Below are 57,671 nucleotides of genomic sequence, written 5' to 3' on the forward strand. Positions count from 1 at the left end.
ATTTTCACATAAAATTCACATCCCAACACACATATAAACATTTAATATTTAAAAGCTTTACACATTCGCCCACCATATAAAAAAGAGGACATGCCGTCCTACCTCTACCCCTTGGCTTTCTTAGCTTTTTCACATAAAGTCACGATCATTTATAAACACAATAATGCGACATGATATGCACAATAAACTTCTCTGTATCACATGCTCTGAGAATCACGTCTCGCTTTGCCATTTCTCCGGCAAAAAAGGGACTGCTGTTCTCGAAGATTATATATCGTTCCAGCCTACATTGCCGCTCACAGCACAGTCTTTAGCAACTGAAATTGCAGATGCTATTGACCGCAATGACTTGCAGGCGGAGACATACCATCTCGCGCTGAACTCGCAGTTTGCGATCCTGCGCAGCTGGGTCTTCCCTTTTGCTTCAGAATCAAAAATCAAGCAGGCTCTTTCTTTTGAACTCGAACAAGAGCTTCCATTCCCTCAGGAAGATGCGATAACAGACATCCAAATCGGTGCCAAAAATGCCGTAGGACGTAATGTTATTTCTGCAACAATACATAAGAATTTCCTTAGCGCATTTCTTTCTGAGCTTCAGGAGCATGGTATTGATCCTGCACGGATTGACCTGGACGCTTTCGCTCTTTCAAATGCGATTTCGCATATTGAAACAAAAGCACCTACACTCCTGCTTGATATAGACGCTAAGCGCTGCCTGCTCACGTTCACAAATGAAGGTCAGCTTGTCGCAGTATCCCAGATCCCGCATGGATTATCTTCAATTAAGCAGCAAATGATGCGCAAGCTGAAGCTGACCGAAGATGCTTTTGAACGCCAGCTTCTATTTACCAATGTTGCCCAGCCTGCGGCTGGAGAATCAGAAAATGTTGTTTTCCACCATGCATTGAGTGAAAGTCTAAAGCGTCTGGCTAAATCTATACTGCTTGGCATTAACACCAGCACAGCCAGTGCAGAAACAATTTTCCTCAGTGGTGAAATCTCCAAAATTCAGGGTGTCGACCAGATTTTTTCAGAAATTCTCGACCGCTCTGTAACATCAGTCCACAAGCTGAAGGACGCTCCTGTCATTACCAATCTGGAAGATAAAAATGACTGGATCGAATGTCTGCCTGCCTACGGCCTTATGCCTTCTGCCAAAGTCAGCCTGAATATGAATTCTCAGGGAATGAACTTCCGCAAAGAAGAATTTTCATACCATAAAAAACAAGATCCAATCACCAGTATCGCTAAATATGCGACCGCTATTGCGCTCTGTATAATGCTTGCATGGGCTGGCTCCCTCTACGCAGAGGGACAGCAAAAAGAAAAAGAAGTTAAGATTCTTACGAAAAGCATTAAAAAAGCATTCCGCACAGCACTGCCGGATGTTCGTGGCAACTTCGGTACAATCCAATTTACGAGCATTCTACAAACCCGTTTGAAGCAATTAAAAGGTGAAGACTCTTCAACTGCGCATAAACAAATTGCTGTTATTGAACTCTTGCGTGCATTAAGTGAAAATACACCAACAGGGCTCGATGTTAATCTCGAAGACATTTCCATTGATGAAAAGCGTATCGGCCTTCGTGGTAACACGGACAGCTTAAATACTCTTGAAAAATTCCGTGCTGGTCTTTCAAAAAGTCCGTTACTGGAAAATATTGAAATCCGCGGCGCAAACAACCAGAAAAAACAGCGCGTACGCTTTGAGCTCAGCATCATGAGGGCAAGTTAATATGGGACAGAACCAACGTACTATCACTCTTGCCATCTGCGGTGTCCTGCTCCTCGGTGTCTTGCAGTTCATTGCCCTGCCTATGCTTGATTTCAAAGAAGAAATGACTGCACAGGTAAAGAAAAACTCCAAGGCATTAAGCAAACTGGATGTTCTCACACAAGAGTACTCACAGCTTCAGGCAAAACGTAAGGCACTTACCTCCGGCACCAATGCCAACAAAGGAACTTTGTTCGCCATTGTTGAGAAGGTTGCCCGTGAGCAAAAGATTAACGAACTGATTGAATCCGTCAGACCGCAGCGTCAGGAATTAGACAACAACCTTGTGGAAGAAAAAGTACAAGTACGCTTTGACAACTTGTACCAGCAGGATTTGATGCGGTTCTTGTACACTGTTGAAAAAAGCCTTCAAGGCATAACTGTTCAAAATATCGAGATCAGACGCACAAAAGATGATCTTTTGAAAGCTGACCTTTCTCTTATTATGACAACCTCAAAACAGCTGTAGGAAACCAATGGAAACTCCTTCTCAGGGACAAACACCGGCGAACCCTTTCGGGGAACAGTTTCGTACATTCCACTTTTATCCTTCGGAAAGCCACAAGCATATTGTGCACCGCATAACCCGCGGCCTTGAAGCTAATTGTGGTCTGACGCTGCTCACTGGTGAAATCGGCATCGGCAAAACATCTGTTTGCCGTTATCTTATGCAGTCCTTTGGAGCCTCCTATATTTTTGCCGAAAGCGGCAACCCCTTCCTTAAGCCTGCTGAACAGTTATATCACTTCTGCAAACAGTTCGGGGTAGATACTACCGGCCGTAACTCCATTCATGATCTTACAGACGCGCTGCACACATTTTTTATGGAGCAAGCCGAACTGGGCAAAAAGCCGGTTATCATTATGGATGAAAGCCATCTGCTTGCCACAGAACATTTTTCTCTTTTGCTGGTGCTCTATAATATGCGCCAAGGTTCAACACCGCTGGTGCAGATCATCCTCATTGGACAGGTTGAGATTATGGACAGACTCCGCGAACCGGGGTTTGAAGCACTCAACCAGCGAATCGGGGTGCGTTGTGAACTAACACCTCTTACAGCAGAAGAAACCCGAAATTACATCCAGTTCAAACTGGAACATGCAGAATTTCCTAATCAGAACGTTTTTGAACAAAAAACGCTCAAAAAAATCTGGCAGGTGACGGGCGGTCTTCCACGCCTTATTAACCACGCCTGCTCCCACGCTCTTGACCACATTACATTCACCGGAGCGCAATCTGTTTCAGAAAAGCTGATCGATGAAGTTTCCTCTGATCCGATGTATCAGGATTTATTCACCATCAGAACAAAAAAAGATACACAGAAATATCGTGCAGCTGCAGCCATTGTTGCAATTATCTTTGTGGGCATCTTTGCTGCCACGCAACTGACTATGTTCTCAGGGACAACACCTGAAGCTGAGGATATGACAGTTGCAACCACGTCTACACAGCAGACAGCACCACAGGCTGCGGCTCCACAAAAAACAGCCTCTGTGCAGGCTGCAAAAAATGAACAACCAATCCCTGCTCAACAGGTGACACCTGCTAAGCAGGTTGCCGTAACTACTCCACCAGCAACAGTTACAAAGCAGGCTGCTGTGCAAAACACAGTACCTGCACCGCAGGCTAATCCTGTTCAACAAGTGGCGCAGGCAGAAGTAGAAAAAACTGTTCAGCTTAAGGCTGTCCAAGTCACACGCCCTGCTTCAGTGCAAGGCTCGCAGCCAGCACCAATTACAGTAACTCCGGTTCAAAGCGAGCCCGTACTGACAAAGCCTGCCAATACCGTTGCCCAGACTCCCCCTGTAAAGACTGTTCGACCTGTTAAAACGGTACAGCCACCTGTCGCCAGCGTGCAGCAGCCGCAACCGGTTCAACAGGTACAACCGGCTCAGCAAGCTGTAACTCCTGCACAGCCGTCTGTGCCAACTAATCAGCAAGTGCTTCCGTTGCAGGCACCTGCCAGCACAGAACAGACCGCAGTAGCCCAAGCTGGCACACCGCAAGCTGTAGAACAGCCATTGCAAGCTGCACCGACAAAATCTGTGGAACAACCTCAAGCACCTGCGACTTTAGCTAACCAACAGCCTGAACAGAATACACAACAAGTCGCACAGCAAAACGCTGCCCCTGTTGTTTCTCTGCCACCATTGGGCACTAAAAAAGAAGCTCATGTGCCTGCCTATGCAACAGCTCCGGCTCCACAGGAAGCTAGCGCACCGAAAGCCGAATCTACTCTTATTCTTGATGAAGATACCCATCCGGCAATAAGAGCACTGGAAGTTTCTGCTGTGGCATGGTCGGAAAAACCTGAAGCACGCATGGTTGTTGTAAACGATCGAATTTTTCACGAAGGAGACAAGGTTGGCGCTCTTACACTCGAAAAGATCAATAAGAGCTACCTCATCTTCTCCCTTGACGGTATCCGGTACCGCAAAAATGCCTCGTAATCTGAACCTGACCTACATTTTACTTAACCAATAAGGAGAGAGTAATGAATATACAGTCCAACAAACCAGAACAGTCCAAAGAGTCCGGCTTCACCTTGATGGAGCTCATGGTAGTTATTGTTATCCTCGGTATCTTAGCATCTATTGTTGTACCGCGCTTCCTTGATGAACCGCATAAGGCACGCGTAATCAAAACCAAAATGCAGATTCAGGGCCTGTCTACCGCAGCTAAAAAGTACTACCTTGATAACGGCTACTACCCAAGCACAGAGCAGGGACTGCAGGCACTTGTTGAAAAACCTACTGTAGGCCGCATTCCTAAGCATTACCCAAGCGGTGGCTACATTGCCAAAATCCCTACTGATCCTTGGGAAAACGACTACGTATATCTCTCCCCTGGCGAGCACGAAGCTTTTGAAATCATCTCTTTTGGTGCCGACGGTGAAGAAGGCGGAGAAAATGACGGTACAGACATCCAAAGCTGGAACCTTGAATAAGAATCAACGTTCCGCAGGCTTTACCCTGTTTGAACTGCTGATAGTAATGGCGATAATGGGCATGATGTTTGGCATGCTCGTTATCAATATTAATATCGGTTCCACTTCGGGTGATATGAAGACGGCTATCCGCAGAATTGCCGGAGCCGTCTCAGAAGCCCGATCCCGCGCATTGCTGAAGCGCACTCCACTGGAGTTGCATTTTAAACGCGAAGGATTGGAGTTGTACCAGATGGTGGACAGCAAAAAACTCCGCATAGGCAACGCGCCGCTACCGGCAGATGTTTTTATCGACGATGTTGAAATAGATGGTGAGCATGACAAGCGCATTCTAATATTCCAATCTAAGGGCATCACACAACCGGCAACTATCAGTCTGACATCAGACGATGAACGGCAAACTGTAGTCGTCGGCCCTATCCAAGGCATTCAAATTCGCGAGGGTAAAAAACCCCGCAAAACTGATCCATTCGAGTGAGACATTACTTATGATGCGTCATATCTTTTATTCATTGCTGGTTGCCAGCGTTCTTCTCAGCGGCTGTGCTGCTAAAAACACGAAAAACACCGCACCAGCAGCAGGAAGCAATGCGGCAAAAGCTGCTACGCTTTATAAAGAAGGCAACTATTCTGAAGCGCTAGCGTATTACGAAAAAGCAATTGATGAAGATGAAACGCCGCAGCTGCGCAATGGTGCTGGTGCGACCTTGCTGGAAGGCGGCAACCCTGCAGAAGCTCTTAAAGAATTTGACAGAGCGCTGACATTCATGCCTGCCTCAGCTGACCTGCATGCAAACAAAGGCGCTGCACATCTGCTCCTTGGACAGGAAGAAGTTGCGGAAGAGTCTTTTGATAAAGCACTGGCTTACTCACCAAATAACGCTTCCGCGCTGAATGGAAAAGCACTTCTCTTACTCGGTAAAAAGGACTATGAATCAGCCCTCGCTCTTCTGCTCAAAGCAGAAAAAGCTGCTCCGGACAACAAAGCTATTATGTTTAACAAAGCTATTGCATTTGAAGCTACCGGATTGCTTGAGGATGCTGACAAAGCTCTTACCCTTTTACTGGAAGAAACGCCTAAAGATGCAGCAGTACGCAACGCACGCGGCATCGTTCGCATGAAGCGCAAAAAGTATGATCTGGCCAAAAGCGACTTTACGTTCGCAGTTGCCCTTTCTCCTACTACCGGCCTCTATTACTACAACAAGGCAATCCTTCAGCAGCGCCTTATGGAATACGAAGATGCAGTTAAAAACTACACTCGTTCCATTGCCTATGATCCGACAAACCCTGCTGCACTTGTAAACCGTGGCGAGACGTATGTAATGCTCGGAAAAAAAGAAAAGGGATGCAAGGATTTGAAAAAAGCATGTGATGCTGGATTATGTGAAAAGTTTGAAAGCTACAAAGCGTCACGCCTTTGCCTTGAGGATTAACAACACCTCAATGTAGAAAAAAGAATGATTAGCACACTGTAATATTATACTTTTTCTGTATTACGACAGTTAAAAATTAATACAGCTACATAACAAAAAAGCCTTTTTACATTGCANTGCAATGTAAAAAGGCTTTTTTGTTATGTATACAACAGCAACAGCCAATATTTCTTTTACTACCTTTCCATCAGGTATTAATGCCTTTCGAAACACAATCGATCTATATTTCATAGCTTTTCCTATTTGTACAACATTTGCATATAGCATGTACGGCGTCAATTTAATTACTCATGCGTAGTTTAAATTTATTTTTTATACTCGGTAGGGATTGATATGAAAAATATTGCATACAAAATATCTGTTATAATATTCATAGGCTCATTGCTCGCAGGGTGCGGAGGCAATAGTGAAACTTCAACAAGCAGTATTTCTTCTGATGCGAAACCCACCGCAGTTTCTGGCGCTGTTGTTGCTGCTCCAATTGACAACGCCACTGTTGAAGCTCGCGTAAATAATGACTGGGTAAAGGTTGGCACCACCCGCAATGGTCAAATTATTTTCAACAACCTTGAAAAAATAACGAAGTACCCTGCGCTACTCCGAGCTAACGCCGACGGGAGAGGGCGAAACAGTAAAATTGATGCCCCATTTTTTGCTGAGCTACGTGGAGTCATGGTGTCACGTACTGACACGGTATACCTGACACCTGTTACAACACTTGGCGCCTATTTATTTGACCATGCTGGGGGCACTATTGATGCTGCTCAAAAGGCTCGTGTCAAAATTACGTCTCTCATTCAAAAAACACTGGGGTTTTCATCTGTTGATCCGTATGCAAATCCACTTGGTGATGGATTAATTACTCATGAGGTTGTCCAGCAAACCTTCATGGTACTGCTCAATCTTGGTGAAGAGACAAATAATGCCTCCATGCAGCAGTTCACAACGGTAATGGAAAAGCTCGCAACCGGAATGGAAAAGAACACTTTTCTAGGTGCAGTCACTGCCATTAATCCCAACGTCACTGCTGGCATTGAACATTATCTTGATTCACAAAAATCACGCATTGCGCAACGCGCTGCTGCATTGCTGTACGACCATGAAAGTACGGCAGCAGAGCAAGAAGCTGAGCGTATCAACTTGCTTTCAAGCATGAATACTATACTTGAAAGCATGCAGCCTGATACCACCGTTGCTGAAAAATTCATATGTGAAAGAATTACTGAAGGAAGCACCGCCACAGTACTGCTATCATCACCTGTCTATGCTCCGAAAAAAAAGAACGTACCAGCCTTGCGCTTCAAGCTATCGCTGCTCAGTAATAATGAAACTCGAGATACAATACTTCGACCAGCCAGCTCTTCTGCATTCCACCCCACTTCAAATAAATTTACAATTACCGCCCTCCCCTCTGTAGGCATACTAAATAAAGGGGTACCTGTGTCTGTCATACCAGAGCAAAAGCTCAAAGCAGGAAGCACTACATATTCCAGCGGCAGTGAATTCAGCTTCTTTTTTGATGTTGAATCCGCACCGCTGGAGGCACAGCATTCTATAACGTTTACAGCAACTGACAACCCTGATCTCAGTTACACCATTACGTTCATCATTAAAGGTGAAGACGAAATCGTTATTGAATCCGTTTCCAGTGCTGGATCTTCAAAGTTATATCCATTTGATGAGGGGGAAGCATACAATATTCCAATTGGATCCATTACCACACTCACTGAAGGACAATTAGCCGCAAAACTGACACCAGCTTTTGACGTACCTTCACCGGAAAAAATATTTGAAGCCGTGCAGGTACGATTTACAGCACCAGATAATTTTATGTTCAGAGGACAAGGAGCACCGCGACAGCAAGTTGCCATTTCCATCCCCCCTATAGCTGCAAACAACTCTTTCACATTCTCGATGCCTGCCAATTTGGATATCATTGCAACTAAACCGAGCCCTGTTGGTAAAAAAGTTATTCTAATAGATGTAATAGAAAAAAATACTCAAAAAATCTTAGCCCAAGCATCAGGCACCGTATATTTTGTCCCTAAAAGCCATCTTGCTGACATAGCTTCCGCAACCATTACAAACCAATCACAATCTGAATTCACTTACCCGAAAGAATCAGCGGAATCTGATATTACTTTGGATAACCTGACGTTCTCCTGTCAGCTACAGACATGGTATGACCTTGCTGAAATTCCTAAAGAGCAACAGCCGGAAACTGTACTGGAACTTTTTCCTAATGTCTGGACATTGCGTTTTGACAACGCTCCAACCGATACAAATGGATTTAAAGCTCGAGATGAAAGCTATACTAATGAATTAGACTTACAACCCTTCATTCTTTCCGGCTTGCAGAATCCCATCCAATTCGGCTTAGTTGATTATAGCAAAGAGGGTGGTGACGACTGTAGACCAATAGTCAAACCGTTTACGACTTCAGATTCTATCCATCTTTATTTCAAAATGAATGCAGATTCCGAGCATGAATATGCTGTGAAGGGGAATTTCATTCTAAAACAAGATAAATAACTACAGGTAGCATGCCCAACTGCTCTTCACCTTTTTACTTATTGCCAAAAACATACTATATACTCGCTACACCGAATAACGGTGCAGCCAGCCTTGCATAGGCGGCACTACAAAATCCGCTACTCTTCAAGGGTTCTCTATATATGTCATCATTCAGGTATAAAGCAGTCGACAAAGCAGGTAAAAATACCAAAGGCGTCATTGATGCCGATAATGCCGCCCAAGCAGCAAAACTCCTGCGCGACAGGGGAATGTATCCACTGAATGTGGACGCGCTTGGCGCCACTTCCGGCGGCAAGGGGCAAAAAAAAGGCTTCCAGTTTTCACTGGATATCTCAGGGTATTTTCAGCGAATTCCCAAAACCACTGTTGCCAGCACAATTCGCCAGCTTTCTACACTTCTGAATGCAGGCCTTGAACTAGATGAATCACTCAGCACGATGATTGACCAAGGGGGTAAATCCCCTATTCGCAGCGTGCTTTCCCAAATACGTGACCGTATCCGTGAAGGCTCAGATCTTGCTGCTGCGTTTGCTGAGTATCCGCATGTGTTCAGTCCGACCTTCATTACCATGATCAAGGCTGCAGAATCATCCGGTACCCTTGGCATTGTTATGGAGCGCCTTGCAGAACACGCCGAACAGCAGCTTGCATTAACACGCAAGGTACAGGGAACGCTCGCATATCCTATCCTGATGTTCATCGTAGGTATTGCGGTTGTGATCTTCCTTCTGGCGTTTGTTATTCCAAAAGTTACCCAGATTTTTGTGGACTTAGACAGAGCTCTACCGGGCCCTACGCAACTGCTGCTTAATATCAGTGCTGCCCTTCGCTATAATTGGATGTATATTCTTGGCGGCATCACTGTTCTTATGATTTCCTTTAAACAGTTCATTAAAACTCCAAGAGGAAAAGTGATGCACCACACGCATATTCTGCGTGTTCCAATTCTTGGCTCTCTATTGCAGATGCTTGTTGTTGCCCGAGTATGCCGAACGCTCGGTATGCTGCTGAAAAACGGAGTATCACTGGTCAAAGCACTTGATATTGTTAAAAACGTTGCCGGAAACGTTGTGCTGGAAAAAAATATCAAAGATATGAACCAAGGCGTGCAAGAGGGTAAAAGCCTTGCGGAATTTATGCGCCAGTCCCCCATATTTCCTACTTCAGCCGTGCAGATGGTTGCAGCGGGAGAGAAAAGTGGACAGCTTTCACGCATGTTGCTTGTAGTTGCTGATGACTGCGACAATCAGGTAAACTCCAAATTGCAGATCATTACATCTCTGATGGAGCCAGTGATGATTTTGCTGCTCGGGGGCATGGTAGGCTTCGTTGTTATGGCGATTATTCTTCCTATCTTCGAAATGAGCAGCCTCGTGGGTGGCTAATACCTACTTCAGATATAAACTGCATAAAAGGGTGGCATTACTCAATGCCACCCTTTTTCTTTTCAATAAAAAAGGCAGACTGCTATAGCAGTCTGCCTTTCTTTCATTCAAGTAATATTAAGTCGTATCAAGTGCTGAGTCTATCCTACTTCTTACTTCATGGAGGTCATGGCTAGCCAGCAAAACAAAAATCGCGATCTATTTTGAAGAACAGTCCCTTACTTCATGATAATTGTAGGAGAAGCAAGACGTCCGTTAATGGAGACTGTTATCTCTTCTCCAGCCTTAAGACGATTCACAGCGTTTGCGTCAAGCAGCTCTACAATCAGGTCTTTAGGCGGAATAAACAAACGACTCTTCATGGAGACTTTAGAGTCAATAATGTTTTTCAAGTTCATCTTCATGGAACCCTTCACATTACCACGCATTGTTTTCTCACGGACTGTGAAATCTTTTACTGTAAGCGTTGAACCGTCGAGCGCAGCTGACGCAGTTACGACCATTTCTTCAAAACGCTCTTTCTTGATAATCGGAACAGGGTTTTTAAACCGCAATCCACTACCGGCAAGCGTCAGTCGCCCTTCCCCTTTTGTAATATCCTGAGTCGAGCCTGAGTACTGTACATGGACAGTTCCCTTCCCTTTCAAATCAGGATCCTGCATACGCAAAAACGGAATTTTCCCAAGCGGCTGATTTTTAATATCAACCACAGCAGAGACAGTAGAAACATCAAAAAGAGAGCCTGTTTCTGCGTGCGCAGTTATTTTGCCACCATAGCACAGTGCTGAAACATCAACCCCTAATCTTCCAGTAAACAAGCTTCCATAGTCTACTGTAATAATAAGATCATTCAGTTCAACCAATGCATTGCGGGATCTTTTTTTTGCAAAATATACGGAGTCGACTTCAAGGCGCGGCGGGAAAAAGGAAAGGTCAATCTTGCCCGGCTGAATATTTACAGCAGGAATGGAAGCAAGCGCGTTGCGTAACATAGGAACGGCATCATGTTCGGCCATGCGCATTCCCAAAAAAGCACTGAACATTACGCTGCCGAACAGTAGATATAAGCAAACTTTCAATGCAAGCCCTTTGGAAAAACCAAAGGATATGGAAGGCAAAGAAACTTTATTCTTAAATGAAGCGAGTAAAGACATAATACCTTTTTTGCCGTTACAAGTTTGAAACGCGCATAATTTCAGTCACAGAGGTAAGTCCCTGCAGAACCTTGGCACAACCGTCAGAACGCAAGGTACGCATCCCCTCGACAACAGCCTGACGGCGAATTTCGCCAGAGTCAGCGTTTGCCATAATCTGTCTTTTAACGGGATCCGTTACCTGCATAATTTCGTAAACAGCCTGACGTCCTCTATAGCCTGTATCCATGCATTCTGGACAGCCATCAGCCTGATAAATCGGCTTTCCAACCATGTGGTCTGCCATGGTACCGCACTCTGCAACAGAATCCGGCGTAGCAATAACTTCGCGTCTGCAATTCGGGCACAGTACGCGTACAAGGCGCTGGGCAACAACAATACGCAGAACAGATGCAAGAAGAAACGGTTCAACACCCATGTCGATAAGACGAGTCACCGCACTCGGAGCATCGTTGGTATGCAATGTAGAAAACACTAAGTGACCGGTAAGCGCAGATTGAATAGCAATTTCCGCTGTTTCTTTATCGCGAATCTCACCGATGAGAATTACATCAGGGTCCTGTCGCACAATAGAGCGCAACCCTTCAGCAAATGTAAGACCGGTTTTGGAATTTACCTGAATCTGACCAATACCTTCCAGCTGATATTCAACAGGATCTTCAATGGTCATAATGTTTTTATCTGGCGAGTTAATATCGCTCAACGCTGCATACAGGGAAGTAGTTTTACCACTACCTGTAGGGCCGGTAACCAAAATGATACCGTGTGGAATACGTGTCATTTTAGCGAGCATTTCCAAGTCATCATCCTGCAAACCAAGTTCTTTCATACTCAGAATACGGGAACTTTTCTCCAGAAGACGCATTACCACTCGCTCGCCGTATGAGGTAGGCAGCGTCGACACACGAAGGTCAACCTGACGCCCACCAAGAGTCAACGCAATACGTCCATCCTGCGGTAAGCGCTTCTCGGCAATGTTAAGCTTTGCCATAACCTTGATACGCGAAACAATAGCAGCATGAAATTTCTTGGTGAACGTATGCTTATTATACAGCACACCATCAAGACGAAAGCGTACCCGCAAATTATCCTTAAAAGGCTCAATATGCACATCACTCGCGCCGGCTCGAACAGCCTGCGTGAGTACCATGTTTACAAGCTTAATAAACGGGGCATCGCTGGAATCATCCAGCAGGTCGTTGATCTTGTCATCATCAAGGTCATCAAAGTTAAAGTCTTCAACGCCCTCAAGAACATCTGTGACATCTGCGTCTTCCTGAGAATCACCGAAAGCTCTATCAATAAGCATAGTTACGGTATTCTCAGTTAATAAAACAGCCTGTGTTACCGGCTCATCGAAAAAAATCGAAAAGTCATTCATCACAGTATGTGCAGATGGGGAAGTCATACCAACGATCAATTCGCCGTCTTCTTCCTTCAAAGGTACTGCAAGATGCTTTTTTAAATATGAAATAGAGAACTGACAGATAAGTTCAGTATCAATTAACTCTTCAGGAACTTCCTCAAGAAAATCCATACCGTAAAACGCCGCCTGAACCTGCCTGAAGCTCAGTTCATCCAGCATATTTCCGGCAAGCAGGACTTCCTCAATGGTCTTTCCTTCTTCAGCAGCACTATTCTGGGCTTGCTCAATGCTCTCTACAGTAAGCAGCCCGTTGTTCACTAACGTTTGTTCAAGAGTTAACATGTCGCCCTACTGAATTATCACTGGTTCCATTAAGCGTGGCTGACTCATTACCGGCATTCCTTGTCCGGACTTGCCGGTTCTCTCAGAGAAGAACTTTTTACGTTTCTCGAGTGTTAGCTGTTCGTTTTCTTCCACGGTATTAATGATTCGAGCAGAAATAAAAATGTACAGGTTTGTTTTCTTACTTTCTTTTTTCTTCTGCTTAAACAGCCAGCCTAAAATAGGAATATCACCTAACCACGGTGTCTTGGAAAGCCCATTTGTATCATCACTACTTAACAAGCCTGCAATAACAGCTGTCTTGCCGTCTATCATACGGATGGTTGTCTCAACAGTACGCTTACGTGTCGTAGGAGCAACAAGCTGCTGCCCTGCACCAACGTTAAGCAGAGAGTTTACAACTCGACTTACTTCCTGATTAACTTTCAGCAGAAGTGTCTTATTCGGGCCGATACGCGGAGTAATGGTAAGCTTCACACCAACGTCTTTGTAGTCAACGCTTTGTGTACTGATATCATAATCGTTCTTAACTACAGACTGCTTTACGAACGGAATGTTATCAACAACATCAACCTTTGCTTCCTGGTTGTTCAACGTAAGTAACTGCGGTGTGGAAAGAAGGGTAAACTGGTTGTTGCCTTTAACAGCACTCACAATTGACTGAATGCTGTAGGATGTACCACCAATACTAAATGCGTTGGTAATAACAGCACCAATAGATGAACCAGCAGGGAAACCAACCACACCACCGGCAGCTGGTAAGGAAAGTGCCCCACCACCGTGGTTTGTACCACCGATTAAGCGAGCATCACCGCCACCGAGAGCTCCACCCCAGTTAACCCCAAAGTTAAAGTTAGAGTCACTGGAAGCTTCCATAACTGCAGCTTCAATAAATACCTGACTACGAGGTTTATCCAGCTTTTTAATGACATTAATGAGAGTGTCATAATCATCTGGACGTGCAGTAATAACAAGGCTGTTTGTTGCGGCATCCGCAACAATTTTCACTTCACGGGAAAGAATCTTCTGGTCTTTACCTTTGCCCTGTCGTTCAACCAAGGTGTTTACGACCTTAGCAACATCTTCTGCCTTAGCATTTTCCAAAGCAAAAGTGTGGATATCTCCCTTACCTTTCGGTGTCTTGATATCCATAGTTCGCAACAGCTTCTCAATGATCAGCATGGTTTCAGCATCTGCGAGTGCCAGCACTGCGTTGGTGCGTTCATCTGCCTGCACTATCGCAATTGCTTTTTTCCCAAGCTTAACTTGTTCTTTTACTTGTGCTGCCAAAATTTTATTCAAACTGGCGGTAACACTTTTTGAATCACCAAATTCCAGCGGGAAATTTTTCATTTGCGGAGCAAACTGCGCTCTATCTACAGTTCGCACGACTTTCAAGGCTTGTTGGATAGCATGGTATGGAGCAGTTACAATCAACGAGTTACTTGGTGCGTACACCATAACAACGCCGTTGGAGCCCATCATTTTAGGCAAAATTTTAGAAAGCTCAATTGCACTGGAGTGTTTAAGCGGAATAATCTGCGTCACCAGCTCATCACCTTCCGGCTTATCAAGCAAAGACGGGGTGGTTGAAGTTATGGTTGGAAGAGCTTCTGTCTTGCCGAGTGCCAACGGCAAAATCTTATACGCACTACCACTCGGCACTATGACAAAATTATTGACCTTCAGTACCGATTCAAAAACTCTGTAGGCTTCATTCACACTCACCTTGGTAGGAGAGTAGATTGTCACCCTACCACCAACGCGGTTATCTACAATAAAGTTTTTACCCGTAAGCTCACTGATGAACTTAATCAATACATGGATATCAACCTTTTTAAAATCCATGCTGATGTATCGGCCTTCAGCAGCAACGCTGACCCCCATATTTCCAAAGGAAAGAAGGCAGGCTATCAGGACCACACTAAAACAACGTACTATTTTTTTTGCTATCATCATTCTTAATTCACAAGCCTATACGTCAAAGTTTGGCGTTTTCCCTTACGGATAATATCCAAGGAGATCATTTTATCATCCAGCATCGACAACAACGAAGTTGCGTCACTTAATGAAGCAAATGTCCTTCCATTCGCTTCAATCAACAAATCATTCTTACGCAATCCCATGTTATAAAAGAAACTGTTCGCACGTAAGAATCGCACCTGCAGCCCTTTAGTGCCATCGACGCTACGTGGTGCCAGCTGGATGCTTCGGGCAATATTTTCTAAATTTCCTAACTCTTTCTTAACGGCGCTTCGTGCAAGAACGTGCTTAACAGCGTTTCCTCCGGCTGCAGCGTCGGAATCAGGATCAATAAGCAACCGTTCTTTTACACCGTTCTGCTCAAGGAGAATCTCCCTGCGCATAACTGTAAGAATCTTCCATCCTTCGATAGCTTCACCGACTTTGTACAGCTTCTGATTACCGTTCAACAAGATAATCGCAAAGTCATGAGCTTTATCTACACCAAGAATTGTCCCCAGCAGATTAAAACCACGCTGACTGATGCTAGGCTTAGCTGAGCTAGAGCCGTCTAACGACACGAGCGGCTTTGGGGCATCATTTTTGACTTTCAGCAGATTGCGTTGTGCAATCACGTCAAAAGAAGTAAACGCCGTTTTCTGCTGTGCAGTCGAAGCATCTGCTGCTCGCATCACATTCTTGGGAGCCTGTACCTCTTTGTAAAAAAACAAGGTGTAACAAGCACTTGCAAGAAAATACGACACAGTTGTAATAGCAAGTAACTCTATGAAAATTTTAACTTTACCGGTCAATATGCCTGTCATTGAATTCTCATTACTAAAAGACTTATAGCGACAGAAATAACTGTAAAAGTACGAAAGTCATCACTGCGTAAAAACGTGAAAATATTAAATGCGAACTAGTGGGATTTACAAGATATAAACGCGAACCAATGAGTACAACCTTTTTAAACATAATTCAATACACTCCTGCCACTCCCCACCATAAACCCGCTGCTACCCCCACTCTACCAGGCATCTGCCAACACAACTTACCCACTCACTCCTAACCCGCTGATATCAAGGGTTGAGTAAATATATTGCAAAATAAATTGCAACCATTTACATTCGCACGCGGCAGCATATACATTGATCTAACCGCCATTATTTTTGCTTTAGTTTCATAGTATTTTTTTTCTTCATCGATGTTTTTTTACGTAATTCCTACAGTATATTATCGAAAAATACAGAACAAAAAATTTTAGTTTTAAAGTTACAATCTGCTACTGTTACATAAAAAACATCAATTAATTGTAAATAAGTTTAAAAAACAGCTCCAACTGATCCTACCTTCAAGGGAGTGCAACAGGATGCGCATGCGTCGTACCATGTTTATTTCTTTTTTTTCTGTGCTACTGCTTTCAACTCTTGCTATCTTCTATATAGGACCGGAAAATGCTCTTCAAAAAATTTTGAGAACATACTTTCAGGTTCAAGGTATCGAACGTGCATATGCCAACACACCTAATTATAGAATTGCATACTATGAAGGCGGGAAAGAACATAAAGAAACCGTCATCTTACTGCACGGACTAGGTGGAAACGCCACTACCAGCTGGTTCCGTCTTTTACCAGTGCTCACAAAGAAGTATCACGTTATTGCGCCGGATCTCATTTTTGCCAACTTTGCAGACTATATACAAAATTCAACGTACTCCATTACAACAGACACGCGCCTCGTTGAGCAACTCATGCAGGCAAAACAAGTTGACTCATACCATATTGCAGGTCTTTCTGTGGGTGGTCTTATTGCCATGCATGTGGCACAAAACAATCCAGATGCAGTCAAAAGCGTTGCGTTAATCACTCCCGCCGGCCACAACTTGCAAGAACTGACAGAACGCCTTACCAGCAAAGGTGATAAGGCTGGAGAATGGTTTTATAAAAACTTATTCCAACACCCGTTTCCTGTACCGGACTTTATCCTTTCAGGACAATTTGAACGGATTAATACCATTGTGAAAGCGATTCCAACCATGCTGGGAGCAAATCAACATGAACTCACTCCCAGATACACTGACATAGTGCAACCAACTCTCGTTTTGTGGGGTAAGGATGACAAAATTCTTCCCATAAAATATGCAACGTCATTAGTTGAAGCGCTTCCATCAGCAACCCTTCAGGCACTTTCCGATTGCGGGCATGGTGTTGTTTGGGATCAACCCAAGCTCCTTGAAAAGGCACTGCTTTCTTTTCTCCACGATCAAACAACGGCAACCAAATGATGAAACACACGAACTCACAGCCTGATCATAAAAAACGCAGTCGGGGCTTCACGATTATTGAAGTACTTGTCGCACTTGTGCTTCTCAGTATTGCTGTGCTTATGACAATCGAACTGACCACCCAGAATCAGGAAGCTCTTTCCATGACCCACTTGCAGGACACTGCCACGCTACTGGCAAGAGAAAAGCTCTTTGAACTGGAACAGGACGGCCTTTCTGCCTCTACTGGTAAATCGGGCGATTTCGGGTCAGCTAATCCAGGATTTACATGGGAAGCTCAGGCGCACTCTACCAACAGACTTAACAGCTACAGGCTGGAATTAATCGTGACGTGGGGAAAAGAGAAAAAGCGCCATGTTACGTTAGAAAAGATATTTACGGAATAACAGCAAGATGAACTACACCGAGCAAAACTCACAGTCCGGCTTCACGCTGCTTGAAATCCTCATTGCCATGATGCTCATGGCAACTATCATCACAGCTCTTTTCGGTCTGTTCACCAATGTCATTGATGCGTCCGAACACGCCAGAAGACGCATGGATGTTGATAAGATTGGCAGAGCCGTTTTGAATATTGTTGAAGAAGACTTGCGGTACATGCGTCCTGACACCAGCACCGACAATCTTAAATTCGACACGACCATTGACGCGGATGACACATATGCACCTGACGAAGAAGCCATCTTTGGCTTTGCCACTACGTCTTCGCTACGCCTCAAAGAAGTCGACAATGAGTATACCCTGCAATATGTGACGTATACCCTGCTAAAAGATGATAATGACCACTATACTCTTTTCCGGATAGAAAAACCTAATCCAACGATCTCTGACGATTTTGCAGAATTGAAATATGAAATTGTCAGCAATATGCTGAACTGTAAATTTTCGTATTATGATGGAGAGTTCAATGAATTCAAGGATGAGTGGGGCGTAGAAAAAACAACGCTTCCTACTGCAATCAAGTTTGAATTCACCCTCGGCAGTAAAGGTACTCCACACGACTACTCACTGGTTATTCCGTTACCCAAGGACGAAATATAATGCGCACGTCAGTACCAGACTCTCTCCACACTCCTTCCAATGAACGCGGTGCCATTATCATTATTATTCTGCTTGTTCTGGCAGTGCTGTCTTTCCTTGCCATGGAGCTTTCCAAAGAAACTCTTGTAGACCATGCAAGCTCTTCATATTTAAAATCAACCATCGCCGGAAACGCCCTTTGTGATTCCGGCTGTGTTCTTGCGAAAAAGCTGCTTCTGGACGACAAAACCGACAATAAAGCTGACTACAAGTTTGAGGACTGGGGAAAATTCGACGAACCGCTGGAAGACATTTCAGAAGAGCTTGCCGGAGGAATCATTAAAGGAACAATTGTTGATGAAAACGGCCTGTTCCCGATCAACAAGCTTACCTCCACAGAGTCCAAAGAGTCCAACGAAACAAGTGCCTACCGTGACATAATGCTCCGTCTCCTCACTAAATTGTGCGATGACCTTGATATTGAGGATGCAAAGCCTGAAGATTATCTGGAAGCAATCCGTATCTGGCAGGGCGAAAACATGCCGGATACCCTCAAACATGACATCTGGTATCAAAGCAGGCAGGAGCAATATAAGAGTCCAAAGAAAAAAATGGTCTCTCCTGAAGAGTTACTCCTTCTATACTGGCCTAACGCACTCCCGGGAGATGTTGAACGCCTGTACTACGGTACAAAGGATATTAAGGGGCTGCGTGATCTGGTATCCGTATGGGCAACAGGCCCTATCAACGTAAATACTGCCCCTGAAGAAATCCTCTGGGTTCTACCCACCGAAAAAAACAAGCGCAGAGCTTTTCTCGAAGTCGTAGATGAATACCGTGATAATGAAGCAAACAGCTTTGAAGGTAACTGGTATGTCACTGTGGCAGGCTATGTCGGCATTACTCAAAACCAGCTGCCTAGCAACGTCCTTGGTGTTACCAGCGACATTTTCCGCATCAATATTACCGCTATTATTGGTGGTGGTGAAAAGCGGGAAAGCACTGTCGTCAAAAGATCCTCTGAAAAGCTCACGGTCATTCAGCGTTTTACAAACTAATTCCACGCAAACCGAATATGAAGGCTGCATTTCCATATCTATTGGAAGTGCAGCTTTTTCTTTGTGCTAAACTGCAAAGTTGCCTCTCCCCCTTTCCCTTTTTTCAGCCTTGTCCTACAGTCACGTTGCGTTTTCCCTTCAGCATGGAGTAAGCACAATGGCCGACCAACCGACAATTACCAACAAAGTCACACTATTGCTGGTTTTTATGTTTTTCTTTTCTGCAACCATCGGCATTACGTACATTTACTACATGAACAAGGTGAAGCAGGATGCGGTAACGGAATCACAAACAGCTATGCTTACCGGCTACAAGCGAAGTCTTGCCTACTCAATCCGAACCATCTCCGATCTGCTGGGAAACCAGCTCAAAAATATTCCAGAAAATGAACAACAAGCGGCTGTCCAAAAAGCCATTCAAGACCTGCGCTACGACACTGACGGGTATTATTTTGTATATAACAACAAAGGGGTCAATATCGCCCACCCACTTCATGCTGAATTCATCAACACCAACAGGCTGACCCATGAAGACCAGAACGGGCACAGATACATAGCCGACCTTGCTCAGGCTGCACAAAACGGCGGAGGATATACAACATACTGGTTTTCCAAACCTGGACAACATACCCCCTTACCCAAACTCGCGTATGCGCAAATGATTCCCGGAACTGACTTCTGGATTGCAACAGGAGTCTATATCGACACCATTGATGCAGAGCAAACAGCCCTAGCTAAAAAACTGGAAAGCCACGTACAGAAAGCTATCATCATAGTTTCGGTCGGCACAACTTTTGTCCTGTTTTTCCTCGTTGTTCCAGCAAGTTTTTACATGATCAACACAATCATCCAACCGTGGAAGCAGATGGAACGAGAACTTCGGCATGCACAGAAAATGGAAGCTATCGGTATTTTTGCGGGAGGGATTGCCCATGATTTTAATAATATTCTCGGGGCAATAATATCGTGCAGTGAGCTAGCATTGCTGGAAATTAACAAGAGTATGTCAACGCATGAAGACCTGCGACGAATTCTTCAGGCAGCCAATCGTGGTAAGGCACTGGTACGTAAAATCAAGGCATTCAGCACCCGAAACAGCACCCATGTGCAGCTAATGCGTCCAACCACTGTTCTTCAGGAATGCATGCGCCTGCTTGAGTCAGTTATTCCAGCTACTATTGACGTCTCCGTGCGCAATCAATGTGACTCAGCTCTCATTTATGCTGACCCTGACCAGTATCTACAAATCCTCATGAACCTATGTACCAATGCCGTACAGGCCATGGATGGGAAAAAAGGCAGCTTACGCATTGAACTGGCTGTACGGGAAGTAGGTTTAACAGAAGCCCAGCAAATGAAAATTTCACCATACTATTATGTGGCACTTACCGTTCGCGACACAGGAACAGGAATACCGCAGCATCTAGTTGATCAGATATTCGACCCGTTTTACACAACACGGAAAAAAGCCGGGGGAACAGGCTTAGGGTTATCCGTCATTTCCTCCATCATAAAACAGAACAAAGGGCACATTAGTGTGGAAAGCACGCCAGATGTCGGCACGTCCTTCACTGTACTTTTGCCCTACGCCGGAAAATCTGAAGAAGAAACACCACAACCGCTCAGTGCAATGCCGGTTCAAGGTGGCGCAGAATCCATCCTGTTTGTGGATGATGACAAGGATCTGGCATATCCGGTTGAAAAACTGTTTACGCACTACGGCTACAATGTCTCGATGTTTACCAACAGTCAGGAAGCTCTTGATGCCTTCAAGGCCGCCCCTGAAAAGTTCGATCTGCTATTGACTGATCAAATGATGCCGCATTTGACTGGCACAGAACTCATTAAAGAAATTCATACAGTTAAGCCAGACATGCCTACAATTTTATACAGCGGATTGGAAGGAAGTGACTTGTGCGCTGACACCCCCTCAGAATGGGAGGAACTTGGCGTTACCAAATTCTTTTCAAAACCGTTTGAACCTGCCCTTCTCTGTGAAACAGTACGGCAGCTGCTCAACGAATCCCGCTCAATAAACAAGGAATCTCATGCAAACACCAGCAATACTCATAATTGATGATGATCCGGATGTAACGTACGCGCTCAGTCGTGCGGCACGCCATCTCGGATACACAGCAGACTCGGCTGCAACAATTCATGATGCGCTGCAAAAAGCGACGCAGCAGGAATTTGATGCTGTGTTTCTTGATGTCCAATTGCCGGACGGCAGCGGCATGGACATTATTACCGACATCATGAATCGTCCGGAGCATCCTGAATTGATCATCATTACTGGAAATGGTGATCCTGAAGCAGCGGAGCTGGCAATTGCCAGCGGTGCCTGGGATTATGTAGAAAAAGGGGATTCCATCCATACCATTATGGATACCCTGTCCAATGCGTTGGAGTATCGTTCTGACAAACTCTCTTCGCGCAAAGTTCGTCAAATTCAGGCATTGCGCAGAGAAAGTATCATCGGAGAAAGCAGTTCCATTACCAGAAGTTTAGAACAGGTGGGTAAGCTGGCGGACAGTGACCTTAACGTTCTGCTGACTGGTGAAACCGGTACTGGCAAAGAACTTTTTGCACGTGCCCTGCACAATAACAGCGCACGTCGCAACGGCCCGTTCATTGTCGTAGACTGTGCTGCCCTGCCTGAGAATCTGGTAGAAACCATCTTATTCGGGCATGAAAAAGGCACCTTCACAGGTGCAATGCAAGACAAAGAGGGGCTCATTCTGCAAGCTAACAATGGTACGTTATTCCTAGATGAAGTAGGTGAACTCCCCCTCTCTACACAAAAAGCATTTCTCCGTGTCCTGCAGGAACGTACTGTACGCCCTCTAGGCAGCAAAAAAGAAATCCCCTGCAACTTCAGACTTATTTCGGCAACCAATCAAAATCTTGATGCAATGCAGGAAGCTGGAACCTTTCGAACAGACCTTGCCTACCGCCTTTGTGCAGGCAAAATTACGCTCCCCCCTCTGCGAGAACGCCGGGAAGATATTTCATTGCTCATTGATCATTACATGACACTATTTTTCAAAAAAAACTGTCTCAACTCCAAAGCCTTCAACCCCAGTGTGCTTACTACGCTGGAAGAGTATGACTGGCCGGGTAATATCAGAGAACTGGTTAATACAGTTGAATTCATGGTCTCAACATCCCGTAATGAATCACGTATTTTCATTAAACACCTGCCACCGGCGCTACGCGCACGCCTTGCGAAAAAGCGTATAACTCCGAATGACCCCGCCGCAACAGGACTACCCTCAAACTTCTCTTATGAAGCGAGCGACGAAGAACTTCCCACCATGCAGGAACACAGAAATGCTGTCATTGAAAAAGCAGAACACAGCTACCTGACCCAGCTTTTAAGCTCAACAAAAGGTTCCATAAAGCAAGCAGTCGAACTTTCTGGACTCTCCCAGTCCCGCCTGTATGCTCTATTAAAAAAGCATCGCATTAAATAGCAAGGAGACAATCCCGCACCGTAACCTTCACTCATAAGGCACAATCTGCTGGATAAAACCTCCATCCTCTCTGAATAGACCCGCTACCCAATAAAACACAAAAGGACTGCCAAGTTAGGTAGTCCTTTTTTACGCCTACCTTCCCACCACCGTTCATAGTCATCACTAACTCTTCTCAAAGAAGAATACGAAAGAACACCAGTCCTTTTTCTTACCCCACAAGAGAATTTTCCTGCCGGACAAGAAAAACTGCGTTTGCACTCATCAATTAAACAGCAACAACCTACTCATTTTACATACTTTAATCTTATTTTCTCTTTGGCATACTCTCTGCTTTTAGCAAACAAACACCGACCCTGTTTGCTGGGGTCACAGTCCAACAGTAACGGTGCAGAACTAAGCAGAGCAGTTTGAACGTTATCATCAAACAGTTCTTTTATCCCCCTGCACCACAAGTATCTGCTAAGGAGAGACCATGGATGCTAGTACGCTTACGCTACATGTAAGAAAAAATGGAGCCGGAGTCGGGCGCTTGGATGTAATGCAAATGTTGTCAGGGGTACTTCTTATAGTCTTCCTCTGGGCACACTTAATGCTTGTATCAAGTGTACTTATTAGCCCTAAACTGATGAATGCCATCGCGTGGTTCTTTGAAACCACCTATATGGCACAGGTCGGCGGACCACTCATCGGGCTGCTGATTTTCGCTCACTTCCTTCTTGCAGCCCGTAAAATGCCTTGGCGTGCACAGGAAACAAACGCTTTTGTTAAGCACAGCGTAATGATGCACCATAAAGACACCTGGCTCTGGCTTGCTCAGGTGGGCACCGCTCTTCTCATTCTTGTTATGGCTGCCACACATATGTGGGTAGTTCTTACTGATCTTCCTATTACAGCAGCAAAAAGTGCTGCCCGTATCCAGAGCGGAACTTGGCTTCCGTTCTATCTCATCCTCCTTCCGCTTGCTGAAATTCATGTCGGCATCGGATTCTACCGCATCGGCGTTAAGTACGGATACATCACCAAAGCTAACCGCAAATGGTATCAGCGCCTTGAAAACTACATGATGGGCGGCTTCATCACCATCGGCCTGCTTACTCTTATCCGTTTCTTGTTCCTCACGGTTTAACTGCCAACTGAATTAACAGGATTATATCATGCAAATTATTTATAGTGATTTACTCTGTATCGGCGCAGGGCTTGCCGGAGAACGCGTTGCTGTAGAAGCTGCAAAGGCCGGTTTCAACGTAACCTGTCTTTCCATTGTTCCTCCACGCCGCTCACACTCTTCCGCTGCACAGGGCGGCATGCAGGCTGCTCTCGGTAATGCCATTATGGGTGACGGTGACACTCCAGACGTTCACTTTGCTGATACCGTAAAAGGCTCTGACTGGGGCTGTGATCAAGAAGTTGCTCGTATTTTTGCGGATACCGCACCGATTGTTATGCGCGAAGTTGCACACTGGGGAGTACCATGGAACCGCGTTGAAGCAGGCGTTCACACCTACTACAAGGGCGGTAAGCCATTTGAAGCGGAAGAAAAGCTCGAAAAGCACGGTCTTATTCACGCGCGCGCCTTCGGTGGCACTGCCAAATGGCGTACCTGCTACACAGCAGATGGAACAGGTCGTTCAGTTCTTAACACACTTGACTCCATGTGCCTGCGCTACGAAGTCGGTATCCATGACCGTACACAGGCTGAAACACTGATTCATGACGGTGAAAACTGTCTCGGTGCCATTGTGCGCTGTTTAAAAACCGGTGAACTCAAGGCATACCTTGCCACTGCAACACTTATTGCCACCGGAGGATACGGACGCATCTACAAAGCCACCACCAACGCAGTTATCTGTGATGGCGGCGGTCAGATTGCAGCTCTGGATACCGGTCTTGTCCCAATGGGTAACATGGAAGCTATCCAGTTCCACCCTACCGGTACTGTACCGACAGATATTCTTGTTACAGAAGGCTGCCGAGGTGACGGCGGAACACTTCTGGACGTAAACGAATACCGCTTTATGCCGGATTACGAACCGGAAAAAGCAGAACTCGCTTCCCGTGACGTTGTATCCCGCCGTATGCAGGAACACATCCGCAAAGGATTGGGCGTTAAATCTCCATATGGCGACCATCTCTGGCTCGACATCCGCCATCTCGGAGAAAAACACATTACTACCAAACTGCGTGAAGTATATGACATCTGCACGAACTTCCTTGGTGTGAACCCAATCCATGATCTCATCCCTGTACGCCCGACTCAGCACTACTCCATGGGGGGTATCCGCACTAATAGAGACGGCGCAGCCTACGGACTTAAAGGGTTGTTCTCCGCCGGTGAATCCGCTTGCTGGGATATGCACGGCTTCAACCGCTTAGGCGGTAACTCCCTTGCAGAAACCGTTGTTGCCGGACGTTATGTCGGTAAAAAAATTGTTGAGTTCCTGAAGGGTCATACTGTTGATTTCAAGCAGTCTGCCATTAACGATGCCCACGCTAAAGTAGCAGCCCGCATTATGGAAATGACCAAGAGCAGCAGCAAACAGGAAAGCGCTATCCAGCTGCGCGACGAAATGCACAGCACCATGATGGATAACGTCGGCATCTTCCGTAACGGAAAAGACCTGCAAAAAGCAGTTGATACGCTCGACGAGCTTATCGACCGCTCCAAAAACATTAAGCTGCAAGGCACTGCTATTGGCTTCAATCCGGAAATCTCATTGGCCCTCAGGATACCGGGCATGCTCAAACTTGCTCAGTGTACTGCATACGGCGCTCTTATGCGCACAGAATCACGCGGGGCGCATACCCGTGAAGACTTCCCTGAACGTAACGACAAAGACTGGCTCAACCGTACACTTGCATACTGGAAAGAAGGTAGCACCCGTCCAGAACTGAAGTATGAAGATGCATCCCCATACTTTGAAATTCCTCCGGGCGAGCGCGGCTACGGCGGCGGTAAGATCATTGCTGCTGATATTCCGGAAGAAAAGCTTCGTCTGCCAAAAAACAGTGCAGAGAAAAAGAAAGCAAAACAGACCAAAAAAGCCAGCTAAGGAGATAATGTATGAGCCGTCGTCTACATATCGAAGTATTCAGATACAACCCGCTTGATCCGAATTCCGAACCGCACATGCAGTCATTTTACGTTAATGAATATGACTCCATGACGCTGTTTATCGCACTGAACATCATCCGTGACGAACAGGATCCAACACTGCAGTTTGATTTCTGCTGCCGTGCAGGAATCTGTGGTTCCTGCGGCATGGTTATTAACGGCAGACCGGGACTTGCATGCCATACCCAGACCCGTGACCTGCCTGACCACATCGTGCTGCATCCGTTACCTGTCTTCAAACTTATCGGTGACCTTTCCGTGGATACCGGAACATGGTTCCGTGACGCAGGAGCCCGCATTGAAGCATGGGTACACAATGACCATGAGCAATTCGACCCGAAAGCAGAAGAAGTGCGCATGGAAAACGACTTAGCGAACGAAATCTTCGAACTTGACCGCTGCATCGAATGTGGTTGCTGCGTGTCCGCTTGCGGTACCGCCCGCATGCGTGAAGATTTCCTTGGCGCTACCTCCATTGCCCGTGTTGCACGCTTCTACCTGGATCCGCGTGATGAGCGTAACGAAGAAAACTACTATCAGGTCATCGGTAACGATCAGGGTGTGTTCGGCTGCATGGGGTTACTCGGCTGTGAGGATGTCTGCCCGAAACACATTCCGCTTCAAGACCAGCTCGGCATCATGCGACGCATGCTCGCCATCCATTCCGTAAAAGGCATTCTCCCGAAGCGCGTTCTTGAAAAACTTCAACACAAAGGATGCTGCCATGAAAGTCATTAAGGCTGAACAGATTCATGATGCGGTTGTCGATCTGGTGTTAAAAGCTGCACGGTATCTTCCGGAAGATGTAAAAACAGCAATCCGTGTTGCCCGTAACAACGAAACTTCCGAATCTGCAAAAGAAGTACTTGGCCAGCTTCTGGAAAACGCTGACCTTGCAAAAGAATCCGGTCTTCCGCTCTGTCAGGATACAGGACTCGGCGTTTTCTATGTGGAAATCGGCAGCGATGTTCAGATTGAAGGCAATATTACCGAGATCATCAATAACGCAATGATCGAAGGATACGATAAAGGCCTGCTCCGCAAATCATCCTGTCATCCCCTGACCCGCAAGAACACCATGGACAACAGCCCTGCGGTTATCCACTACTCCCATGTTGCCGGTGACAAGCTCACCATCAAGCACATGGCTAAAGGCGGCGGTTCTGAAAACATGTCCCGCTGCACCATGCTTACTCCGGCTCAAGGCTGGGAAGGCATTAAAGAGTTTGTTGTACGCCGCATGGCAGAAGCAGGCCCTAACCCGTGCCCTCCAACTATCGTAGGCATAGGTATCGGCGGCACTTTTGACCTTGCACCTGCACTGGCAAAAGAAGCACTTTTCCGTCCGCTTTCTGCAGAGAATCCTGATCCTGAGCTGGCAGCCATGGAACAGGAGCTACTTGACGAAATCAACCAGCTTGGCATCGGCCCTATGGGTCTTGGCGGTCAGACAACATGTCTTGGTGTCAAAATCGCCATACAGCCATGCCACATTGCAAGCCTGCCGCTGGCAATCAATGTTCAGTGTCATTCTTCCAGAATTAAGGAGGTCACCCTCTAATGGCTACATACACTATGACAGCACCGTTGAAGGATGAAGATGTGGCGAAACTGCGTGCAGGTGACGTGGTGAAACTTTCAGGCATCATCTACACCGCACGGGACGCAGCACATAAACGCCTGTGTGACATGCTCGATAATAATGAAGAGCTCCCATTCGAACTGCAGGGAGCAGTCATCTATTACGTCGGCCCTAGTCCGGCTCCAGAAGGAAGACCTATCGGTTCAGCAGGCCCCACCACCAGCTACCGTATGGATACATATGCTCCTCGTTTGCATAGCCTCGGGGTTAAAGCAAGCGTCGGCAAAGGAAAACGCAGCCCTGAGGTTCGCAAGGCACTTCAGAAACATACCGGTGTTTATTTTGGCGCAACCGGCGGCGCAGGGGCTCTCCTCTCCCAGTGCATTACCGGTGCCGAAGTAATTGCGTTTGATGACTTAGGCCCCGAGGCAATCCGAAAGTTAACTGTAGATAACTTCCCGCTGCTTGTAGTGAACGACAGCCACGGTGAAGAACAGTACGCAAAACCAAACTTCGAATTTTAACTCAACCGAAAAGGATAACAATCATGGCATTGTTCACTAAAGAAGAAGCGCTTGAGTATCATAAACTCCCTCGCAGGGGGAAAGTTGAAGTAATTCCGGTGAAGCCGTGCGGTTCACAAAAAGACCTCTCTATGGCGTACTCACCGGGTGTTGCAGAAGCATGCAAAGCTATTCATGCAGACCCTGCAGCAGCAGCACTGTACACTGGTAAATCCAACCTTGTAGCTGTTGTTTCCAACGGTACCGCGGTGCTCGGTCTCGGCAATATCGGCCCTCTTGCCGGTAAACCTGTAATGGAAGGTAAGGGTGTTCTCTTCAAGACCTTTGCAGACATCGATGTATTCGACATCAACCTTGATGTAACGGATGCAGATGAGCTTATCCGCATTGTTAAAGCGATGGAGCCGACCTTCGGCGGAATCAACCTCGAAGACATCAAGGCACCGGAGTGCTTCTATATTGAAGAGACTCTAAAAGGGATGATGGACATTCCTGTATTCCATGATGATCAGCACGGGACAGCTGTTATCTCCGGCGCAGGGCTCATCAATGCATGCGAAATTACAAACCGCAAGATTGAAGATTTGAAAGTTGTGGTAGTAGGCGCAGGTGCAGCCGGCATCGCGTGTACCAAGTTCTATGTACAGATGGGCATCGATCCTAAAAACATCTTCATGTTCGATTCCCGAGGGCTTATCCACAAAGGGCGTACCGACCTTAATCCGTTTAAAGCTGAATTTGCACAGGATAAAGACTACGGTTCTCTTGCGGAGGTTATTAAAGGAACCGACTGCTTCCTTGGTCTTTCCAAGAAAGGTCTGCTCACCAAAGATATGGTTCGCTCCATGGCAAAAGATCCTGTTATCTTTGCAATGGCTAATCCAGATCCAGAAATCACCTACGATGACGCAAAAGAAGCCAGCCCTAACTGCATCATGGGCACAGGACGTTCTGACTATCCTAACCAGGTTAACAATGTATCCGGCTTCCCGTTCATCTTCCGTGGCGCACTTGATGTAGGCGCAACCGTTATTAACGAAGAAATGAAAGTAGCCGCAGCTCAGGCTCTTGCTGATCTGGCAAAGGAGCCGGTTCCTAGCGAGATTTGCGATGCCTACGGCGTTAAATCGCTTACCTTCGGTATTGATTACGTAATTCCTAAGCCACTCGACCCACGTGTCCTTGAATGGGAAGTTCCAGCTGTAGCGCAGGCCGCGATGGATTCCGGCGTTGCAACAATGCCTATTCAAGACATGGAAGCGTACAAAAAAGACCTCAAGAATCGTATCGCCGCTTCCCATGAACGAATCGCTCCGTTCGTTGCAAGTTACTTTGACTAATCAATGCCACAGAAAACCGCCTGCAGCGGCAACTGCAGGCGGTTCCTGAAAGCGCGGCCAGCGTTTACACAGCCCGCGCAATATCGTTCCCCCTTAACAGAGGATACGACATGAAAAAATGTATTTTTCTTCTCTCTATTGCAGGCATATTCCTGCTTGCCGGAAGTTCACTGGCCTTTGCAGCGGCTGCACCGGGGGCTGCACCAATTGATGCCTATTTGACCCTCGCAATCCTGTTTGTTGCCGCTATCCTGTTTTTCTCCGATATCATTCCGCTCCCTGTAACAGCAATGCTTGTTCCTGTTTCATTGAGCATGCTTAACATCATCCCTGCAAAAGCTGCTTTTGCAAACTTCGGTAACAAATGGGTTGTTATCTTTATGGCGATGTTTATTGTCGGTGAATCAACCTTTATTACCGGTTTTGCAGATAAAATCGGTAAAGCGACAGTAAAATTATCCAAAGGCAGCGAAATTCGCCTGCTTGTACTGGCTATGTGCTCAGTAGGTATTCTTTCTGCATTCTTATCCAACACAGGGACAACCGTAGTTGCTATTCCTATGATCATGGGAATGTGTGCTTCTGCTAACATCCGCCCGAGTAAAATTCTCATGCCAGTTGCGTTTGCAGCCTCTCTTGGCGGTACCATGACTCTTGTTGGTACTCCACCGAACGGCCTTGTAAACTCAGTACTTGAAAAGATGGGCCCAGCCGGAATCGAACCATTCGGATTCTTTGAATTCGCAAAAATAGGTGCCATCCTCTTTGTTGTCGGCATCTTATACTATACTTTTATTGGACACAAATTCCTGCCAGACAACACAAGTGAATGTGAACAAGCAGAAGTAATGAAACCATCGCGCCCAGAAAAAATGTGGTGGTCACTGCTCATATTCTTCTTTGTAGTTGTAGCCATGGCAACAAAGATTATGCCGCTCGTTACCGCAGCTATGCTCGGTGCCTGTCTGGTCATCATTACAGGCTGTATCACTATGGAAGAAGCATATAAATCTGTAGACTGGACAACAATCTTCCTGTTCGCAGGTATGCTCTCCATGTCTTCTGCCATGAAATCTTCCGGCGCTGCCCAACTTATTGCAGACACGGTAGTTCACTATGTGACAAGCCCGTATGCGCTCCTCGCAGTAGTTTGTGCTGTAACTGCTCTGGTTACAAACTTTATGTCCAACACCGCAACAGCAGCGCTTATGGCACCACTTGCCATTCCTATTGCTGTTAACAGCGGACTTTCCCCGCTCCCACTGGTTATGGGCATTGCAATGTCAGCATCTGCCTGTTTCCTTACACCGGTTGCAACACCGCCGAACACCATTGTGCTCGGACCGGGTAAATATACCTTCAGTCAGTATGTTAAAGCCGGCTGGCCGCTTCAGGTCATCAGCTTTGTCATCATTGTTGCTGTTGTCCCCCTGATCTGGCCGTTCTATCCCGCGGGACAGTAATGTATAGAACAGCAAGCACAACACAGCATCCATCCATAACCATTAACAGCCTGAAACCTCCATAACATCATTCAAACAAAAAAAGCTCACCACGCAGCAAGGGTGAGCTTTTTTATATCAAATTTTTGGATCAAATATACAATCAACATATACAAATAGCAGGTCATATCAACAACCTGCTCACATCACTGGCACTTCGTATAGTTGCTTTGCAATTAACATCCCTGCCATACTGGAATGCTAATATACTTCATCTGCTTGTTTACGTTATAGCGCTGCAACATTGCTTTGGCACCTCTGGACACAACAACGTCTTCTTTAGCAAATGTTGCCTCGGGGGTAGTATTGCTGCGCCCGTCTGCACTGCTCAGAAAAGATGCTGACTGCCAAGCAAGGTTATGCTGACAAAGCTTTTCGTTTGTTTTTTGCTGATTTTCATCCAGCTGCTCTTTCAGCACTTCACTGAAAGATTTTCCGAACTGATTTGATGCTCCAGACAGTTGCATAGCTACCTCACGTAATTAATCCCAGATACTCTCCTATCGTCTTAAAATTCTGTTGCTTAAAAAATATCCTGCTTTGATGTTCACTACAGCAGGCATCCCAATAAAAAAGGCCGCGCATAAAGCGCGGCCTCTGGATAAGCAAAGTGTGCTGTACTCTGTCGTTCAAAACCCGCAGAAAATTCTACGGTAACTTTGAAGGCAACGAGTTACGCAGCTGCTGTTGTGCTTTCTTTCACTGATTTTTCAGGAGAAGCAGCAATGTCTGCAGCAGCAGTAAACAGAACGTCTGTGGAACTGTTAAGAGCAGTTTCAGCGGAGTCCTGAATTACACCGATAATGAAACCGGCAGCAACAACCTGCATGGAGATATCGTTTGGTACACCAAAGAGGCTGCAAGCCAGTGGGATGAGGAGCAAAGAGCCACCTGCAACACCGGAAGCACCACATGCAGAGATAGAAGCAATAAGGCTGAGGAGAAGTGCAGTAGCAATATCAACCTGAATGCCCAGAGTGTGAACAGCAGCAAGCGTCATAACTGTAATGGTAATAGCTGCGCCGCCCATGTTTACTGTCGCGCCGAGAGGAATGGATACAGAGTATGTATCTTCGTGCAGGTCAAGACGTTTACAGAGCTCCATGTTCACCGGAATGTTCGCAGCAGAGCTACGGGTAAAGAATGCGGTGATACCGCTGCCTTTAAGACAGGTGAATACGAGCGGGTACGGATTCTGCTTAGTTTTGAACCATACGATCATAGGGTTCACACCAAGCGCGATAATGGCCATGGACACGAGCAGAACCATAATGAGATGGCTGTAGCCTCCGAGTGCTTCAAAGCCGGTTGTAGCAACAGTGTTGCCTACGAGACCGAAAATACCGAGTGGAGCAAAACGGATAACGAGCTTAACAATACCGGACACACCGTCAGCAAGATCGCTGAGGACTGTCTTGGTTGTTTCTCCAGCATGCTGGAAGAAGAAGCCCAAAGCGATTGCCCATGCTAAGATACCGATAAAGTTACCGGATGCAAGCGCATTGATCGGGTTATCAACAATTTTAAAGAGCAGAGTGTTGAGAACTTCGCCGATACCGCTTGGCGGGGTAGCACTTGTGTCAGTTGCTACGAGTGTCAAAGTTGTTGGAGCAAGGAAGCTCATTACAACAGCAACAAGAGCTGCCATGAATGTACCTACGAGGTACAGACTGATAATGGAACGCATGTTGGTATGCGCACCCTTTTTCTGGTTTGCGATAGACGAGGCGACAATGACAAAAACAAGAATTGGCGCCACAGCTTTCAGAGCTTTAACGAACAAGCTGCCAAGAATGCTGAATGACTTTGCGGCATCCGGAGCAACCATTGCTACGATGACACCGGCACAAATGCCCATCACGATTTGCAGTACTAAACTGCCAGATGCAATTTTTTTTACAATACCCATCATTAGACTCAATCCTTACAAAAATTATCGAACGCTATACACCTAAAGTATGGCTCATAGAAGACGCATCACAAAACTGTCAACATATTATTTTATACCCATAAGCCGTACTTTTATCGTTTTACGTGTAAAAAAAAGTTCTTACGATGTAATCTAACCGTTTTCACCTATACAATAAGAACTCAAAACCACATGTCTCATAATAATACGGACAATATTTTCTCTTTCTCATCCAATCTTCGTAACTTTTTTGACGAAAAAGACAAAATTCGCAAAACTGTTTTTTTTACTTTTTTTGTCTATTTTTCCTCCTCGTTGCTTCAAAAATTCAACTTGATGCCAAGCAGCCAGGCAGCCATGTGCTACCGCTGCTCGACAATGTTCATGAGCACCTCTGTCACAAATTTTCCGCTGTCCTGAATACTCCAGTAATCCACGACGTATCGCTCATACACTTCAGGAGACAGCGTATACCCGTGCTCGGCTGCCCATTTCGTAATTCGTTCATAGGTCTCGGTAATATTTTCATGCGACCCGATATGATAGGCTGAAACCATCATATTTCCACCGAAGTGAGTTTCCTGCTCCGATCTACACTTGCGCAATGTTTTCTGGAGCACCTTTGCAGTATTGCAAGTCCCGTTCATCTTTTCCTTATAATCAGGAAAGCGAATAATCACAGGGCCGGTTATCTCATTTTCAATGGATTCCACATAGTTTGTGAACTCTATGTTTATGATGGACGCTCTGTAATCGTAGGAAAACTCCTGATCAAAAAAGCAGTACGTGCCTTCATCCACAAATTTCACAGAAATATCCTGCACCTTGTAGTGCAGCACGGACTCAGCTTCCAAAACCAAATCATACCAATCCTTTACGGAGGTATAATTCCGGCAGACTTCCTCTTCGACCTGCCGCAGTTCTGTAAGTTTGGATTTAAATGATTCCCTAAGCGTCCGGTAGTCACCACTTTCAATGACTTCCTTCATTTCAGAAAGCTTAAATCCCATCTGCTTGTAGTATTTGATGACCGGTACGGCCAGAAGTGAAGATCGGGAATAGTATCTGTAGTTATTTCCACACGACCTATCAGGTTTTATTATCCCGACCTTATCGTAATGCCGCAGGGCTTTTTTTGATAAGCCGCATATTTTGCTGACTTCTCCAATAGAGTAGCTACTTTTAGTCCTCACAACCACCCTCCCGCTTTGGTACAGCGCAGGTAAACGTAGTACTATGACGGCTGACAGTGAAAATCGAGTTCTCTCCATAACTCATTGCAATCACTGAAAGCCAAGACAACATGTGCAAAGCAACCAGCTACGGCAGCACAGTATATCGGGGTCTGCACTGCTTCATGCTATGCGTATAAAAGCGTCACTCTACAAAATTATAAGTAATCGCTCTTTTGTATTGTCTCTAACACCATGTATTACAAAAATTTATACTAGTTATGTAGTAATAGCGTTACCGGAATATCATATTTTTTCAAGTACCTCACGCAAAATAATCTTGTACATGCTTTTACAGTATTACTGGCATACATTTTCCCAAGATACTTTTGAAAAAAATCCCCCTGATACATTTTTTACAAGCTGCATCAGGGGGAAAAGAAACATTATCAACGTATTTTGCTAACTAACGTACATGCAAAATTAGTCTTTAATGTACTGGTTAATGGTTGCGGCACCATCTTCAGGCGCGCAATAGTACACTCTTAACTCATTCGAAGAGCTCATCTCAAAACGAGTTTCTGCCAACAAACCGTTCGCTTCTGCTGTCATGATTGCTGATGTAAGAGAGTCTTTTTTGAATGCTTTAAAATGACCATAGTCACTCTTCAATGCTTCCATAACGTCATCAACACAAGCATCTTCAACCTGAGTGAAATACTTCAACATTGCATAGTTAAGCGGCTTCATCTTACACCTCTTTTTTCTGTTTGAATAAATCCAGCGGATTCATCGCTACAGTGAAAATACCTGCAACCATCAGAACAGCAGCAGCCCATGCGATCGGAGGCATAGACCAGCCGTCGATACCAAAAGCAATACCGAGAATGATCCAGCAGCAGAACGGTCCCCAGAAAGAGAAGGTGCCGTTGCAGGACATACCGAGTGCAGCGCCGCACATGCCGTTGCCCTGATACCAGAACATGAATGTCAGGTATGCACAAAGTCCGCTGATTACAAACCAGTGAATGGAATCACCAGAGGTAAATGCCTGTGTAACAAGAGCGAGGGAGTCAAGACTGCCGGACATAAGAGCCATTACAGGAATTAAGATAAACAGAGTAGAAAGAGCAGAAGTACTCTGACGGATTGTGATCGCAATCTCTGAGTCAATCATGGATGTGCCGTAACCGCACACACAACCTTCAAAGCCCCAACCTACAGCCGCAAGAAATGCAATGCAGATACCGAGGAACTGCCCCTCAGGAGCTTCACCACCAAGGCTGGTGCTTGCAATCATAAAACTTGCAAGGAAGCAGATAGCAATACCGAGCAGCATACGCGCATTCAGTTCCTGCTTGAACAACACACGACCAAGAATCGCGCCAATGGCAGGGCAAAGAGCACTGATAGGTACAACAATGGAGCCAGCCAGCTGAAGGCCGACAACATATGCAGTTGTTGCAAGCGGACCACCAATAAGTGCTGCCAGAACCATTACAAAGCCCGGTTTAGTTCTGAGACAACGGAAGAAATCACCGAGACGGCCGCGAGCAGCAGCAAGGGAAAGTGCCCATACAGCACTAAAACTGTCGTTTACAGCAGAACCGACAGCGCCAAGAAAATATGTGACAACAAACGCTGATAATCCTGCGGTGTTTGCACCGTACCAGTCAGCCCACACACCTTTTGCCATCCCGAGAGTCAGGAACGCAGTGTACAGGCCATAGAACACACCTGAGAGCAGTGCAATGGTAATGCCTTTTGAACGAAAGCCAGCATCAAGCTTTCGTTTTGCAAGAATGGCCTCTCTGCTTGGTAAAACTACTTCACTCATAGATAAGAACCTTTTTTATTTAAGTTTCTTAATTTCGGTTGCCCATCCATAGGCAACACGCCCTTCATTCATCTCCACATGGCTGAGCATCCAAGCGAGTTGCATCAGTCCGGCGGACCATTGTGAAATGGTAAGGATGTACCTTTGCATATGCCCTCAATCAGGAAAACAGCTTGTTCATACAACTCTTGGCAGGAGAAAAGGCCAACGGCCTGCACACAAATGCCTCCGGTACACAATCGGAGCAGAACAATAATATTACCTGACGATAATGGTCACAGTATGTGGAACTAACAAACCGCACAAAAGATACGGGGCGATTGCACGTTTTGTTATGTATGTATCAGCATTCTTGATCTGTTACAGAATGCATAACATCAGGATATCCGGACTACGCACATGTCCCACAACATGGCATTTCCGGCTTCAGCCGTTCTTCCCGGCAGAAGAAACGGCTGCGCTTACGCTGCTGGCGAATGCAGGTAAATTCCTTTTTCCCGCAAGCCATTAATAAATGTTGTCAGCATTCCCTGCTCATGCAGCACCAGCAACGCTGAGTAAATTAACTCACTGCTTATGCCTTCATCACAGGCTGCAACAGGGACAGGCTTACTGCATTCCTGCGGTGCTGACCCCATCACCACTTCAACTCCGGCAGCAGAAGCAGCATCTTTTGCAGAAGGGGTCAAAATTGTACCGGATTCGACATAAAGTGTTGATTGGCCTTCTTTAACAAGGCATTCAACATCTCTTGCACAAAGAACTTTTTTCATTTCTCCACACCTCCGTCTCTATTTATTCACCCGTCATAAAAAATCTTAATCAACAGGAAGGTCGCAATCTTCATCAATAATGCCAACCACCACGGCATCAACCGGCACGTTGACATCATCAAGCATTCTGCTGGCGGCTGACCCTGTACAGACAATAACCCTGTCACCGATTCCTGCACCGATGGTATCAACAACCATCATGCTCTCTCCGGCACGCGTGCCTCCCACCAGTTCAACAAGCATCAGCTTTAATCCACGCATGGATTCAGCCTTACGGGTGGACCAGACACTGCTGACGAGTTTTGCAACTAACATGCGTTACAGCCTTCCTTAAGTTTGAACTTAATCTCTGCCATTGCGGACTCAACAGAAGCTGTATCGCCCATGATCGCGAGTAAAATCATATTTTGGGGACAACTGCCTTTCACATCTTCCACCACAACTCCGACACTTTTTTCAGCAATATCAGCAGCAACGACCATATCGATCATCTTGCCCTGAATAAGACCTACAGCGTCAAACGGCTCTGTAATTGAAGATTTTCCGGAACCGATGCGACGCAGCAGAATATTCATTGCTCCGGCTGAAGGGGATTTAATTATCCGAAATTCCATGGTTAGTCCTTTTTGACTGTACCTGCTTCAAGCAAATGCCCGATCAGGGCAGAAACACCAAATCCCTTTTTCACACTGACGTTGAAAAACGGTTCTGGCACGCCATATCTACGAAGCTGCTTTTGACAGAACTCTTCATTTTCCGGCTGAACATCACTATGCGTTATAACGCCACTCACAGGACATCCAAACACATCGGCAAGCCCCGGAGCTCCGGCAAAAGAACGCTGTGACCTGCTGACCACAAACAGCACATGGGATGCATTGTTCTGAGCAAGGGAAATCAAGTGGTTGTACATCCATGGATTTTCGAAATATCCACCCGGAACATCCAGAGTATACCTGCTGTACCAAACGTCCTGACGATGCGGTACAGGCGATACTTCCGTACTTTTCTCTTTACCGGAAAGATGCTCTGCATACCGGTTCAACACCACTGCAAGAGAGCTCTTCCCGCAGCCCGTGGCACCTATCAACATTATTCTGCGGTCTGTCATTGCATGCCCTATGAACGGGTAACAGCTCCGGCTGTGAAGCCCATATTGCGGGACAACACATCCACCACTGCCTGCAATGCTGTTTCAACACTTTCCACACTGCCGGTGACAACTACAGACCCTGTAAAACGGTCGAGGAAACCTATTTCCACATCTGCAGTTTTGGTTGCAATATCAGCCGCAATTATCGCGGTCTCAAAAGGAGAAAGAGTTAAAATACCCAACGCACCTTTAGCTTCAACTCCAAGCCTGTCATAAATATCAGGCATGGGCGCTGCAATAACATGGGCAATGGTCACCTGCTTTCCCGGAACAGTTTCCTGAATAATCCGCTCCAGCTCGCGGGATTGATTACTTTGCATTCTCAACACCTTATTATCTGCTTGTGCCAGTGCGATCTCTTCTCAACGGTTAGTGCCGGACTATTGAAACCGGAAAATCATGTGCCTTGAATTGATTCTCAACACGCTCAAGATCGGTTTCGCTCATAGCAAATTCACCGGTCATCGGATATTCCCAACCCAACTGCGCATACTTGTTCACACCCATCTTATGGTACGGAAGCAAGTCAACGCCTTTGAAATTTTTACGTCCGAGGAACGGTTTTAAAAAAGCAATCAGCCCTTCAATATCCTCAGGCGCATCATTCACATCTTTCATCAACGGCAATCTGATCTTAACGTTATGGCGTTTTTCAATAAGTGCCGTAACGTTCTGCAAAATGGTCTCGTTACGCACGCCGGTAAGTTCGTAGTGCTTGTCTGAATTGATGTGCTTGATGTCATACAGGAACAAATCCACAAACTCAGCAGCCTTAAGCACTGCTTCCTGCTTTGCATATCCGCAGGTCTCAATAGCTGTATTGATTCCCCGCTGCTTACAGGTCATCAGCACGTTTGTGGCAAACTCTGGTTGCATCAGCACTTCTCCACCGCCCAGAGTCACACCACCTCCGGATACTTCGTAGAAGGCTCTATCCTCCTCGATAATATCCATCACCTCAGAGATGGCCTTTTTCTCACCGACGACGGAAAGTGCTGATGCAGCACAGACTTTTTCACATTTCCCGCATCCGATGCAGTCAATGCTCCCGTTCATCTCATGCAGCGTACCTCCTGCCCCCATGGAGTGAACTCCAACGGGGCACACAGATGCGCATTTGCCGCAATTGATGCAGAGATCTTTTTTATAAAGAACCTGAAACTTACGTTTCTGGCCTTCGGGGTTTGAGCACCATTTACAACGCAACGGACATCCCTTGAAAAATACGAGGGTTCTAACTCCCGGGCCATCGTACATATTGTATTTCTGGACGTTGAAAATCAGTCCCTTTCGTTCAATCATGTCTGTATTCGCTGTAGTCATGTGTGCTCAAACCCCGTCTGGCTATATTTCTGTCAGCATAGTTCTGCTGATAATTTCATCCTGTACGTCTTTGCAGAGCTCAACAAAGAATGCTGAGTAGCCCGCAACACGCACAACAAGATCACGGTAATCTTCAGGGCGCTTCTGCGCTTCAAGAAGAACATCGTTATCAAGGTAGTTAAACTGCATTTCACCGTTACCGAGCATGTTTGCGGTACGGATAAGAGTAATAATGCCTTCTTCACCCTGCGGTGTATCCAGCAGGCCGGACATAATTTTAAAGTTATGCACCATGCCTATGTTCATGCTGTCGTTCGGCATTTTGGATACAGATTTGATAATGGCTGTAGGGCCTTTGTAGTCTGCACCATGGCTCGGGCTGATACCGTCAGAAAGCGGCATCCATGCGGCACGACCGTTTGCGGATGCACCGGTAAGCTGACCGAACGGAGTGTTGTTGGAAATGGAAAGAGTACCGTGGCTCAGTACAGAATAGAGAGTCTTGTACTTGCGGTGTTCATTTTCTGTGAAGTTAACGAGATCAGCCGCAATAAGGTCTGCATAGTCATCGTCGTTGCCGTACTTAGGTGCTGCAAGACAATCAGCCTTAATCTGATCAAAGCCCACAAAGTCTGCTTTCAAAGCTTCATTAAGCTGCTGGAGGGTGTATTTTTTCTCATCAAATACAAGTTTCTTGATTGCTGCCATGGAGTCGGCGTAGGTAGCCAGACCACTCCAGACTACACCCGGGCCGAAGTTGTACATGGCACCGCCCGCAGAAACGTCACGGCCATTTTCCATACAACCTTCGTACATGATGGACATAAGCGGCTTAGGAGCAAGCTCTCTATGGACACGCTGAGAAATTACAGTCGCTACGCTTGTAAGCTCTGTAACGTACTTAATCTGCGCCTTAACAGCTTCTTCAAACTTCTCGTAGGTTGTAAAGCTACTGAGGTCGCCCATATCAGGGCAAACCTGTTTGCCATACCAGAGCGGCACACCGTGGTTGAGAACCAGCTCAATGCAGATCGGCCACTGGGTGTACCCTGTGGATGTCCACTGATACAGGCGACCTGATTTTTGCGGTTCTACACAACCCATCAGGCAGTAGTCGCGTGCATCTTCAATAGATACGCCCTTTGCAAGCATCATCTTGATGTGGGTGTCATCAAAGTGAATAGCAGGGAAGCCCATACCCGCACGGATTACTTCGATAATCTTGCGCAGATATTTTTGAGGGGACTTACTATGAACACGGGTTGCAAGAGATGGCTGGTATACCTTCACATGACGCACAGCATCCATCAGCAGGTAGGTAAGATCGTTTGTTGCATCAAGTCCTTCGCGGGTTACACCGCCGACGCACATGTTAACAAACGGCTGGTAACCTGCGAAGAACTTGGAGCCGCCCTCACTGGTAATCCACATCATTTCAGACATCTTGATCAGCATACAACCGGCAAGGTCAAACGCTTCATACTCAGTCATACGGCCGGATTCGATATCGGCTTTAAAGTACGGGTACATGTACTGGTCGACTCGACCAATAGACATACCTGTCTGGTTTTCTTCAACCACAAGGAGGGACTCAATGGTCCACACAGACTGAATTGCTTCCCAGAATGTGCTCGGTTTATGAGCGGGAACACGTGCGTTTACTTCAGAAATTTTCATCAGTTCCGCTTTACGCTGCGGGTTCATTTCCTGCTGCGCAAGCTGTGCTGCGTATTCAGAAAGTCTGCGTGCGTAAATCATGATACCTTCTGCGGTATCAATTATGGACTTGTAGAAGTATATCTTTTCAATATCATCAGGATTCTTGTAGCTCAGCTCCTCAAGGTGTTCCCTTGCTTCTTGCTGAACATCAAGCATACCTTTGTTCATCAGGATAACGTCGTACCCCGGGTTGGAGTCACCACCGCCGTTCACAGCATGGTATGAGCAATCGGAAACGTAAGACTCACCGGAAAGATCCCAGACACCTGCTTCGCGGTACTGATCTTCACAAAACTCATCTACGGATTTGCCTGCCCAGTACGGGAACAGCTCTTCGCGCATGATCTTTTTGTCTTCTTCAGAAATGTAGAACGGGTCCTGACTACGAGTGCCAATGGTATCAATTTCGTCTTCCATCCAGCGCCACGCAATATCCGGAGAAAAGGCACCGGCACGTGGAGCACCGCAAGGAGCACCTACGATAAGTTCGTCATTCTGGATTACAAGCGGTGCAGTTTCGCAGCAGTACTTAAAGCACTTTGCACGAAGCAGTACCTTAGGCATGCCCGGATTCTCTTTAGCAATCTTGGTGATCGCACGGGCACGGTGGGTAGTAATGGACGGCACCTGTTTAAGAAAATTCTCTCTTAAACGAACCTGACGGTCTGTAGGACCTTCTGGAATGCCTGCGCCATGCTGAGCCGGAGTAAACGCCACAGGGTTGCCTTGGGCAGCCTTGCGTTTCAATACTTCTTCAGTCACTTCTTCGAACATTTTTTTCAAAGAAGCACGTTCATCAGGAGTCATATTTTTAGTCGCTTCTGCAAGCTGATTTGATAAATCCCGAATATCCACTTACTACCTCACTTATCTTTGAAATCTTTCAGAGTTAATGTCGGCATCACAGCCCTCCAGTACCTCTTTCAAAATACGGTGTACCGCCTCGAGTGAACTCTGTGAGAAATCTTCCTGCGACACGAACGACTCGCTCTTGCAAGACAGCGAATTCCTGCCGAAGATTTCTGCACCGACTGATTCTACATTGCGCACGCCGTATCCGACCTTGCGGCGATAAATCAGGTTCATCGGTGATACATTATCTGAAGTGAATCCCTTTCCAGCCGAGCCGCTACCCAGTGTCATTGAAGGGAACAGGTTGGTGGTCGCGCCCATACTGCCGAATGCAGCAGGTGTATTTACAAGCACCCTGCCCACCGGCTTTTTAAGCGCAAACTGTGTAATCACGTCTTCATCATTGGAATGGATAACCAGCGTGTGGCCGCAGCGATCGCTAAGCAACAGCTCAATGCATTTTTCGCATGCGTGCATCCAGTCCGGTTCAATGTAGAAGCCAAGAACAGGACACAGTTTTTCACGGGAGTACGGATCAAATTCAGACACGTACTTTCGTTCTGCAATCAAAACTGTGGTGTTCTCCGGCACGGTTATTCCGGCTTTTTTTGCAATAGCTACTGCCGGAATACCGATCAGATCGTGATTCGGTTTTCCATCTGAATAAAAAAGTAACGAGCCAAGCTTCTCAGCTTCATCGGCTGTCATGAAATACGCACCATTACTTTGCAGCGCGCTTTTCACCTCTGCCGCCACGCATCCATCCACAACTATGGACTGGCCTGCGGCAGAAACAACACCATGATCAAACGTTTTGCTGGCAATAATATCTTTTGCAGCCTGCTGAATATCTGCTGTGCGTTCAATAAATGCCGGACCATTTCCGGCACCGCCGTAAATGAACGGCTTGCCGGATTTGCTTGCAGCGTCAAGCATACCGGGAACGCCAGTATTCATAATAAGGGAGGCTGCCTTATGCTCCATAAGCTGAACTGTTCCGCTGGTGGCAACTGTATTTAAATATGACAGTGCCCCTTCAGGGAGTCCGCTTTTATGAGCCGCTTCGATCATAATATCGAGCGTTCTTTTAATTGTTTTCTGAGCCCTTGGATGCGGCGAAAATACAATGGCATTACCTGATTTAACAGCAATCAATGCTTTGTAGATTGTTGTTGAAACCGGACTGGTAGCCGGACACAACGCCACAATCACGCCTACAGGAACCCCGACATCTTTCGTCTTCTTCTCAGGGTCCTCATCAATGATACCTACGCAACGGAGTCCTCTCAGGTTCCTGCGGGCAACATTGCACACAAACTCATTTTTTATGAGCTTATGCTGCCAGTCACCATATTCCGTTTCTTCATGAGATAAGACCGCAAGAGCCTGCGTATGCTGCTCAAGCGCCTCAGCCATGCTCTCTACGATGGCATCAAGCTGTTCCTGAGAAAACGCTGCGAGCTGCTTTTGTGCAGCGTATGCATTTTCTGCGAGGATTCTGGCTTCCTGTATAGAAAGAAGATCATTATCGATTATTGTCATTACGGCACTCCGAAAAAGCTACAATCGCGTGAACAAACGATCCTGCATTACTTCGGAAGAAGCTTTTCTAATGAGTAACGGTCTGTAATTTTGAAAATGTCCTGATGCGGTGAAGGAATTACGATTGAGCTATGAACTTCCATATCCATTCGTTCAATCGCACTCACACCTGCTTCAACAGCAGAGTTACATGCAGACACATCACCCTGAACCAGTACAGAAATATATCCTGACGCGGTGTTCTCGTAGCCGACCAGCTCAACATTTGCTGCTTTAAGCATGGCATCTGCTGCTTCCAGCACATACACAAGGCCAAAAACTTCCACCAATCCCAGTGCGCTTGCTCTACTCATTCTGGCTACTCCACATCAATATCGTGCACGGAAACAATGTCGCCGACTCTCGGCTCAGGACGTGCCATTACGTTTTTTGCAGTCACTTTGCCGATTCTTTCAGCCGCAGCTGCACCAGCTTCTACTGCTGCCTGCACTGCCGCAACATCACCCTTGACCATGACGGTAACGAGAGTGGAACCGATGTTCTCATAAGAAACCAACTCGACATCAGCCGCCTTCAACATTGAGTCTGCTCCATACAACGCCGGAACCATGCCCAGTGTTTCAATGAGACCCAATGCATTTTCACCGCGATAACGCATACTATGTTCTCCTATATGTTAGTTACACCTGCTCCATCAGGGTTGAGTAATTAGAATCTTACCCCTAGGGGAAAGTTTGAGGCTGAAAAGTGAAACAGGTACAAAAGCCGTTAGAGACTGCAAACACAAACAGGGCTACGCACCACACATAGCAGCGCCCTACTTCTTGTTTAATTTTTTCGTTCCTGCCGGAAGAACCGTTTCTACATCAGTATGCGGCCGAGGAATCACATGAACAGAAACCACCTCACCCACACGCTTGGCAGCGGCTGCGCCTGCATCTGTAGCAGCTTTAACAGCTCCCACATCGCCCCGTACCATGACAGTCACCAAACCTGCCCCTATGGACTCCCTGCCCACCAGAGTAACGTTTGCTGCCTTTACCATGGCATCACTGGCTTCCACCGCTCCGATCAGTCCTTTCGTTTCAACCATGCCTAATGCGTCGCTTCTGCTCATTTCAAAATCTCCTGTTTTATCCGGTTACAACGTTTACCGTATGTACATGTTACTGCACACAACTCTCACACCATGCAGTACCATTTTAAAAACATAAAACAGTACACAAAAAAAAGAGAATCGATTCTAGCTGTTCAATTTTCTATTTCATCTGCCATCTATTCCAACAAAATTACAAACAAACACACTGCAATCTTTTTGAATATAGAGAGATTTCACTTTCAAATATACGACTAGAAAAAAACAAACGTCTTACTAAAATAAATTTTCAACTCAATGTGCTTACATTTAAATCAAAAAAAGCAGTATTTGATTCAAAAGCAGTAGCAACAATCAAAAAAATTTATCTACATAAAAAGTAACCATCCAAAATGATGAATATTTTTTACACAAGCAAATACAACCCTTTTATGAGCATGCATAAACCTAGCCCTGCCCCCTAGGGGGAAGGTCAAGGTCTTTCTCGGCCTTTGTAAAAAATTTACAATATTCTTATTTTATCAATTGGTTACATTTAAAACACATTTTTCTCCTCTCATGGTAGTAATTTTCATAGCAGTTCATGGGGTACTGTTTCCTTTATCGATAGATCAAAAAAAAACGCCTCTGCATTTCTATGCAGAAGCGTTTAACAACTCATCTCAGTGTCACGGCATCCAACTCAACGAGTGCTGTACAGTACATATAAAAAAGCCAAGCTCGTACACGCATTCAACATGCTAAAGCTTGGCCTTGGTAATACTGTGCAGCCGAATCTTACCGAATAACAATAGCTATTGCGACAACCCCTTAGAAGCACGCAGCCTCGTTACGACATACCGGCTTTCCATGAGGTATGTTATGCTTTCAGTGCTTCATATTTTTTATACAATGTGGTCTCTTCTTTACGCATTCTACTGCTGAGAATCCCCATAAGGCGACCGTAATCTTTGGCAAATTCCAAGCCTGAGCCGCCGTTTGCGTACTTTTCAAAAAACTGCAGCACATCTGCCGTAATTTTATCCATCTCACTCAAGTACATGTTCAGCAGCCTGTTCAATGTAGCGTCTGCCTCGCCTTCTTTCTTCAACACCGGATACAGTTCTTTATCTTCTTTCTCCAGATGCGAAACCAATGCACCTTTGATTGAAAGCAGTTTGCGCTGTCCTTCTTCGGAGGATATGCCGAGTTTTTCTACTTCGCCAAATGCGCTAAGAATTTTTCCATGTTCAGCTACGAGTGTTCTAATTAATGCAGACATTATATTGCTCCTGATGGTTACTTTCAAAGTGAGTTCGCCTTCTGGATACTCTCAATGCTCATCGTAAACTTTGAGGTACGTCAAAATTTTTTATTTTTACGGCATATTATGAAAAAAACATTACTGAATAACCAAAGAGAACGTACCGGCAAACACCAGAAACAAAAAAAGCTCTTACACTTTCGTGTAAGAGCTTAATGTACATTGGCGTCCCCAGGGGGATTTGAACCCCCGTCGCCTGCGTGAAAGGCAGGTGTCCTGGGCCAGGCTAGACGATGGGGACGCTTGGTTCGTGCTTCGTGAGTTCCCTCACGTGCGAAGAGGTATTTATGGAAAAGCAGACCTGCTGTCAACTTAATTTTTGATTATTTTCTACAAAAAATATTTTTTCTCTCTTGCCACACTGGTCAGGTCGTCTTATCTTAGAATTAAGTACAAGGAAGAGATTATCGATAACACTTCCAAAATATATATTCAGTAACTCTAACGGAGGGTGTGAAAGGCTAATGGGTACTAAGATTGAACAAACAGTGAGAGAGTCTACCGGATAAAAATACAGGATTCGGAGCCGGTGTACACGGTACACGACAAGGCCGAACCAAGCAGCAATACGCTAACATATTTTGTAGGTAGATTCTCTCTTCGTTTGTCTACCATTCGTCACACAGTCCACCATCAGGTGGTCTTTTTTTTGTGCCTTTTTCCTGACCATAAAAAAGCTGTGCACCTGTAGGTGCACAGCTTTATCATTATATAGAGACCGTGAAGACACGGCTTCCAGCATTTCAACCCTGCTTATTTCTTAGCGAGAATCGCCTTCGCAGGAATAATACCAGTTGCAGCTGCTGAAACAATATTACCTGCCACACCAGGACCGTCACCGGCAACATAGAGACCTTCAATAGATGTTTCCAGTTCATTGGAAGTCTCTACCTGTGTTGCGAAGAACTTGATTTCAGGAGCGTACAGCAGGGTTCCGTCATCTGCGATACCCGGAATAACGCTGTTGAGCTGCTCAAGACCGTCAACAAGGTTGGTTACAATACGTTCCGGCAACGCCATTGCTATGTCACCCGGCACAACGTTTGTCATAGTCGGTGCGATATGACCGTTGTTGATACGGGTCCATGTGGAACGACGACCACGACGCAAGTCACCAAGACGCTGCAAGATCGGCTTACCGTCACCAATGATGGTTGCAAGTTTACCAATAGCAGTACCGTATCCGGTATTGTCGGAAACAGGGTCTGTCAGCACTACTTTGGAAAGGAATGCAAAGTTTGTGTTTTCAGACTTTTTATCGCGGAATGCGTGTCCGTTAACACAGACGAAATCCTGATAGTTCTCAAGCGCAATAAAACCACCAGGGTTTGTACAGAATGTACGGGTCTGGTCATCATATTTAGAGGTACGCACGAAGAAGGTCGGGTCGTATACGATATCTGTAATGTCAGACATTACATCGTTGTGTGTTTCAACACGAACACCTACTTCAATACCACGCTGGGAAACATTCAAGTCGTACTCGTCACATACTGTGCTGATCCAGTCAGCGCCTACGCGACCAGGAGCAAGGATTACCTGCTTTGCGGTGTAGGTACCTTTGTTGGTTTCAACGCCCTGTACTTTACCGTCTTCTGCAACAACACGCTTTACTTCTTCTTTAGTTTTAAGCGTTACACCGCGCTCAGCAATGTAGTTGGACATATTGTCGATATGATCCGGAAGACAGTCAGAACCGAGGTGCTTCTGCTTGATAAGCAGCAGGTCGATACCGTTTTTGTTTGCTTCCTTACGGATAGCTTTCGCTTTGTCCATGTTGGAAGGATACACAGGACCGTCCATACCAAACTTGTTAAAGATCACTTCTGTTTCATCGATCAGATCTTTTGCTTCCTGCAGTCCCATAAACTGGGTCAAATCAGTCTTTCCAAGCTTGTGAATATAGTTCAGCTTACCATCAGAAAAAAGCCCGCCACCGCCAATACCTGAAAGGATATGGCAAGGTTTACATTTCACGCACTTCTGGGTTTTTCCAATTGGGCATGTTCGATTTTTTACCGCCGGGCCGCGGTCAATCATACATACAGAAAGATTAGAATTTTCTGCAAGGTAGTAGGAAGCGAACAGTCCGGCTGGACCGCCGCCAACAACAATAACATCAAAATCTGTCTTATTAGACATAATAGCAATCTCCAAACATTCTATTTGGCCTAGCCTGCATTTCTCCCTTCAAAAAACAGGAAAATACAGCCTCAAGCGACGTGCGTCTTAAATCGCGCGCACAATGGCTTAGTATATCCTGTACTCGAATCCGGAACTATGTCAACTCAGATTTTTCGGATTTTCAAAAAAACACATCTCCACCTATTCTATAATACTCTCCCCCGTTCACCCTGCAATACACTCTATGGACGAGGCCACACGGGCACCAACGCCCGTCCATAAACCCCAACTCCGGAGCTGAGGTAGTTATGCCAACAGAACGTACAACATACCGAAAGCATATCTATGGAAAGATCAAAGATCGTAAGATCGTGTGGGTCGGGAGTAGAGGGTGCGATGCGGTCCCGCTTACCGACTTCAAGAACCCCGTCGTTTCTATATGCTACGGCAGTCCTGCAAAGCACGACCACATTACCGAGCACAGCTACGAAGAAATGATGAACCACAGGGTCAATCCCTATACATATGATGCCGCAACTGATGAGTCTGAAGGCAGTAAAGAGTTGCGCCGTATCTTAATGAAAGAGCTTGAAGAACCTAGCTGTCTTATCCCTTACAAACCCATGCCGATTATCGACACTGCTTATTTTCTAAACCACAGGCATACAAAACTGTTGGGACTTTTTTCAGAGTTCCATCAACCGTTTTGCAATAAAACATGGGTAGAAACAGCACTTGAAGAAACCGGAATGCACGTCATTCCATGGAAATATCTGGAGGTTATTGAATCCTCCAAGCAGGAAATCTACCGTGCAGCCATAGAAGAGCCCATTATGATGCGCGTTAATGCGGCTTCTGCTGGATCAGGACTTGTCCGCATTGATTCGAGGGAATCTTTTGAGAGTGCATGGCAATGGCTCCAGCAGCACGATGCAACCATCATTGCGTATTCCAACTACTACTCAGGCGCATCCTCTCTCTCCATCTCAGCCTCTGTTTTTGCAGACGGGCGAGTTGCCCTGCATCCGTTAAGCTTGCAGTGCATAGGCGTACCGGAACTTACACCGATAAACGCAGGATACTCAGGAAATGACTTCGGTATCATCCGTGATCTGCCGGTTAACACACTCAACCAGCTTGAAGGGATGGTTCGAGATGTAGGGCAATGGTTTGCATCCAAAGGATTCATGGGTGCTTTCGGTGTGAATGCCCTGCTTCATGACGAGCACCTGTACTTTATTGAAGCAAATCCACGCTTTCTTGGCTCTTCCAAGCTATGTGCCTCTATCGACACCGAGTTGGACAGACCTGATATATACATGACGCACATGGCAGCATTTCTGGGGCTTCCTCCACCACCGCAAATTCCTTTGCGCGAACTGGTAACGCATCAACCGCAAGTGGGGCAGATGATCTTCCACAACGTCTTTCCACATCTGGTTACAGTACAGCGTGATGAGCAGGCGTATGACCAGTTGCCGTTTGCTGTTTCACAGACTCCTGACCCGAAGGTTGCCATTGCTCCAGGCAGCCCTATCAGCACCCTTCAATGGGATGAACCGCTACTGAACCCTAACGGCTCACTGAATGAAACAGGACGCTTTATTGCTGAATCCTTCTTCCAGACAATTAAGGTACAGCCATTAGGTCTCCTTAAGGAGCGCCCAAAACGCATACTCAAATAACAACACACAGCCCCGCTCTCCATCTGAGAGCGGGGCTGTATACAATACTCTTTTCGAACATCATAAAAAAGCTGGTAAGACAAAGTCTCACCAGCTTTTATGTGTATTTGCTAGAACATCTGCTTCAACAGATCTTCCCCGCTCTCAACAGGATCCCGTTGTTCGCGAGTCAGACGCTGTCCCTGCATGATGGTCGGCTGTGTGCCTTCTTTAAACGGCAGGAAGTAACTCTTACCGCTGTAGGCACTGGCGATGCGACCGGAGCCGGCATCAATGCGAACCTGAATAACTCCGGCAGGCATCTCAAAATCCTCTTTCGGATAATCATCAAGCACTTGAAGAAGATAGTCACGCACCACAGGAGACGCCGCACGGGAACCAGTTTCCCACTTACCCATTGGGGTTAGCTGGTCAAAACCCACGTATGCGGTGGTCACAAGGTACGGTGTCACGCCCACAAACCACGCATCTTTTTCGTCGTTTGTTGTACCGGTTTTACCACCGATAGGACGCTTCAGTACTTTAAGACGCCAACCTGTACCATCCTGTACAACCTCTTTCAGCAAAGTGGACATGATGTAGGATGTTTCAGGATCCATACCCTGTGTACGCTGGGTTTCGATGGAAATAAGATCGTCACCCCATGCATCTTTTACAGAGCGGATAAGTCGTCCTTTCACCCACTGCCCGCCATTGGCAAAGGTAGTGTATGCTTCAGTCAGGTTAATCGGCGAAACCGCCACAGACCCGAGAGAAACAGAAAGGTCATACGGGAACGGCCCTTCAAGTCCCATTGCTTTTGCACGCTCAACAACCTTAGGGATACCAAGCGCTTTCGCAACGCGGATGGTACAAAGGTTTCTGGATTTTACCAGTGCAGTACGCAGCAATGTAGGTCCATAGAATACACCTGAGAAGTTTTCAGGACGCCATACTTTGGATGTGGACTGGTCAGTATATACAATCGGTGCATCCAGAACGATGGAAGCCGGAGTATATCCGTTATCCATTGCTGTGGAGTACACAATAGGTTTAAATGCAGAACCCGGCTGGCGTTTTGCCTGAGTTGCGCGGTTAAATTGGCTTTCTGTAAAGGAATAGCCACCTACCAACGCAAGCACGTCACCGGAGCGCGGATCCATAGAGACTACTGCACCCTGAACATTCGGATGTTGCTGCAACGCAAGCGGCAACACGTCTTCTGCGGTCAGTAATTCCGGTTCCCAAGTTTCTTTCAGTCGCTCCGGTACTTCAATAGACGCCCATACGACATCACCAACTTTGAGAACCTTACGTGCATCTTTCATTGCTGGCACGTGGTCTGTGGCAACTCTCGGGTTCGGTTTACGACACCAGTGCATTGTCTTGACCGGAATGCGTCCTTTCATCTCACCAAAGCGTACATCTGCACCAGACTTTTCTACTTTGGTGACCAGAACCTGAATCCATTTTTTATCTGTAAGGAGCGCTGGTACTACTTCCTGCTGTTGCAGGAAATCGTCAACCATCTCAGTCTCAATAGACTGAATAGGTCCCTGCCAGCCACGGCGTTTGGAAGAGGCTTCCAAACCAGCACGTAATGATTCTTCAGCTGCATCCTGATAGTCCATATCGATAGCGGTATAGACTTTCAAACCAGCTTCATACACAGCATCTTCGCCGTAGCGTGGCAACTCAATGCCAAGCTTGCGCATATTTTCTTCACTCAAGTATGAAATGAGCTTTCTACGCACTTCTTCCAAATACCATGCGCCACGTTTCCAGCTCGGGTCTTCCATACTTTTGTACACAAGCGGAGCTGTAATTGCGGTGTCATACTGTTCCTGTGTAATCCAGCCAAGCTCAAGCATACGACCCAATACGTAGCGCTGGCGGGCTTTAGCAGATCCCGGAGCACGAAGCGGGTTGTATTTGGAAGGAGCCTGCGGAAGACCTGCAAGAATAGCAGCCTCAGCTACAGTCAGTTCATTAACATGTTTACCAAAGTAGGTACGGGCTGCAGCTTCTACACCGTAGGCACCTGCACCAAGGTAAATTTCGTTTAAGTAAATAGTAAGAATCTCGTCTTTCGTCAGGTAGCGTTCAAGACGGAAAGCGAGAATAGCTTCTTTGAGCTTACGCTCATAACTTTTTTCTGAGGAAAGGAGCAGGCGTTTAATAATCTGCTGTGTAATGGTAGAGCCGCCCTGTCTGATTGAACCGGCACGCATATTCTTAATGAATGCGCGGAAAATCGCTTTAGGGTCAACCCCGTCATGCTCGTAGAAGCTGTCATCTTCAGCGGCAAGAAACGCGCGCTTAATAAGATCCGGCATTTCTTCGTGAGAAACAAGGAAGCGCTTTTCACGATAAAAATGACCCAATACTTGGCCATCACGAGCATATACAGTTGTTACCAACGGCGGCTGATAGTCGTTGATGCGGGTAAAGCTTGGTAAATCTTTGGAAGCCCACCAGTACAAACCGGAAGCAGCCAAAGTACCTACAGCCGCTACTAACGCAAAGCCGATACAGGTATACAGCAATATTTTTTTCATAAAGTTTAATCTCGTTTGCAGGGTGGCTATTCGCCTTTATCGAAGCCCCAGGCAGACCGCAGAGAGCTGAATATCTCCCGAACACGGGATTCATCCATCCCCAGCAGTTCCAGCGATTCTTCTACAGTGTCAGTCTCACGACAAACAAGACAGCCTTGTGCCGTGAACATAGTCAGTTCCTTGCCGCGTACCCAAAACGGGTACACCAGGCAGAACCACGGGCGAGCTTCCCTTGGAAGCTGGCACCCCTGCTCTGTCAGATACACACAATATCCCTTTTCGTTGGATTGCAGAACCCTGTGAGTCTCGTTTGCAGGGAATTGTGTATCGATTTTGTTTATATCATGCGGGAAAAGTCGTTTTAGTGTCTTGATAAATTCTGGTGTGTTAGGAAGCACATTTGCACCATCGACATCAGGCGCAGCTACCTTAATTTTCTCCCATTCTGAATCAGCAAGAGGAAAACAGAATTCAACATTTTGCGGATCTGCATGACAACAGGTTTTATTTTTTTCCGCACAACGTTCACAAACAGAAGGATCAACTTTATTGGAAGAAAATGAACACATTAGTAACTACCATTCTCTGGCTTAGGCCAATTTCCGTTATAATTTTTTGCAATGGCTATATAATATTTCGGCCCATACCCGTTCGTATGTGTCGTCTGATACTCCATTACCTCAACAGATTCAAACAGTGTCTTGAGGCGTTCCAGATCAACCGGCTTATGACGGACAAAAATAGCGTCCCACCCTTTTTTGGCTTCAGGGGTTTCCCATAAGTCATACTGGGTCTTACGACGTCCCCAGTCCACACAGTATGCCTGTGGCTGACCCGGGGCATAGAATGCAAGGTTGGCAGTCACACCGTAGCGGTCAGAAAAATAAAATACTTTATCAGGATTCGGCATTTCAGCGGTAAGTTCCTGAAGTTTTTCAGACATGTCACTCCACCCCATTAACCGCATTGCAGGGTTAATAGAACGAGAACGGAACGGTAACTGTCCCATTGAGTGCATGATAAGGAACAGCACAATGCCGATAATAACACCTGTCTTACGAAGTGGAATTCGCTTACTACGGATTACCAGCGCTGTTTTACCCCACACGTGCCCTTTTTCAGCAGCAAGAGCAGCCAGCATGATACCGGCGGCATAACTCATTGCAGACCAGTTCGGGTAAATGCGGGTATGGAAGCTCCAGAAAATAAAAAAGCCCCAAAGCATCCAAAATCCGACGCTGAGCAATAATGCCTGACGTACTTCATCATCATTGCCGAGTTCTTCAGCACCTTTTTTCGTCCATCCCTGCTTGAGGGCTGTCCATCCACCAAAGATGAGGAATGCAAACCACCAAGGGGTCAGCAATCCAACCTGCGAACCAAAGTACTCAGGGAAACGATCAATGCGGAAAAATGGTTTAGCTGTGGCAGACTTGTTTACTCCGGCAAGCTTGGCAACATGGCGGAAACCGACCCAGTCGTTCTGCATATTCCAGATAAGAATAGGCATAAAACCGAAGAAGGTACCAACAGCCATAGCCATGCAGATACGCTTAACAAAGACTTTGCTGAGCATCTTTCTGCGCCACAAGCCGATACAGTAGAAAAAGACAACGCCTAGCATGGCGAGCATCATATATTTTGCAAGAATACCCAGCGCCATTGAGGCAGCCAGTACAATGTACGGCAGCTTACGTTCCGGATTAATGCTTGCTGCATATAACGCAAACAGCGCAGTTACCCAGCATACCAGCAGTGGGCTGTCCGTAGTCATCAAAATGCCGGACGCAAGGAACAGTGGAATGGTATTAGCTAAAATAACAGCCCATAATGCTGCTACCGGACGCTTCATCAAGTGCCCCATACCATAAAGCAAAATAGACTGGGTTAACAATGAGTTGAATACTGCGCCAATACGCACACCAAACTGTGTATTTCCAAAAATGGATGTCCAGAACTTAATAGTCCAGGCAATTAGAGGCCCTTTAGAATAGTAAGAGAACTGCATATGACGCGTCCAATCCCAATACTGGGCTTCGTCGTATACAAGATCAAGCTGATTGGTCCATAAAAAAGCGATACGGACAAGAGTTGTACAGATAATAATCGAGGCTGCGATCAAATATGGATGACGCTGCCAGATAGCCGTGTTATTCAAAATAGACCTCTCTAAACAATATACAATGATTACGCGTGGTCATACTTGTCATGTTTGCTGCAAGCACAAAAAAACGCGTAGTATAATCCTTATACGGTAAAGGCTCCCTAATTCATACCAGTTATGGCTAATTGTCAACTCCGGTAATTTTTCTATAACCTATTGCCTTACTGATAAATTTGCTCGACGCGCAAAGCTGTAAATTTTTTTTAATAAGGCTCACCCGCCAATGCAGCATCTCTCTTAGCTATACAAGGAAAAACGTGGTAACATGCTACACTGTATACCATTTTTACACTGTATCTGTTTGCAACCCCATATCCTGAAGATTCCCGTGAGACACCATCTGGAGGCTGTATGGCGGAGCGTTACCACCAAAAAGTACTTTTTTTTACTGCATGCATCGTATGTGCGTTCATACTCGCCGCCTGTTCAGGTAACGGCAACCAGCAACAAGGCGTTATACCGGACGTGGATGTGGTTTCAGTGCCTCAAAAGCCCGTTGCCAACACATGGACAGCTGTCGGGCGCGTGGACTCCAAGGATATTGTTCAAATTCAATCTCGCGTTGAAGGCTTTCTGATAGAAAAAGATTTCATTGAAGGGGACATTGTTAAGAAAGATCAAGTTCTCTTTAAAATTGATCCCAAGCCGTTTCAGGCTGACTTGATGCTGGCAAAAGCCAATGTGGAAAAAGCACAGGCAGCACTTATTGAAGCCAAACAAAACCTGCAACGCGGCGCTCAATTGTATGCTGGCAAAAACATCAGTAAATCAGAACTGGATGCCTACACGAGCACAGAACGACAAGCAGCAGCAGAGGTTGATGCCGCCAAAGCTCAAGCGTATTCTGCCGCCATTAACCTCGGATATACAACAATTTCTGCGCCTTTTGCCGGCCGTATTGGTAAGACAATCTATTCTGTAGGCAACCTTATCTCACCAGCTAGCGGCACACTTGCTACAATCTATTCAATCGACCCTATCTATGTGTATTTTACAATAGATGAGAAAGATGTTGTCACATACCGGCAAAAATGGGGTTACAATAAAACTCCAAGTCTCAAGTACTCGCTAGTTCTTCCAAACGGGATAGACTACCCCCTTAACGGAACACTGGATTTTGCTCAGCCGTTTATTGATAAAGATACAGGTACAATCGATCTGCGCTGCGTATTCCCGAACCCTGACAACCTATTACTTTCAGGGATGTATACAACTGTTATTGTGCAGGATGCAGAAAAAAAAGTTATGCCGCTTGTACCACAGGCAAGTGTCCAACAAAACCAGTCCGGTTATACCGTGGTCGTGGTGGACAAAAACAATGTTGCAGTTTCCCGTAAAGTACAACTCGGAGCACGGCTTGACGCCATGTGGGTTGTTATCGACGGTCTGAAGGCCGGCGAACACGTTATTGTTGAAGGACTGCAAAAAGTTGAACTAGGAAAACAGGTTAAACCCAATATTGTTACAGTAGATCCTAAAACCGGCGTTATCATCAAACGCCCTGTAAATGGAAACAACGCCTCCGGTACCAAAAAATCAGGCGCTACACCCCCTAAAAAAACTCCAGTTAAAAAGCCTTCTTCAACCTCTTCCGGTAGCGGGAGCTAGGCATGACGATAAGCCATTTCTTTATCGACAGGCCTAAGTTCGCCATCGTCATATCCATTGTTATCACGCTGGTGGGGTCACTGGCGTTACTTACACTTCCTGTTGCTCAGTATCCGGACATCACACCACCGATTGTTACAGTTACTGCAACATATCCGGGCGCAAGTCCTGAAATCCTCGAACGTACTGTTATCAAACCGCTTGAAGACAATATTAACGGTGTTGATGACATGATCTACATTTCGTCTTCTGCCGACACCACGGGTACGGCCAAAACCTCCATTACCTTTCTTCCAAATGCCGACCCTGATATTGCTCAGGTTAACGTACAAAACCGCGTTTCACAGGCAGAACCAAACCTCCCTGAACAGGTCAGACGACTCGGGGTAAAGGTAAATAAAGAATCAACAACCATGTTGCTCGGAGTCAGTCTGATATCGCCGGACAACAGCTACAGTTCCTTATATTTAAACAACTACGCCAAACAATTTGTTGTTGACCCGTTGAAGCGAATCAAAGGGGTTTCCAACGTTCAAATATTCGGTTCACCGTATTCCATGCGCATCTGGCTTGATCCTAAGCTCATGGAATCGTACAGAATGACCACGTCTGATGTTCAGGACGCCTTGCAGCAGCAGAACATTATTGTTGCCGCAGGCAGCATAGGCGGAGGCCCGAACGTTCCTCAGCAGCAGTTCCGTTACACCGTTCAGGCTCAAGGACGCCTCATTACTGTTGAAGAATTCAACAACATCATTTTGCGCACCTCCCCCAACGGAGCCATTGTGCGCGTTAAGGATATTGGTCGGGCAGAGCTTGGTGAACAGTCATACGACTCCTCGGCAAAACTGGATAACAAGCCGCAATCATTTGTGGTTGTCTACCAGAACACAGACGGCAACGCACTGGACATTGCCCAAAATGTCTACAAACAAATGGAGATACTCTCCAAACAGTTTCCTAGGGGTGTTGAATACCTCATTCCGTATGACACAACTGTCTTCATTAAGCGCTCTATCGATGAAGTCGTTATCACTCTGCTGCAAGCAGTGGGACTTGTTATTCTTGTCGTATTCCTTTTTCTGCAAAATGTGCGTGCTACCTTTATTCCTACGGTTGCCATTCCGGTATCACTCATCGGCACCTTTGCGGTCATGCAGGCACTGGGCTATTCAATCAATACTATCTCGCTGTTCGGACTGGTTCTCGCCATCGGGGTTGTTGTCGATGATGCCATTGTCGTTATTGAAAACGTAGAACGCCACATTACCGAGACGAAACTACCGCCCCGTGAAGCAGCACGAAGAGCCATGTCCGAAGTGACCAGTCCGGTCATTGCAACCACGTTGGTGCTACTGGCAGTATTTGTACCGGTCATGTTCATGCCGGGGATTACTGGCGGATTATACAGGCAATTTGCGGTCACCATTTCCGTTTCTGTTCTCATTTCGTCCGTTAACGCACTTACCCTCAGCCCTGCCTTATGCTCACTGCTTCTTAAAGAAGGACATATAGAACCCATACGATTTCTGCGCCCTATCGACAAAGCAATCAAATGGTCCACTAAAAAATATGGTGCGATTGTTACAACCATTTTGCGTCGAGGATTTCTGGTCGCTGCCGCAATCCTCATAATCTTTGGATCAACCGGATATCTCTATCAAAAAACTCCTACAGGATTTATTCCTAACGAAGATCAGGGCTTCTTTTTTGTAGATGTGCAATTGCCGGAAGCCGCATCGCTGAACAGAACCATGCGAGTCCTGCAGGAAGTCACGAACATTACCAAAGAGGTTCCCGGTGTTGAACGTGTTATCACAGTCGGTGGCAACAGCTTTCTTTCCGGCAACCTGTCCAACACCGGCATGGTGATTGCCATGCTCACAGATTGGGATAAGCGACCGGATGGAAGAAACCTGCGTCAAATTATGGCGGAAGCAAACATGCATTACCGCCTGTTCCCTGATGCAGCTCTGCGGCCTTTTGAGATGCCTGCCATTCCGGGAATTGGTACAACTAACGGGTTTGCTTACCAGTTGCAGGATACATTAAGCCGTCCGCCGGAAGCTATCGCC

Annotated in this window: 50 protein-coding genes and 1 tRNA gene (1 of these 51 running past the window's edge); 24 read left to right on the forward strand and 27 right to left on the reverse strand. The window is 46.1% G+C overall.

Going from position 1 to position 57,671, the window contains the following annotated elements; all coding sequences use genetic code 11:
* Nucleotides 1-175: 175 nt before the first annotated feature.
* The 8 genes from pilM (at nucleotide 176) to SP90_RS11290 (ending at nucleotide 10,077) form a co-directional block, all read left to right on the forward strand.
* A complete protein-coding gene (gene pilM, locus SP90_RS11255) occupies nucleotides 176-1,735 on the forward strand; it encodes a pilus assembly protein PilM (RefSeq protein ID WP_066856088.1) in 1,560 nt (519 codons plus the stop codon).
* Nucleotide 1,736: 1 nt separating this feature from the next.
* Complete coding sequence (gspM, locus tag SP90_RS11260) at nucleotides 1,737-2,243, forward strand: type II secretion system protein GspM (RefSeq protein WP_066856090.1); 507 nt, start codon at nucleotides 1,737-1,739, stop codon at nucleotides 2,241-2,243.
* Nucleotides 2,244-2,250: 7 nt separating this feature from the next.
* Nucleotides 2,251-4,224 carry an AAA family ATPase gene (locus SP90_RS11265; RefSeq protein WP_066856094.1) on the forward strand — a complete coding sequence of 658 codons (1,974 nt, stop codon included), beginning with the start codon at nucleotides 2,251-2,253 and terminating at the stop codon, nucleotides 4,222-4,224.
* Nucleotides 4,225-4,268: 44 nt separating this feature from the next.
* Nucleotides 4,269-4,721, forward strand: coding sequence for a type II secretion system major pseudopilin GspG (gene gspG, locus SP90_RS11270; RefSeq protein ID WP_066856097.1), 453 nt, complete (start codon nucleotides 4,269-4,271; stop codon nucleotides 4,719-4,721).
* The gene (locus SP90_RS11275; RefSeq protein WP_082936412.1) at nucleotides 4,684-5,199 is read left to right on the forward strand and encodes a prepilin-type N-terminal cleavage/methylation domain-containing protein; all 516 of its coding nucleotides are present in this window, start codon (nucleotides 4,684-4,686) and stop codon (nucleotides 5,197-5,199) included. The genes gspG and SP90_RS11275 overlap by 38 nt, the downstream gene beginning before the upstream one ends.
* Nucleotides 5,200-5,209: 10 nt before the next feature.
* Nucleotides 5,210-6,157, forward strand: a complete 948-nt coding sequence (locus tag SP90_RS11280; protein WP_066856103.1) for a tetratricopeptide repeat protein — start codon at nucleotides 5,210-5,212, stop codon at nucleotides 6,155-6,157.
* A gap of 333 nt (nucleotides 6,158-6,490) precedes the next feature.
* On the forward strand, nucleotides 6,491-8,689 hold the full coding sequence (locus SP90_RS11285) for a hypothetical protein (protein ID WP_066856106.1): 2,199 nt from the start codon (nucleotides 6,491-6,493) through the stop codon (nucleotides 8,687-8,689).
* A 143-nt stretch (nucleotides 8,690-8,832) separates the two neighbouring features.
* On the forward strand, nucleotides 8,833-10,077 hold the full coding sequence (locus tag SP90_RS11290) for a type II secretion system F family protein (protein ID WP_066856109.1): 1,245 nt from the start codon (nucleotides 8,833-8,835) through the stop codon (nucleotides 10,075-10,077).
* 218 nt (nucleotides 10,078-10,295) lie between these two features.
* Here SP90_RS11290 and gspN read toward each other — a convergent pair whose 3' ends face one another.
* The 4 genes from gspN to SP90_RS11310 all read right to left on the reverse strand — a co-directional run bounded on the left by gspN (nucleotide 10,296) and on the right by SP90_RS11310 (nucleotide 15,725).
* Nucleotides 10,296-11,231, reverse strand: a complete 936-nt coding sequence (gene gspN, locus SP90_RS11295; protein WP_082936413.1) for a type II secretion system protein GspN — start codon at nucleotides 11,229-11,231, stop codon at nucleotides 10,296-10,298.
* A 16-nt stretch (nucleotides 11,232-11,247) separates the two neighbouring features.
* Complete coding sequence (gspE, locus tag SP90_RS11300) at nucleotides 11,248-12,939, reverse strand: type II secretion system ATPase GspE (protein ID WP_066856115.1); 1,692 nt, start codon at nucleotides 12,937-12,939, stop codon at nucleotides 11,248-11,250.
* A 6-nt stretch (nucleotides 12,940-12,945) separates the two neighbouring features.
* On the reverse strand, nucleotides 12,946-14,826 hold the full coding sequence (gene gspD / locus SP90_RS11305; protein ID WP_231895559.1) for a type II secretion system secretin GspD: 1,881 nt from the start codon (nucleotides 14,824-14,826) through the stop codon (nucleotides 12,946-12,948).
* A gap of 74 nt (nucleotides 14,827-14,900) precedes the next feature.
* Entirely contained in the window at nucleotides 14,901-15,725 is an 825-nt protein-coding gene (locus tag SP90_RS11310; protein ID WP_066856118.1) for a type II secretion system protein N, read from the reverse strand.
* Nucleotides 15,726-16,276: 551 nt separating this feature from the next.
* Between SP90_RS11310 and SP90_RS11315 the strand changes: the two genes are divergently transcribed.
* The 13 genes from SP90_RS11315 to SP90_RS11375 all read left to right on the forward strand — a co-directional run bounded on the left by SP90_RS11315 (nucleotide 16,277) and on the right by SP90_RS11375 (nucleotide 30,760).
* Nucleotides 16,277-17,185, forward strand: coding sequence for an alpha/beta fold hydrolase (locus SP90_RS11315; protein ID WP_197498794.1), 909 nt, complete (start codon nucleotides 16,277-16,279; stop codon nucleotides 17,183-17,185).
* Nucleotides 17,182-17,571: a type IV pilus modification PilV family protein gene (locus SP90_RS11320; protein WP_082936414.1), complete on the forward strand. Its 390-nt coding sequence runs from the start codon at nucleotides 17,182-17,184 to the stop codon at nucleotides 17,569-17,571. Before SP90_RS11315 ends, SP90_RS11320 begins: the two co-directional genes overlap by 4 nt.
* Nucleotides 17,572-17,578: 7 nt before the next feature.
* Nucleotides 17,579-18,226 (forward strand): PulJ/GspJ family protein, encoded by a 648-nt coding sequence (locus SP90_RS11325; protein WP_066856127.1) that lies wholly within the window; start codon nucleotides 17,579-17,581, stop codon nucleotides 18,224-18,226.
* Nucleotides 18,226-19,263, forward strand: a complete 1,038-nt coding sequence (locus SP90_RS11330) for a type II secretion system minor pseudopilin (protein WP_066856130.1) — start codon at nucleotides 18,226-18,228, stop codon at nucleotides 19,261-19,263. Before SP90_RS11325 ends, SP90_RS11330 begins: the two co-directional genes overlap by 1 nt.
* Nucleotides 19,264-19,420: 157 nt before the next feature.
* Complete coding sequence (locus SP90_RS11335; RefSeq protein WP_066856134.1) at nucleotides 19,421-21,340, forward strand: cache domain-containing protein; 1,920 nt, start codon at nucleotides 19,421-19,423, stop codon at nucleotides 21,338-21,340.
* Nucleotides 21,312-22,736, forward strand: a complete 1,425-nt coding sequence (locus SP90_RS11340; protein ID WP_066856140.1) for a sigma-54-dependent transcriptional regulator — start codon at nucleotides 21,312-21,314, stop codon at nucleotides 22,734-22,736. Before SP90_RS11335 ends, SP90_RS11340 begins: the two co-directional genes overlap by 29 nt.
* Nucleotides 22,737-23,211: 475 nt before the next feature.
* Entirely contained in the window at nucleotides 23,212-23,865 is a 654-nt protein-coding gene (locus tag SP90_RS11345; RefSeq protein WP_066856143.1) for a fumarate reductase, read from the forward strand.
* Nucleotides 23,866-23,893: 28 nt separating this feature from the next.
* Complete coding sequence (locus tag SP90_RS11350) at nucleotides 23,894-25,789, forward strand: fumarate reductase flavoprotein subunit (RefSeq protein ID WP_066856146.1); 1,896 nt, start codon at nucleotides 23,894-23,896, stop codon at nucleotides 25,787-25,789.
* An 11-nt stretch (nucleotides 25,790-25,800) separates the two neighbouring features.
* Entirely contained in the window at nucleotides 25,801-26,589 is a 789-nt protein-coding gene (locus SP90_RS11355; RefSeq protein ID WP_066856149.1) for a fumarate reductase iron-sulfur subunit, read from the forward strand.
* Entirely contained in the window at nucleotides 26,576-27,412 is an 837-nt protein-coding gene (locus SP90_RS11360) for a fumarate hydratase (protein WP_066856152.1), read from the forward strand. Before SP90_RS11355 ends, SP90_RS11360 begins: the two co-directional genes overlap by 14 nt.
* Complete coding sequence (locus SP90_RS11365; RefSeq protein WP_066856154.1) at nucleotides 27,412-27,957, forward strand: Fe-S-containing hydro-lyase; 546 nt, start codon at nucleotides 27,412-27,414, stop codon at nucleotides 27,955-27,957. The genes SP90_RS11360 and SP90_RS11365 overlap by 1 nt, the downstream gene beginning before the upstream one ends.
* Nucleotides 27,958-27,980: 23 nt before the next feature.
* Nucleotides 27,981-29,297: a malic enzyme-like NAD(P)-binding protein gene (locus SP90_RS11370; RefSeq protein WP_066856158.1), complete on the forward strand. Its 1,317-nt coding sequence runs from the start codon at nucleotides 27,981-27,983 to the stop codon at nucleotides 29,295-29,297.
* Nucleotides 29,298-29,407: 110 nt separating this feature from the next.
* Complete coding sequence (locus SP90_RS11375; protein WP_066856161.1) at nucleotides 29,408-30,760, forward strand: SLC13 family permease; 1,353 nt, start codon at nucleotides 29,408-29,410, stop codon at nucleotides 30,758-30,760.
* 215 nt (nucleotides 30,761-30,975) lie between these two features.
* Here the strand turns inward: SP90_RS11375 and SP90_RS11380 are convergent, their stop codons facing one another.
* The 20 genes from SP90_RS11380 to SP90_RS11470 all read right to left on the reverse strand — a co-directional run bounded on the left by SP90_RS11380 (nucleotide 30,976) and on the right by SP90_RS11470 (nucleotide 47,620).
* Nucleotides 30,976-31,266 carry a hypothetical protein gene (locus SP90_RS11380; RefSeq protein ID WP_066856164.1) on the reverse strand — a complete coding sequence of 97 codons (291 nt, stop codon included), beginning with the start codon at nucleotides 31,264-31,266 and terminating at the stop codon, nucleotides 30,976-30,978.
* A 206-nt stretch (nucleotides 31,267-31,472) separates the two neighbouring features.
* Nucleotides 31,473-32,711: a serine/threonine transporter SstT gene (gene sstT / locus SP90_RS11385; protein ID WP_066856167.1), complete on the reverse strand. Its 1,239-nt coding sequence runs from the start codon at nucleotides 32,709-32,711 to the stop codon at nucleotides 31,473-31,475.
* A gap of 359 nt (nucleotides 32,712-33,070) precedes the next feature.
* Nucleotides 33,071-33,901, reverse strand: a complete 831-nt coding sequence (locus SP90_RS11390) for a MerR family transcriptional regulator (protein WP_066856169.1) — start codon at nucleotides 33,899-33,901, stop codon at nucleotides 33,071-33,073.
* A gap of 462 nt (nucleotides 33,902-34,363) precedes the next feature.
* Entirely contained in the window at nucleotides 34,364-34,630 is a 267-nt protein-coding gene (locus tag SP90_RS11395) for a hypothetical protein (RefSeq protein WP_066856172.1), read from the reverse strand.
* A gap of 1 nt (nucleotide 34,631) precedes the next feature.
* Complete coding sequence (locus tag SP90_RS11400; protein WP_066856174.1) at nucleotides 34,632-35,717, reverse strand: hypothetical protein; 1,086 nt, start codon at nucleotides 35,715-35,717, stop codon at nucleotides 34,632-34,634.
* Nucleotides 35,718-35,732: 15 nt separating this feature from the next.
* Complete coding sequence (locus SP90_RS16880; protein WP_269449356.1) at nucleotides 35,733-35,867, reverse strand: hypothetical protein; 135 nt, start codon at nucleotides 35,865-35,867, stop codon at nucleotides 35,733-35,735.
* Between the two features lie 311 nt (nucleotides 35,868-36,178).
* Nucleotides 36,179-36,490, reverse strand: a complete 312-nt coding sequence (locus SP90_RS11405) for a hypothetical protein (RefSeq protein WP_066856177.1) — start codon at nucleotides 36,488-36,490, stop codon at nucleotides 36,179-36,181.
* 45 nt (nucleotides 36,491-36,535) lie between these two features.
* A complete protein-coding gene (locus SP90_RS11410) occupies nucleotides 36,536-36,805 on the reverse strand; it encodes a EutN/CcmL family microcompartment protein (protein ID WP_066856180.1) in 270 nt (89 codons plus the stop codon).
* Nucleotides 36,799-37,104: a BMC domain protein gene (locus SP90_RS11415; protein WP_066856182.1), complete on the reverse strand. Its 306-nt coding sequence runs from the start codon at nucleotides 37,102-37,104 to the stop codon at nucleotides 36,799-36,801. Before SP90_RS11415 ends, SP90_RS11410 begins: the two co-directional genes overlap by 7 nt.
* A 2-nt stretch (nucleotides 37,105-37,106) precedes the next feature.
* Complete coding sequence (locus SP90_RS11420; RefSeq protein WP_066856185.1) at nucleotides 37,107-37,601, reverse strand: EutP/PduV family microcompartment system protein; 495 nt, start codon at nucleotides 37,599-37,601, stop codon at nucleotides 37,107-37,109.
* Between the two features lie 8 nt (nucleotides 37,602-37,609).
* Nucleotides 37,610-37,963: a BMC domain-containing protein gene (locus SP90_RS11425; RefSeq protein WP_066856188.1), complete on the reverse strand. Its 354-nt coding sequence runs from the start codon at nucleotides 37,961-37,963 to the stop codon at nucleotides 37,610-37,612.
* A gap of 49 nt (nucleotides 37,964-38,012) precedes the next feature.
* Nucleotides 38,013-38,966, reverse strand: a complete 954-nt coding sequence (gene cutD, locus SP90_RS11430; protein WP_066856192.1) for a choline TMA-lyase-activating enzyme — start codon at nucleotides 38,964-38,966, stop codon at nucleotides 38,013-38,015.
* Between the two features lie 21 nt (nucleotides 38,967-38,987).
* A complete protein-coding gene (cutC, locus tag SP90_RS11435; protein WP_407920036.1) occupies nucleotides 38,988-41,492 on the reverse strand; it encodes a choline trimethylamine-lyase in 2,505 nt (834 codons plus the stop codon).
* Nucleotides 41,493-41,552: 60 nt separating this feature from the next.
* Nucleotides 41,553-43,079, reverse strand: coding sequence for an aldehyde dehydrogenase family protein (locus tag SP90_RS11440; protein WP_066856198.1), 1,527 nt, complete (start codon nucleotides 43,077-43,079; stop codon nucleotides 41,553-41,555).
* A gap of 47 nt (nucleotides 43,080-43,126) precedes the next feature.
* Nucleotides 43,127-43,432, reverse strand: a complete 306-nt coding sequence (locus SP90_RS11445) for a BMC domain-containing protein (protein WP_066856201.1) — start codon at nucleotides 43,430-43,432, stop codon at nucleotides 43,127-43,129.
* A gap of 5 nt (nucleotides 43,433-43,437) precedes the next feature.
* Nucleotides 43,438-43,737: a BMC domain-containing protein gene (locus SP90_RS11450; RefSeq protein ID WP_066856204.1), complete on the reverse strand. Its 300-nt coding sequence runs from the start codon at nucleotides 43,735-43,737 to the stop codon at nucleotides 43,438-43,440.
* Between the two features lie 159 nt (nucleotides 43,738-43,896).
* The gene (eutM, locus tag SP90_RS11455) at nucleotides 43,897-44,196 is read right to left on the reverse strand and encodes an ethanolamine utilization microcompartment protein EutM (protein WP_066856207.1); all 300 of its coding nucleotides are present in this window, start codon (nucleotides 44,194-44,196) and stop codon (nucleotides 43,897-43,899) included.
* Between the two features lie 838 nt (nucleotides 44,197-45,034).
* A complete protein-coding gene (locus SP90_RS11460) occupies nucleotides 45,035-45,436 on the reverse strand; it encodes a hemerythrin domain-containing protein (protein ID WP_066856210.1) in 402 nt (133 codons plus the stop codon).
* 205 nt (nucleotides 45,437-45,641) lie between these two features.
* A tRNA-Glu gene (locus SP90_RS11465) sits at nucleotides 45,642-45,719 on the reverse strand.
* A 512-nt stretch (nucleotides 45,720-46,231) separates the two neighbouring features.
* A complete protein-coding gene (locus SP90_RS11470; RefSeq protein ID WP_066856213.1) occupies nucleotides 46,232-47,620 on the reverse strand; it encodes an NAD(P)/FAD-dependent oxidoreductase in 1,389 nt (462 codons plus the stop codon).
* A 290-nt stretch (nucleotides 47,621-47,910) separates the two neighbouring features.
* On the opposite strand from SP90_RS11470, the gene SP90_RS11475 reads away from it, so the two are divergent.
* Complete coding sequence (locus SP90_RS11475; RefSeq protein WP_066856216.1) at nucleotides 47,911-49,287, forward strand: ATP-grasp domain-containing protein; 1,377 nt, start codon at nucleotides 47,911-47,913, stop codon at nucleotides 49,285-49,287.
* A gap of 110 nt (nucleotides 49,288-49,397) precedes the next feature.
* Here SP90_RS11475 and SP90_RS11480 read toward each other — a convergent pair whose 3' ends face one another.
* From SP90_RS11480 to SP90_RS11490, 3 genes are read right to left on the reverse strand one after another with little or no spacing between them, the layout of a single operon-like run.
* Nucleotides 49,398-51,824, reverse strand: coding sequence for a penicillin-binding protein 1A (locus SP90_RS11480; RefSeq protein ID WP_066856219.1), 2,427 nt, complete (start codon nucleotides 51,822-51,824; stop codon nucleotides 49,398-49,400).
* A 26-nt stretch (nucleotides 51,825-51,850) separates the two neighbouring features.
* A complete protein-coding gene (locus SP90_RS11485) occupies nucleotides 51,851-52,393 on the reverse strand; it encodes a hypothetical protein (RefSeq protein WP_066856222.1) in 543 nt (180 codons plus the stop codon).
* Nucleotides 52,393-53,982 carry an ArnT family glycosyltransferase gene (locus SP90_RS11490; protein ID WP_066856225.1) on the reverse strand — a complete coding sequence of 530 codons (1,590 nt, stop codon included), beginning with the start codon at nucleotides 53,980-53,982 and terminating at the stop codon, nucleotides 52,393-52,395. Before SP90_RS11490 ends, SP90_RS11485 begins: the two co-directional genes overlap by 1 nt.
* A gap of 357 nt (nucleotides 53,983-54,339) precedes the next feature.
* On the opposite strand from SP90_RS11490, the gene SP90_RS11495 reads away from it, so the two are divergent.
* The gene (locus tag SP90_RS11495) at nucleotides 54,340-55,596 is read left to right on the forward strand and encodes an efflux RND transporter periplasmic adaptor subunit (RefSeq protein ID WP_066856228.1); all 1,257 of its coding nucleotides are present in this window, start codon (nucleotides 54,340-54,342) and stop codon (nucleotides 55,594-55,596) included.
* A gap of 2 nt (nucleotides 55,597-55,598) precedes the next feature.
* Nucleotides 55,599-57,671 carry the 5' portion of an efflux RND transporter permease subunit gene (locus SP90_RS11500; RefSeq protein WP_082936416.1) on the forward strand. The gene runs 1,149 nt beyond the window's last position, so 2,073 of the gene's 3,222 nt are visible here — the first part of the coding sequence; its start codon is at nucleotides 55,599-55,601; the stop codon falls past the right edge of the window.

Source organism: Halodesulfovibrio spirochaetisodalis, assembly GCF_001672295.1.
Classification (GTDB): domain Bacteria; phylum Desulfobacterota; class Desulfovibrionia; order Desulfovibrionales; family Desulfovibrionaceae; genus Halodesulfovibrio; species Halodesulfovibrio spirochaetisodalis.

Excerpts from the sequence above, each read along its gene's own strand:
- SP90_RS11395 (WP_066856172.1), bottom strand. The coding sequence starts at position 34,630 with ATGAAGCCGCTTAACTATGCAATGTTGAAGTATTTCACTCAGGTTGAA.
- eutM (WP_066856207.1), bottom strand. The coding sequence starts at position 44,196 with ATGAGCAGAAGCGACGCATTAGGCATGGTTGAAACGAAAGGACTGATC.
- SP90_RS11460 (WP_066856210.1), bottom strand. The coding sequence starts at position 45,436 with ATGTCTGCATTAATTAGAACACTCGTAGCTGAACATGGAAAAATTCTT.
- SP90_RS11350 (WP_066856146.1), top strand. The coding sequence starts at position 23,894 with ATGCAAATTATTTATAGTGATTTACTCTGTATCGGCGCAGGGCTTGCC.
- SP90_RS11445 (WP_066856201.1), bottom strand. The coding sequence starts at position 43,432 with ATGAGTAGAGCAAGCGCACTGGGATTGGTGGAAGTTTTTGGCCTTGTG.
- SP90_RS11405 (WP_066856177.1), bottom strand. The coding sequence starts at position 36,490 with ATGAAAAAAGTTCTTTGTGCAAGAGATGTTGAATGCCTTGTTAAAGAA.
- SP90_RS11285 (WP_066856106.1), top strand. The coding sequence starts at position 6,491 with ATGAAAAATATTGCATACAAAATATCTGTTATAATATTCATAGGCTCA.
- SP90_RS11280 (WP_066856103.1), top strand. The coding sequence starts at position 5,210 with ATGATGCGTCATATCTTTTATTCATTGCTGGTTGCCAGCGTTCTTCTC.
- SP90_RS11475 (WP_066856216.1), top strand. The coding sequence starts at position 47,911 with ATGCCAACAGAACGTACAACATACCGAAAGCATATCTATGGAAAGATC.
- SP90_RS11375 (WP_066856161.1), top strand. The coding sequence starts at position 29,408 with ATGAAAAAATGTATTTTTCTTCTCTCTATTGCAGGCATATTCCTGCTT.
- SP90_RS11265 (WP_066856094.1), top strand. The coding sequence starts at position 2,251 with ATGGAAACTCCTTCTCAGGGACAAACACCGGCGAACCCTTTCGGGGAA.
- SP90_RS11355 (WP_066856149.1), top strand. The coding sequence starts at position 25,801 with ATGAGCCGTCGTCTACATATCGAAGTATTCAGATACAACCCGCTTGAT.
- gspM (WP_066856090.1), top strand. The coding sequence starts at position 1,737 with ATGGGACAGAACCAACGTACTATCACTCTTGCCATCTGCGGTGTCCTG.
- SP90_RS11495 (WP_066856228.1), top strand. The coding sequence starts at position 54,340 with ATGGCGGAGCGTTACCACCAAAAAGTACTTTTTTTTACTGCATGCATC.
- SP90_RS11330 (WP_066856130.1), top strand. The coding sequence starts at position 18,226 with ATGCGCACGTCAGTACCAGACTCTCTCCACACTCCTTCCAATGAACGC.
- SP90_RS11325 (WP_066856127.1), top strand. The coding sequence starts at position 17,579 with ATGAACTACACCGAGCAAAACTCACAGTCCGGCTTCACGCTGCTTGAA.
- SP90_RS11400 (WP_066856174.1), bottom strand. The coding sequence starts at position 35,717 with ATGAGTGAAGTAGTTTTACCAAGCAGAGAGGCCATTCTTGCAAAACGA.
- SP90_RS11415 (WP_066856182.1), bottom strand. The coding sequence starts at position 37,104 with ATGGAATTTCGGATAATTAAATCCCCTTCAGCCGGAGCAATGAATATT.
- gspD (WP_231895559.1), bottom strand. The coding sequence starts at position 14,826 with ATGGGGGTCAGCGTTGCTGCTGAAGGCCGATACATCAGCATGGATTTT.
- gspN (WP_082936413.1), bottom strand. The coding sequence starts at position 11,231 with ATGTCTTTACTCGCTTCATTTAAGAATAAAGTTTCTTTGCCTTCCATA.
- SP90_RS11310 (WP_066856118.1), bottom strand. The coding sequence starts at position 15,725 with ATGACAGGCATATTGACCGGTAAAGTTAAAATTTTCATAGAGTTACTT.
- sstT (WP_066856167.1), bottom strand. The coding sequence starts at position 32,711 with ATGATGGGTATTGTAAAAAAAATTGCATCTGGCAGTTTAGTACTGCAA.
- gspG (WP_066856097.1), top strand. The coding sequence starts at position 4,269 with ATGAATATACAGTCCAACAAACCAGAACAGTCCAAAGAGTCCGGCTTC.
- SP90_RS11480 (WP_066856219.1), bottom strand. The coding sequence starts at position 51,824 with ATGAAAAAAATATTGCTGTATACCTGTATCGGCTTTGCGTTAGTAGCG.
- cutD (WP_066856192.1), bottom strand. The coding sequence starts at position 38,966 with ATGACTACAGCGAATACAGACATGATTGAACGAAAGGGACTGATTTTC.
- SP90_RS11335 (WP_066856134.1), top strand. The coding sequence starts at position 19,421 with ATGGCCGACCAACCGACAATTACCAACAAAGTCACACTATTGCTGGTT.
- SP90_RS11275 (WP_082936412.1), top strand. The coding sequence starts at position 4,684 with ATGACGGTACAGACATCCAAAGCTGGAACCTTGAATAAGAATCAACGT.
- SP90_RS11470 (WP_066856213.1), bottom strand. The coding sequence starts at position 47,620 with ATGTCTAATAAGACAGATTTTGATGTTATTGTTGTTGGCGGCGGTCCA.
- SP90_RS11410 (WP_066856180.1), bottom strand. The coding sequence starts at position 36,805 with ATGTTAGTTGCAAAACTCGTCAGCAGTGTCTGGTCCACCCGTAAGGCT.
- SP90_RS11370 (WP_066856158.1), top strand. The coding sequence starts at position 27,981 with ATGGCATTGTTCACTAAAGAAGAAGCGCTTGAGTATCATAAACTCCCT.
- SP90_RS16880 (WP_269449356.1), bottom strand. The coding sequence starts at position 35,867 with ATGCAAAGGTACATCCTTACCATTTCACAATGGTCCGCCGGACTGATG.
- SP90_RS11425 (WP_066856188.1), bottom strand. The coding sequence starts at position 37,963 with ATGCAAAGTAATCAATCCCGCGAGCTGGAGCGGATTATTCAGGAAACT.
- SP90_RS11450 (WP_066856204.1), bottom strand. The coding sequence starts at position 43,737 with ATGCGTTATCGCGGTGAAAATGCATTGGGTCTCATTGAAACACTGGGC.
- SP90_RS11345 (WP_066856143.1), top strand. The coding sequence starts at position 23,212 with ATGGATGCTAGTACGCTTACGCTACATGTAAGAAAAAATGGAGCCGGA.
- SP90_RS11420 (WP_066856185.1), bottom strand. The coding sequence starts at position 37,601 with ATGACAGACCGCAGAATAATGTTGATAGGTGCCACGGGCTGCGGGAAG.
- gspE (WP_066856115.1), bottom strand. The coding sequence starts at position 12,939 with ATGTTAACTCTTGAACAAACGTTAGTGAACAACGGGCTGCTTACTGTA.
- SP90_RS11365 (WP_066856154.1), top strand. The coding sequence starts at position 27,412 with ATGGCTACATACACTATGACAGCACCGTTGAAGGATGAAGATGTGGCG.
- SP90_RS11290 (WP_066856109.1), top strand. The coding sequence starts at position 8,833 with ATGTCATCATTCAGGTATAAAGCAGTCGACAAAGCAGGTAAAAATACC.
- SP90_RS11380 (WP_066856164.1), bottom strand. The coding sequence starts at position 31,266 with ATGCAACTGTCTGGAGCATCAAATCAGTTCGGAAAATCTTTCAGTGAA.
- SP90_RS11320 (WP_082936414.1), top strand. The coding sequence starts at position 17,182 with ATGATGAAACACACGAACTCACAGCCTGATCATAAAAAACGCAGTCGG.
- SP90_RS11485 (WP_066856222.1), bottom strand. The coding sequence starts at position 52,393 with ATGTGTTCATTTTCTTCCAATAAAGTTGATCCTTCTGTTTGTGAACGT.
- SP90_RS11340 (WP_066856140.1), top strand. The coding sequence starts at position 21,312 with ATGCAAACACCAGCAATACTCATAATTGATGATGATCCGGATGTAACG.
- SP90_RS11360 (WP_066856152.1), top strand. The coding sequence starts at position 26,576 with ATGAAAGTCATTAAGGCTGAACAGATTCATGATGCGGTTGTCGATCTG.
- SP90_RS11315 (WP_197498794.1), top strand. The coding sequence starts at position 16,277 with ATGCGTCGTACCATGTTTATTTCTTTTTTTTCTGTGCTACTGCTTTCA.
- cutC (WP_407920036.1), bottom strand. The coding sequence starts at position 41,492 with ATGACTCCTGATGAACGTGCTTCTTTGAAAAAAATGTTCGAAGAAGTG.
- pilM (WP_066856088.1), top strand. The coding sequence starts at position 176 with ATGCACAATAAACTTCTCTGTATCACATGCTCTGAGAATCACGTCTCG.
- SP90_RS11440 (WP_066856198.1), bottom strand. The coding sequence starts at position 43,079 with ATGACAATAATCGATAATGATCTTCTTTCTATACAGGAAGCCAGAATC.